We start from the raw sequence: 57671 nt of genomic DNA, 5'->3' as shown, positions 1-57671 counted from the left end.
GAAACAGCATGATTCCGGGAGAATATATTCTGGCCGCAGATGACATCATGGCCAATCAGAACCGCCGTACAATGACCATTGTGGTCATCAATCGTGGTGACCGTCCGATACAAGTGGGTTCCCACTATCATTTTTATGAAACCAATCCGGCACTTGATTTTGATCGGGAACAGACACGCGGCATGCATCTGAATGTTCCTTCCGGTAACGCAGTCCGGTTTGAACCCGGAGAATCGAAAACGGTAGAACTGACGGAATTTGGCGGGCACAAAAAAATATTTGGTTTTCATAATGCCATAAATGGCAGCGTAAACAGTGAATAATTTATCCGTCTGAGCAATAACAGATTGATGTATATATTCTGATTAATAGCAAAAATAACTTACCGAAAAATCGATACAAATTATTTAGACAGAGAAACCAGCTATGAGCCTGAAAATTTCCCGCCGGCAATATGTTGCTACCTACGGACCAACAGTAGGCGATAAAGTACGTTTGGGTGATACCGAATTATTTGCAGAAGTAGAGCGTGATTTGCTTACATATGGTGACGAAGGAAAATTCGGTGGTGGTAAATCCATCCGGGACGGAATGGCACAGTCGGCTACAGCAACGCGCAGTAATGAAAATGTGCTTGATATGGTTATCACTAATGTACTGATACTGGACTATTGGGGCATTGTAAAAGCTGATATTGGTATTCGTGACGGCAAAATTGTTGCTGTAGGTCAGTCAGGGAATCCGGATACAATGGACGGAGTGCACCCCAGAATGATTATTGGTGCTGCTACCGAAGTGCATAATGGTGCCAACCTGATTGCGACCGCAGGCGGGATTGATACCCATATTCACTTTATTTCTCCGCAACAGATTACTCATGCCATCGAATCGGGTATTACTACCATGATTGGCGGTGGTACTGGTCCGGCCGATGGTACCAATGCCACCACAGTCACACCGGGCGCATGGCATATTCAGAAAATGTTACAGGCTGCTGAACAAGCGCCGGTTAACCTTGGTTTTTTCGGCAAAGGTAACTGTGGGACTCTGGAGCCGCTGCGTGAACAGATAAATGCCGGAGCACTTGGGTTAAAAATCCATGAAGACTGGGGTGCTACAGCCGCCGTCATCGATGCATCATTACGGGTGGCCGATGAGATGGACGTACAGGTGGCAATTCATACTGATACGCTGAATGAAGGCGGTTTTCTTGAAGATACCATGCGGGCAATTAATGGCCGTGTAATCCATACCTTTCATACTGAAGGTGCAGGTGGCGGGCATGCTCCGGATATTATTAAGGCTGCGATGTATCCGAATGTATTACCGGCTTCCACCAATCCTACCCGTCCGTTTACAGTTAATACCATAGACGAACATCTGGATATGCTGATGGTGTGCCATCATCTGGATAAAAGTGTAGCAGAAGATGTGGCGTTTGCTGATTCACGAATTCGTCCTGAAACCATTGCTGCCGAAGATATTTTGCATGATATGGGTGTATTTTCGATTATGAGTTCAGATTCGCAGGCTATGGGCAGAGTGGCAGAAGTCATTCTGCGAACATGGCAAACTGCCGATAAAATGAAACAGCAGCGCGGACGTCTGACCGAAGAAACAGGTGCGAATGACAATTTCCGTATTAAGCGATATCTGGCGAAATACACCATTAATCCGGCTATTGCTCAAGGCATCAGTGATTATGTTGGCTCAATTGAAGCAGGTAAAATTGCCGATTTGGTTTTGTGGAAACCGGCATTTTTTGGAGTTAAGCCAGAAATTATTATCAAGGGCGGCAGCATCAGTTATGCACGTATGGGTGATCCGAATGCCTCCATTCCGACACCGCAGCCAGTTATTTACCGGCCGATGTTTGGCGCGCTGGGGCGTGCTGTTCAGGATACTGCCGTGTTATTTGTCTCTCAGGCAGGGGTGGATAATGATATTCGCAAAAAATACGGTTTATCTAAACAGACTCTGCCTGTGCATAATTGTCGTGCAATCGGTAAAAAAGACCTGATTCACAATAATGCTATGCCGGAAATCAGCGTAAATCCGGAAACTTATGAAGTGCGGGTGAATGGCGAACATATTACCTGTAAACCAGTAAATAAAGTGGCTTTGGCGCAGCGATATTTTCTGTTTTAATAATTATTAAACTAATTTGGAGTTAAATTTAGATATGAAACTTTGTGCTTATTCGAAATCTGTTAAAGACATTTTAACATTACAAAGAAAATATGTTATCCCGAGGTATCAACGTGAATATTCTTGGGATATTGAACAAGTCGAAGAGTTTTGGAAAGATATTACAGAGCAATTTGATTATGAGAAAGAAATTTTTAATACACGGGATTATTTTATAGGTTCTTTTGTCTTAGTTGGAGATGATGTAAAAGATACCGAATTCATGATTGTTGATGGTCAACAAAGATTAACAACAATTACAATATTACTGGCTGCATTAACTCATATTGGATACGATATCAATAATGATGATTTTGCTAATAGTTGTTATGTATATGTAGAAGGAAAAGATTCGGATTATCAAGACTTTTTTAAATTAGAAAATGAATCTCCTAAACCCTTTTTACAAAAAGCAATTCAATATAAAAAAAATGATACTGAATTAAAATTTAATACTACAGAAGAATTTAAATTATTTAATGCTTATAAATTTTTTAAAGATAATATTTTATCAAAAAAGGGCAGTATTTCAGAATTTCTACTTTTTTTAAAAGCAATAAGAGATCAAATCATTCGTTGTAGTGCTATTTATATTACTGTTGAGGATAAAGAAGATGCACAAACTATTTTTGAAACGTTAAATGCTAAAGGAAAAGATTTATCAACTTTAGATCTGATAAAAAATAAAATTTTTGAAGTCTTAGATGAGTCACATCCTAGTGATTATGCTAAAGAGTCTTGGATAAAGCTAAAATCAATCTTAAACTCAAGAGCCAATATAGTTTCTTTAGATGTTTTTTTCAGGCATTTTTGGATAGCCAATTATACCTTTGCTACTGAAAGTAAAATATATAATCTTTTTCAAAATAAAATTCCTAAAAATAAAAGTAGTTATGAAATTTTTTTAAAAAATCTATTGGCTTTTGCAGAAAATTACATAAAAATAATTTCTCCAAATGTAACAGATTTTAATGAAGAAATAAACATTTACAGTTCATTGAGAGCAATTATAGACTTTAGAGTGAAGCAACCACATCCCCTATTGACAACATTGCTAGGTTATTACAAAGAAAAGTTAATAAATTTGAATCAGCTTGTAAAAATTGTCAAGCAAATTGAGATTTTTCATTTTATGTTTTCGGCTATTACCTCTTCAAGAGCATCTGGATTGGAGAGTATGTATTCAAAACGATCTCAAGAGTTAAAAAGAACTAAAGATAAAAGAGAAATAAAAATAATTTTAGACAGTATATCGGAGCATCTATATCATAAAGTAAGTGATATTCCTTATGAGAATTTTGAGAAGAAATTTATCGAACTAAAGTATTCAAACACCTTCACGAAAGATAAAAAGTTAATACAATATATATTCAAAACTTATGAAAAAATTTTATTAACAACTGATGAATTATCTGTAAATAAATTTACTATTGAGCATATTCAATCGCAAAAAATTGATACGGAGTGGTCTCATAATATTGGTAATCTTTTACCTTTAGATAAAGAATTAAATAATGAGTGTAAAGATGATCAACTTATAAAAAAGATAAAAATATTTAATAGATCGGAATTGCAGCAAGTAAAAGAATTTTGCCGATTTTATCAATTTAATAAAGATTGGTCTAAAAACGATGTAATAGATAGATCAAAGAAATTATCTGAATCTATTTATAAATATTGTATGAATGTGCTTAAAAATGATGATTAAAGTTGAAGCCGTTTTAGATACGAGAAAAAATCTTGAGCAAAAGAAGCAGATTACTACTCAGAAGCTGGACACTGTTTGTCTGCAATGGTTTGAAGCAGACCGGCGCATTATCCGTACTACAACTGCCGGCGGGCGCGAAATTGCTTTTCGCCTGCTGAAAGAGGGGCAGCGACTGCATCATGATGATGTGGTTTATCTGGATAAACAGCTGGTCATTGCAGTGCAAATCGAGCTAAGTGAAGTCATGGTACTTGCTCCGCAAACTTTGCCGGAAATGGCACGTGCCTGCTATGAAATCGGCAATAAACACACACCATTGTTTCTGGATGGTAATGAATTACTGTTGCCGTTTGATAAACCTTTATTTGAGTGGCTGCAGGCTGCCGGATTCGCACCGACACGTCAGCAACGAAGATTAAGTGAACAGTTGCGAGCTAATTCAGCGCCGGGTATCGGTGCAGGACACAGCCATAGCCATGATATAACCGGTCATCACCATCATTAATGAATTGCACTATATGTCCGGCTCAGACCGAAAAATTGATATTGAAACACTGACACGTGCAGGATTATTGCTGCAACTGGCCGACCCGACGCTACCAATCGGTGGTTTTAACCATTCCGGAGGGCTGGAGACTTTTGTTCAGCAGGGCATTATTTATGATGCTGTTACACTGAAAGCATTTGCTGAAACACAGCTAAAGCAAAACTGGTTACATAATGATGGTGCTTACATGTCTCTGGCTTATACTGCTGCTACTGAACATAATCTGAATGCTCTGATATCTTTGGACAGGCAAATAGGGGCGACAAAAATCGCACGTGAATTACGGGAAAGTAGTTATAAGCTCGGCATACGTCTGCTGAAAATTTTTGCACCACATACCAGCGCAGCAATAGTGGCTTCCTATCAGGCTGCTTTAGCAGCACAGCAGGTACGCGGGTTTTACCCGCTGGTATTTGGATTACTTGCTGCGTCCATGCAACTGGATAAAGCGGCAGCATTGCAGGCATTTTATTACAATGCCGTAGTAGGTTTAATTACCAACGGGGTTAAGCTGATACCGCTCAGCCAGATGGCCGGACAGGAAATGTTAATTGAATTGCATGCAGTAATAGCTCATATCGTTATTGCAAGTATGCAACCGCAACAACAGCAACTTGGCGCTACAACACTGACAACGGACATTCGGGCAATGCAGCACGAGCGTTTGTATAGCCGTTTGTATATGAGTTAATGTCTCAACACTGGAGGAAAACATGAAAAAAATATTTGCTTTGTTATTATTAACCCCGGCATTTGCCTTTGCTCATCCCGGACACCTTACCGAAGGCTGGATGGCAGGCGTTCAGCATCCGCTTAGTGGCTGGGATCATCTGCTGGCTATGGTAGCAGTAGGTTTATGGGCGGCAACTTTTCAGGGTAAAGCACGCTGGCTGATTCCCGTTACCTTTGTCAGTGTGATGACTGCCGGATTTGTGATGGGAGCGCAGGATATCCGAATGCCAATGCTGGAGCAGGGGATTGCCGCTTCCGTACTGGTATTGGGGCTGGCTGCGGCCTGGTTGAAAAAAGTACCGGCAGGTGCCGCTATGCTGCTGGTTGGTCTGTTTGCTTTGTTTCATGGTATCGCACATGGTGCCGAAATGGGCTCACATGGTGCATTCAGTTATGCCTGTGGCTTTATTATTGCAACGGCGGTTTTGCATGCCATCGGATTTGTACTGGGTACAGTAATGAGTAAACATCAGTGGGTGTTGCGGTTTACTGGCAGCGTGATTGGTTTGATTGGTTTTGGTATGCTGTTTGCAGGCTGATAACAATACCCGGATAAAATCAGTTCAGACAGAAATGGCTTCTGAACTGATTGTTTAATAAACAAGCTGTTCTGTCTGAATAAAAGCAGCTGAGTTAGTCGTGAAATACTGTATCAATCCGAATAAACGGAATCGATGCAGAAGGAACACCATGCGTGAATACATTAAAATCGGCGTTGCCGGTCCGGTAGGTTCCGGTAAAACTGCACTGATTGAAAAACTTACCCGTCATATGGCTCAGGAATATAGTATTGCGGTGATTACTAATGATATCTATACGCAGGAAGATGCTGAATTTCTGACCAAAAACAGCCTGTTGCCACCAGAACGAATTATGGGCGTAGAAACCGGTGGTTGTCCGCATACTGCTATTCGTGAAGATGCCAGTATGAACCTGGAAGCAGTAGATGAAATGACAGCACGCTTTCCAGATATTCAGATAGTATTTATCGAAAGTGGCGGTGATAATCTTTCAGCTACTTTCAGCCCTGATCTGGCTGATGTTACGCTGTTTGTTATTGATGTGGCGCAAGGAGAAAAAATTCCGCGCAAAGGCGGGCCGGGTATTACCCGTTCTGATTTGCTGGTTATCAATAAAACTGATTTAGCGCCGTATGTGGGTGCCAGCCTTGAAGTGATGCAGCATGATTCACAGCGTATGCGTAAAGGGCAGCCATTTGTATTTACCAATCTGATGGCAGAGGAAGGTATTAACACTGTAATCAAATGGATTAAAAAATACGCCTTACTTGAGAACACAGACGAACCAGCCGGTCTGATACGTTAATGCACAGCCGTTTACATCTATCTACTCAGCTAAACCGGCACGGACAGACTACCTTTGCCAGTTGCTTTTATACACCACCGCTTAAAATTCTGCCTTTACCGCAAATGATATCACCGGTATGGTCGCAGGCTTTGCCGGCGATACAAATGAGTTCATCACCGGGATTACTGGCAGGGGATAGTATTGGAATTGATATAGAGCTGGCGGAACAAACCCAATTGTATTTGTTTACCCAGGCATTTACCCGGGTGCAATCTATGCCGGCTGCTATGGAAGCACAGCAGCATACCCGTATCTACTTGCATGAACACAGCCGGCTATGCTATCTGCCTCATCCTTTGGTATTGCATCGTGATGCAGCTTTAACACAAACCATGCACATTACTCTGGCAGATAACTGTCAGCTCATGCTGGGCGAAATCATAGCCTGCGGTCGCGTGCTTAATCAGGAAAGCTGGGATTTTCGCTATCTGTCTTCACGCATTAACATTGATTACCGACAGCAGACATTGCTTAATGACAATATATGCTGGCAACCGCATCAGCAGCCATTGAATGTACTGGGACAGATGGAGCAATATACCCATCAGGCTTGTCTTTACTATGTCAATACCGCTGCCAGCAAAAACGAAATCCAGCAACTGGTTAACGAAATCTATTCTGCACTACAGCCAGACTGGCCGTTAGAAAATAATCAATATCTGTGGGGGATTACTCAGGCGGCCGATTGTGCTTTATGCATGCGTGCATTAGGGTTGAGCGCAGAAACGTTACAGCAGATATTAGAACAAACGGCACGTTATTTAAGTTAATACAATCTTATACTGATCCGGAAAATGATTAGAATGAGTTGATACTATTGTTAGTTATTTAATATTTTTATGTCAATATCTTTTGTTTTTAGGTAATATAAATAAACAAAATTTTATCTGATATGCATAATTCTCAACTTCACTAATAACTTTAAAGTAATTATTAGCACTAATTTTGATAATTGCTATGGTAATTCCAGTAAGTGAGATATAAATAAAATAGTTATGATGTTTAAAATTGTAAAAGATATAACTTATGACTTACTACATAAATCTTTTTTCACCGGAAACCTATGAAGCTTTTACTCATTCTGATAGAACTGTTAGTGGTTTTCGTATCAAGCATCACGGTTTAGCAGCAAAGCTTAAAACCGGAGATATCCTAGTTTGTTATATTACTCGATTATCTCGCTGGTGTGGTTTGCTTGAAGTGATTGATAATTGTCCATTTCAGGATAATACTCCTATTTTTGTAGAAAATAATGATCCGTTTATTTTGCGTTTTCATGTGCGAACAAAAGTATGGTTATCCTTGCCTGATTCAATCCCTATTCATGACGATAAAATTTGGCAGCATCTTTCTTTTACTCAGTCATATCCTAAAAACAGTGGTATCTGGACTGGTATTCTGCGAAACAGTTTAAATAAACTTAATGATAAAGACGGAGAGTTATTGGCAGAGATGCTATCGATGCAGGCTAATAATCCTTTTCCATATCCTTTAGATGAAAAAGAGCTGAAAAATTTAAAAAAACATACCGTAAATCGTGTTGAAAAAGTTGTTGAAGTTTCTGTACCTGAAAATGAAGAATCTTTAGAAAATAATGAAATATGCATAAATAATGATGTCCGTGAATCAATTAAAATGCAGGCATTACTGGCTCAGATAGGAGCTTGTATGGGACATCGAATTTGGTTACCTAAAGCAGATCGCAGCAGAGTCTTAAAAGAATGGAAAAAAGATACCGAAGCTTTATTGGACAGATTACCGCTTAATTATGATGAGACGACATTAAGTACGATTGAACAAATAGATGTTATTTGGTTAAAAGGGCGTTCAATTATTCGAGCGTTCGAAATAGAGCAAACGACCTCAGTATATTCTGGTTTATTGAGAATGGCCGATTTACTTGCACTGCAACCGAATATGAATATCAAATTACATATTGTTGCACCCGATTACCGGCAGGAAAAAGTTTTTCAGGAAATACTCAGACCAGTGTTTTCTCTATTGGAGAAAGCCCCTTTATCTGAAATTTGTAGCTATATTTCATATAGTAAACTGAAAGAACTGAGTAAACAAAAGCATTTAGACAGAATGAATGATGGGGTATTGGATGATTATGATGAGCAAGCAGAATTGTAATATTTTATTTTAAATTATCAATCCAAAAGAGTTTCATTTTAAAATTTTAGTACAATCGCAATATGCTTAGATTATTGAAGCATTATCACATATGTGATAAATTTTAATCTTTTTCCAGAAAGCGATCTATGGCCACATTCGGAGAACGTCTGGCTAAGCTTCGTGAAAGTAAAAATCTTTCACAAGCTAAATTAGCAAAAATGGCGGGCGTTCCACAAAGTACAATCGCTCAAATAGAAACAGGCAGAAATAAAAGCACAAAAAGGATAATAGAGCTTGCAGAAGCTCTTGATACTACACCAAATTATTTATTAAATGGTGTAAAAGATTTAAGTGTAGTTCCGGTGTCCTCTGAAATTGGTAGTTATTCTGACAAAAATATTAGTAACGATATAGGGGCGTATGTGAAAATTCCGTATTATGATATCAGTTTATCTGCAGGTATTGGTAACGCAACTTGGATAGTTCGTGATACTCCGGATAAATTACTCTTCAGAGAAAGTTGGCTACAGAGAAGAGGTCTTAATGAGTCATCTCTTAAAGCAATGTATGTTCGTGGTGAATCCATGGAGCCCTTACTCTATGACATGGACACGATTTTGCTAGACATAAATGATTTAGAGATTGTAGATGGCAGTGTATATGCAATAATATTTAAAAATAGGTTATATATTAAAGAATTACGTAATTCTGAAGATGGTATTGATATCATTAGCTATCACCGAGATTATGAAACTATGCATGTAACGCAAGAAACATATGACCAGTTTAAAGTACTAGGTAAAATGGTCTGGCGAGGAGGCTAAAACTTCTAACTTGATACCGCTAACAATTAGCGGTTTTTTTTACAACAAATAATCACAAAAGTAATAATTAATTCATTTTAATAATCAAAATATTATCGATTTTAAGTTTAAATAATCACAAAATTGATTGCATATATTTAATTACAATTGTAATATATACCCATCGAACAAGTTAAAGAAACAAATGACTTCGTTATGAAACAGTATCGGTGAAAAGAAGCAAAAAGAATGATTGACCAGATTGCCAGGCTTCATAAGTTTAGGATAAGCAAATACTTGTTTATTATTCTTGAAATTGTTTATCGGTCTTTTTTAAAAATTGCAGCTATAAACGGAAATGCAATGAGTTTAAAAACCACAGTAGATTTATTAAAAATAAGTGTATTTGAGTTTTTAGAGCTCGGTAACAGTGCAACTCTCACTATTTAATCACTTTTAAAAAGGAGCTAATTATGCTGGAAATTGTTAAACCCTCAAAAGAAAGAATTAACTATCCGGTTGCTCGCAGGGATCCGGAATACGGATTTATTGTTCTGTTTTTTTCTGAAAGCCATGGAGTTGTTATTTCTACAACTGATGAAGACGAGTATAACATCGGAGACACCTCACTTAGTTGGTTATCTTGTAAAAATAGTGAAGACTGGGAACCAATAGATATAACAATTTCAGGATAAGAATAACTGGCTCAATAACAGCAGGAGAATGTGATGAAAATCAGCTTAACCAAAATAAAGCGACCTGATCGCGGTTTTGACTGGATGCATAAAGAAAGCGGTTTTGTAATATCCAAATACGCTATTATTAATAACCAACCTATTTTTGCCGTTTATTATGAAGGTAAAGCAGCATTCTTCTCTTCTTTTACAACAGCCAGGTATTTTATCTGCCAGTGTTTTAACTCTCCCCAAGGTAAAAAAAATTTTAAACAAAAGTTAGAATGTATGCATTAATTTATCTGTATAACATAATACACAATAACAGATATTTGCCATAACAAATACGCCGGTCTACAAAGGAGAAGAAATGTGCAAATTATCGACCACCATTTTGGTGGTCTTTTTTACAACTACTATATTTGATATTAAACCTTCTCGGCTTACAAAAATGCAATGTGAAGGACAATGTCTGATGCAGATAAAACAGGAAGAAGCTGATAAGGAAATCAATTACATGAGAAAAATAATGGACAGTAAAGAATATAATCCGATAAATGCTGTTGTACTGGAACCTTAGTTATGATTATAGGTAAATGGTTTAACGAGGAAGCTAAAAACTTATAATTTAATATGACCAAAAAATAGCAATTTTACTATAAGATCACAAAATTAATCATATATATTCAATTACAATTGTAATATATCCTCATCAAGTAAATTAAATAAATTTATGATAATAGCATTAAAAAGAGTTGAGAAAGAAAACAAAGAATGGCTGGTCAGTTTACCGAACTTTTTAAGTTCAGTAGCAGAAGATTGGATTGCTGTACTGCTTGGCTATTATCAGTATAAGACTGAGGCGGGTAGAGTAGCTTTGCGCTATAAATTACCTGTCCAAATTGCGCTTATGAAGCAGCAGATGAGATGTGACTATTTGAAGCAACAATAGAGGTTATATTGGGTGCTTTTTGAGTCTAATTATAATTGTTTTGTTTTTCTATTTTTTGGATATGATCGTCAAGACCATGCGGATCAGAAGCCAAAGCCTGCAATTTTTTATCAATAGAGTGCTTAAAATATTCACACATACGTACTTTTTTGCTTATTTCAATTTTTTGAGCCGAATTTAGCATAATGGCTCGATCATCTTTTTCATATTGCACATAGAAAGCGGGGATATTACTGTTAGATTCCAGCTTTACAATCAATTCATCCCACCGTTTAAATAAATCCTGGCAGCTTTGCGGTAGGTTACTGGTACTGATTCTTTTTCCGCAAGCTGTTAAAGCCAGACAGCAACACATAATAAAAAAAAATTGTTTCATATTAAAATATTCTTTTTTAATTTCATATACAAAAGCATACCATCAAATGCGTCAATTAGACCAGATGCAAGGCGCACTAGCTCAAGCTGCCATCTAGCCGATTGATACACACTCGCGTAATTATTTTGATTATCATAAATTGAATGTTAATCCTCAAAAAATGCGAACAAGCATTGAACACTATCTTATCCCATCAAGAGTGCAGCCACACAGCATAACTAGACTTGTTGGTGACTACCAATAAGAAAATACATCAAACAAAGGCATACGATGATCGACTTATCGGCCAGCCGGGTAGGTAGCATATTCCAAAACCAACAGTGACTTCACAGTGGAACAATTAGATACTTTGATTTTGTACGTACTATTTGCTGTGCTTATTATGGGAAAGGTTGATTAAAACCGCTTATACTTCGGTTGAACACCAAACGGCTAGTCTAGCGAAAAGATGGTAAAAAGATATGCGCACATGAATGTTGATCACTTAAAACAGTACGCGGCAAACTCGGCGCAATTTGACACCAAATTGACACCAGCCAAGCTTCAATAAAAAAAGCCACAGTGCGAATGTGGCTTAAATCATTGAATCTTTAATGTAAATTGGTGGAGGTAAGCGGGATCGAACCGCTGACCTCTTGCATGCCATGCAAGCGCTCTACCAACTGAGCTATACCCCCACTGTGTGCAGCGAATTACTGCTGAATAGGTTGCGCATTTTACCTGAACTACCGAATTTTGCAAGCACTGATTCAATCTTTGCTGAGAATGAGAGAAAATATGATTTTCAACCGGTATGATTTTTGAATATAACACCTATCCCATAATAAACATGGATTGATAAAGTAGTCGCATCTGATAATTAAATTTATACTTACATGCTAACCCAGATTTTTTGTTCTCAAACAGGAAAGCGTTTATGCAACGCAAAAAAAGACAGACTATACTTTTAATATTAACAGGCTTACTAGTATTTGTGCTGGTGTGGGCAACACTTTTATTCCTGCCTAAAAGCAATACAGGCTATCGGTTAAAAGTACCGGCTGGCTACGGCATCAGTGGAGTAAGTCGTAATTTATCTGCTAATGATGTGATTTACAGCCGCTGGGTTTTTGTCGGTACTGCTTATATGCTGGGTATGGGAGATAAAATCCATCGGGGTAATTATCGCATTCCCCGTTCAGTTTCCAGCTGGCAAATTTTACAAAGGTTGCGCAACGGTAAACCAGACAGCATTACGGTGCAGATTATTGAAGGCAGTACATTTGCGCAAATGCGCAGGTTAATTGATAACACACCGGATATTGAGCATATTACGAAAGACTGGCCGGACAGCAAATTGCTACAGCAGCTAAATGCTGAAAGTAATTATACTCAGGCGGAAGGTCTGTTCTTTCCGGCTACTTATGATATTAGTTCAGACAGTAGTGATTTATCTCTTTATCAGCAGGCATTTAATACGATGCAGCGACATTTACAGGCTGCATGGGAAGAGCGTCGCAGTGATTTACCCTATCAGTCTGCCTATGATTTACTAATTATGGCCAGCCTGATTGAAAAAGAAACCGGTCATGCTGAAGACAGAAACAATGTAGCAGCTGTATTTGTTAACCGGCTTAATCAGCATATGAGATTACAAACAGATCCTACTGTCATTTATGGTATGGGTTCCCGTTATAAAGGCAAGATTGGAAAAGCGGATTTACGCCGTGATACACCATACAATACTTATACTCGTTCCGGTTTGCCGCCTACTCCTATTGCTCTGCCGGGTAAAGCAGCGCTCGAAGCTGCGGCACATCCGGCCAGTAACAATTATCTTTACTTTGTAGCGCGAAATGATGGTACAGGACGCAGCCAGTTCAGCCACAATCTGAATGAACATAATGCTGCTGTTCGCCAATATATCTTGAAAAAGCATTAACCGGGTTTACTATTGATGAAAGCAAAATTTATTACTCTGGATGGAATTGACGGTGCCGGTAAATCAACCAACCTCAATACCATACGTAACTGGTTTGAAAAACACCAGCTGCCGGTACTCTTTACCCGGGAACCCGGCGGTACGCCCATTGGTGAGGCATTACGCGAATTATTATTAAACCCGGCTACTCATGCTAATGCCCGTACTGAAACTCTGATGATATTTGCTGCACGTCAGCAGCATCTGGATGAGGTCATTAAACCGGCACTGGAAAAAGGCATACATGTAGTCAGTGATCGTTTTACCGATGCTACATTTGCCTATCAGGGAGGTGGACGTGGTTTACCACTGACAGATATCACTATTCTGGAAAACTGGGTGCAGCAAAGTTTTCAGCCCGATTTAACTTTATTACTGGATGTACCTCTTACAGTTGCACAGCAACGTCTCAGCCAGAATAGTCATCCTGATCGCTTTGAACAACTGGATACTGCGTTTTTTGAGCATACTCGCGCTGTCTACCTGGAACGTGCTGCGGCCACCCCCCGTCGCTATTCTGTTATTGATAGCAGTTTGAATCTTCAGGATGTGGCACAGCAAATTAACCACGGGTTAGCACAGTTGTTTGGATTAGATTCATGATTTATCCATGGCTTGAACCAGTCTGGCAACAGATAGCCCGGCACTGGCAGCAACAACCGCATGCATGGCTGCTTTATGGTCATCCGGGAATTGGTAAACGGGAATTTGCTGAATATCTGGCACAAGCATTATTGTGCGAGTCTCCGGGTACTAATCATCAGCCGTGTGGTGAGTGTACATCCTGTCATTTATACAGTCAGCACAGCCATCCCGATTTTCTGCTGGTTACCCCCGAAGAAACAGATGGCGAAGGCGGAGAGCGTAAACAGCCACTGATTAAGGTAGAAACTATACGTAACGTTCTGGATTTTGCCCATCTGAGTGCTCATCGTGGCGGCAAGCGTGTAGCTCTGATTTATCCGGCAGAAAATATGAATCTGCAAGCAGCTAACGCACTGCTGAAAATTCTGGAAGAACCGCCGCAAGGTATGGTATTTATTCTGGTAAGCCATCAGAAAGACCGTCTGTTACCAACAATTAAAAGCCGTTGCCGGCAAGTGGTGTTAACCATACCTGCGCCTGCACAGGCACTGGCTTATGCACAGCAGCAACACGGAGATAATGCAGCTGAACTGCTAGCCTTTCACGGCGGAGCCCCTTTGTTTAATGAGAACGACAGCCATACCCGGCTGCGTAACGAATTAATTACCTTGCTGGTTAAGCCGCGTCTGATTGCTTTGCTGGATTATGCTGCTACTTTTGATAAACACAAACTGGCTCTAGCTACTTTTCTCGACTGGCTGGCTAAATGGTTACTTGATCTGTCACTGGCTCAGCAAAATATGCAACCTATGTATTATCCTAGATGGACTAAAACATTAAATGAGATTAGCCGGCAAGCAGATACATTAGCGTTGTTTGCCTTAATTGATAAAGTAAACAAGCTTGCCCCTTACGGTAAACATACACTCAATGTTAAAATGCAGCTGGAAGATTTATTAATTGAATATCTGAATATTTGGCAGCAAAAAAACACAAAATCATAAAGGAAATTTATGGCTGAAGCTCCTGCTAATCTGCCGGGCAAAATGCTCAATTTAACAATACCCGATAAACCGGAACTGTATCGCAGTTATATGTCATTTTTGCAGCATGGTGGTTTGTTCGCTCCCACAACTGATACTTTTGAAATGGGAGAAGAATTATTACTCATTGTTAACTTACCGGAATTCAACGAAGCCAAATATTTGCGTACCAAAGTAGTGTGGATAAATACCGCTACTACTTCAAACGGTCAGCCACAGGGAATTGGGCTGGCATTTGGTAAAGATGAAGACAGCATTGCAGTAAAGCAGTCAATTGAAGATATTTTGCCCGGATTACTGCTAAGCGAACGGACTACTTATACTTTATAATCATGCTTATCGATTCACACTGCCATTTAAATATGCCTGATCTGGCAGTCAGATTACCGCAAATACTGGAAAATATGGCTCTGGCAGACATAGGTCAGGCTATTGCTATTAGTGTAGACCGTACCAGTGCTGCTGAAGTACTGGTGCTGGCGGAACAGCATACAAACCTGTTTGCCAGCGTAGGTGTTCATCCTGAATATCAGAATTCAGCAGAAATGAGCGTGGATGAACTGGTTGCAGCTGCCCGACATCCAAAAGTAGTGGGTATCGGAGAAACCGGGCTCGATTATCATTGGTGTAGCGGAGATCTGGCATGGCAGCATCAGCGCTTCAGTACGCATATTCAGGCATCCAATCAGACCGGATTGCCTCTGATTATCCATACTCGGGAAGCTGCCAGCGATACATTGCGCCTATTGCGTGAAAATCAAGCACAACAAGGTGTGATTCACTGTTTTACAGAAGATACTGCATTTGCCAAAGCTATACTGGATTTGGGTTTTTATATTTCCTTTTCCGGAATTGTAACTTTCAAAAATGCCAGACAGATACAGGAAGCCTGTCGCTATGTTCCGTTAGACCGGATACTGGTGGAAACTGATGCTCCCTATCTGGCGCCTGTGCCTAAACGCGGTAAACAAAATGAACCGGCTTACGTACGCTATACTGCCGAATTTGTAGCACAGCTGCGCGGAGACAGCATCACCAGCATTGAAGAAGCTACCACGGCTAATACCTATCGGCTTTTTAATAAAATTCCGCCAGTCTGCAATTAGCTATGACACAGATTACCGTTACTGTACTTGGCTGCGGCAGCTCATCCGGTACACCGGTTATCGGGTGTAACTGTTCTGCATGTATCAGCACAGATCCCAAAAACCGGCGTACCCGTTGCAGTGCTCATGTACAGATTGGTGAACAATACTGGCAAATTGATACTGGTACTGATTTTTATCATCAGGCCTTACAACATAAGCTGCAGCGTATCGATGGGGTGCTTTATACTCATCCGCATGCAGACCACCTTAACGGCATTGATGATTTGCGTGCATTTTGCTACAGACAACGTGCAGCTATTCCTGTTTACGGACACCATGACACCTTGTCCAATATTCAGAACCGTTTCGATTATGCCTTTCTGGAACAGAATAACCATTGGAACCGGCCGGTATTACGTGCATATGAACTGCCATTGAATCAAGGTAAGAATAGCGTTTTGACTATTGAAGGTGTACCTGTATGGCACTTCGGTGTACCGCATGGTAGTTGGACAACCAGTGCCTTTCGTATTGGCAACATCGCCTGGTTTACTGATCTTAACCATATAGATGAATCTATATTTCCGTACTTAAACGGACTGGATTATCTCTTTCTCGATTGCCTGATGGATACCCCATATCCAAGTCATCTGAGTACCGAGCAAGCTTTTACTTATGCTAAGCGTATCAATGCCAGACAAACTTACTTCATTCATATGACTCATAATCAGGAATATTACGCACTTAAGCATCGCTGCCCCAAAAACTGCACACCGGCTTATGATGGTATGGTGGTAAGCAGTCATTATTAATTTTTTTATTAAGAATAGTCTAACTTTTACAAGTAGAAATTTTTTGATTGCAAATAAATTTTTATTATTTATCTTATCACGGATTACTAATTTATTTGTTTTAACAGGCTCAGTATCAAAATATTTTCATTTATACAATTTTTATTGGATTTGCCTTGCAATTAATACTTTCTTTATCACTTGCTAAATACAGTTACCTGTATTCTTAGAAAATAAAATTGATACGGTATTGCTCTGATAAATAAACGGATTATGGTGTATTGTTCTAAGAGCTGAAAAACAGATTTAATACCTGAATAATCAAAACACAAATGTTAATGATTTATCTGAAAATACACTAAAATTATAAACGATAAATTGAACAAATTCGCTCAATATATCTCTGTGCGCTTGATATCAAATGATTGCTCTGTTACAGAATATAATCATTCTGATTAAAAGCTTTATGCATCGGATGTATCTTAAGACATTACCGTACTTTTTTAACAATCATGCTGATACTCATTTTATAGGCAATATCAGTGTCAGAGTAGAGGAGTTGGTGTGAGATATATATGATGTTTCTTCTGATAATAGACAAAACGCACTTTTTTACCGATATAAGTAATATAAAAAACACATTCACAGTGTAATTTGGTGCAGGTCTTTAATTTAACTTCTAAGGTATTAATACAGGATGTATTATCTGTCTAGAATTAATGAACAGGATTGATGGTATGGATTAACACTTGCAAAATATGTTAAAAACAGAGTATAGTAAGAAAAATATTTTAAAATTTAATCGTGTGATACAGATATTTATAAATACATTGTTTCTGAATAATGTGATTTTAGAAATTTACTTTTAAAGTTGTAAATGAATAAAAGAGAAATAACAAGGAAATGGAGTTTAATTTTAAATTATCGGTATAAAAGACTTAAATAAGTTCCGGATGAATTAATAATCATATTTAATATTTGAGTTATTGACACAAAATTATATTTTTATTGAAATCATTTAAATTATCTTGGTCAGATGAATAAATATTTGATTAAGTTTCAAATATTGCTGATATCACTGATTAAAGATAAAGTCAGTATTTAAAAAAGCTTTATATTTAAAGAAATAGATGTCTGTTTAATTTTAATGTATATTTAATATGAATATAGCATTTATTTATTGGTTATTTTAACTTTGAATTAAATAAATAGTATTAGCTTTTATGGTTTGCTGCAGGTATTAATATCATTGTTGAGTTTGAATTAAAAGTATTTGTATTATTATAATACTTGAAATAAATAATATTTTGCTCACATATATTATCTATTTTGCCTGTATTTACTTCATTAATCTGCATAATTTAAACAACTGACGCGCTTTTATTAAGCTTTGGTTGTTATATTTAAATTTTTTTCTGACAGGATGCAACACTGCTGTCAGCGTAGTTAGTTGTTGCTCTTAAATGACAAGTAATTAACTGAATTGCAATAATAGCATTATATAGCTAATGGAATCCGCTTATACTTTAGAATTTATTTGGAATAATTATTTATAAGCATTTATAAGTAATTATCTATCTGAAAATTACAATAAGCATAACTTACTTAAATAATAGAACATACGGATATAAAAATGGAGATTAAGAGAAATTTAAAGATAAATTAAATCTGAATTTAAATAATAGATTAAAGGGAGAGTAAACAGATAATTGGATGGATATATGAAATTATTGAATACAATATCTGTAAATTCAACAAGATAAATAATGATACGTGAAGGTTAAATAATGAAGGCTAACCTATTAAAATACTTTAAAGGGTTTTGCCATATACTGACTCTGCTGGCATTTTTTTTCTGCAGCATAATGCCCGCCAGACCAGTATTTGCGCAAGATGCAGAATGTGCAGAAGTTAAAATAGTAATTGAGCAAAAGTTATCTTTTGAGCGGCAGGCATTTGATGCACGAATGCTAATTAAAAATGGTTTGGATACCAGACTGAAAAATATACGGGTTGAGTTAGTTTTTACTGACAAAGATAATCAGCCGGTTGAGGTAACCCAAAAAACTGAGGATGATGAAGCTAAATTTTTCTATCGGATTAACTCTTTGTCAGGAATAGACAATATTAACGGAACAGGACAGGTAGCTGAAAAATCCAATGCGGATATTCACTGGCTGATTATACCGACCTACGGAGCAGCTAAAGATAAAGATACGCTTTACAACATTGGTGCTAAGCTGACTTATGAGCTTAATGGTCAGGAGACCACAGTAGATGTTGTTCCAGACTATGTGGTAGTGAAACCCCAGCCATTACTGTCACTGGATTACTTTTTACCTGGTGAAGTTTACGGAGATGATCCATTCACGCCAGAAGAAGAACCTCCGGTTCCGTTTGCTTTGGGTGTACGCATAAAAAATGAAGGTAAAGGTATTTCCTATAAAACCATGATTGATTCTGCTCAGCCCAAAATTGTGGAAAATAAAAAGAATCTGCTAGTAGATTTCAGTATTCTGGGCAGTTATATAGGAAATCAGCAGGCAGGTAAAAGTTTGTTACTAAATTTTGGTGATATAGAGGCGGGTGCTGTAGCTGTCGGTCGCTGGAATATGACAGCCAGTCTGTCAGGTACATTTACGGATTTCAAGGCCACATTTACTCATGCCGATACTTTAGGTGGAGCGGTTACCAGTCTGTTAAAAGCTACGAATACACATACACTGATCCATGATGTAAAAGTAGATTTGGCTAGCAGTGATAATATTACCGATTTTCTGGCACGTGATGGCGATGCCTTGCGCCTGTATGAGTCTAATGGTGTGGACACTAATGTAACTGACCAGAGTAATAAGGCTGATTTAAAAGAAATCAGCAACAGTTACCAGCTAACTTTTCCTGCATCTAAAGGGTTTGTTTATGCAAAAGTACCCGATCCTTTTCATGGCAGCCGACAACTGAAAAATGTTGAGCGATCAGATGGTAAGCACTTATTAAATGATAATGTCTGGTTATCCAAATCCCGTAATGAAGATCTGTCCTGGTCTTATTATGTGAATGTATTTGATCATGATTCAACTGGTAAATATAATTTGTTTATAAAAGGTAGCGTTCAGGATCAGGCAGTGATAACCGGTACAGTATATAATGATCTGGATGCAAACGGATTGTTGAATAATGATGAACCGGGATTGAATCATATCAAAGTTGTTCTGTCCGGACAGGATAATGCCGGTAAGCGCATTGATCGGGTTGCTTATACTAATGAGGCAGGTAAATTTATTTTCGAAAAATTACCTGCAGGTGACTATTCTGTCTGGGTTGTCGATGTAGAAGGAATGATTGATGGTCCTGCTGTTGCTGGTAGCGCCGGCGGTAATGCTGTTGCAGGCAAAATTGAGCACATTGTGCTATCAGATGATATGCATGCAGACAATAATCTGTTTGCGAAGCAAAAAATTAGCCAGCCTCCTGCAACCGATAATGCCGACATTTCTATCAGTGCTCAAGCAGTCGAATGGAACAATTCATTACCTGACGATACTGCGCAAGTATTGATCACGATTAGTAATCACGGACCTGAGATTGCAAACAATATTTATATTCAGCATGATTTACCTGAGAATCTTGAAATTACTGATCAGAAAGTTGTGGCAGGAAACTATAATACTCAGGATAAACGTATTGATAAACTTGCTTCAGGTGAAAGTACCGCACTATTATTGACAATTAAGATAACTGGGGATGGTAAGGCAAGCCAGTTCACTACGCATATACTCAGTCAGACTAATGATCCTGATTTAAGTAATAATCAAATCAGTATTCCGGTTTTACCAGGAAAGGCAGATGTTGAGCTTGAAGTTGAAAAATTGGAACGCGTACCAACATTGCCTGCAGACAGCGTACAATTATTATTAACTATCAGTAATAATGGCCCGGCTGATGCTCGTAATGTTTATTTGCAAACTGATTTGAGTTCTGATATAGAAATAACCAGTCAGAAAGTTTTGATGGGAAATTATCATATTAAAGATAAGCGGATAGACAGGCTGGCAGTAAATGATGCAACTATATTGTTATTAACAGTAAAAGTAACTGGTTCCGATGGAAATGGGAATTTTGTTGCCCGGGTAATAAGTCAGCTTACCGATCCGGATAAAAATAATAATACAGTTACATTTCCTGTATCAGTAATAAATCAGGCAAAGCCTGTACATTAAATGATGTATTTTATATATGGTTTCTGATTAAAATAAAAAAAATCGTACTGTAAAGTACGATTTTTTTTTATTTTCCAAATTTAAACAAAAAATATATACAATAAACCAATTATTTAAAATTTGTATTGAAAATTATTTGCCTGTAAAGAATAAGGTATGATAATATTAACCAACAATTTAAATTAATTCTTCTTTTTTAGAAAAGCAACACTGATACATTAATCTGATACTGAAAAGAATATTGAACGCAAAATTCAAAGTTCTGAAATATTCTTATATTTATTTGGCTATTTAGATTAATAATTACATTAGTTAGTAGATTGCTGATTTCTGGTAAATAAATCTACAATTATTCAAATATTTATTGTCGCATTATTTTGTCTGAAAAATAATGCAAAATGGATAATATATAAAATTATCTCCTATAGTATTTATCAGATAAGTAAATTAAACCTGTTAATGATTCCGAAAGCTTATGGAGTACTGAAAATTTTATTTTGAGTTCAGTAGAATTAATATGAACTGATATTGGATGATATTTAAAAAGCTGATAATTACTGTTTAATGTAATTTTGTACTGATATATAAATTAATACCATTAAACTTAATTTGGGTACGAATTTTTATTATATGAAATATGTCAGCAGAAATAAATATTATTGAAATGCTTACTAAAGTGAAACTGGATGATCTTTATTAAATAATTCATATGCAAAATCTTGGATGGAAATATCAGTATTTTGTATTTATAGCATTTTAAATACTGTTGAAAATATAGAGGTTTAGATTTTTATTTATATTTCAATCTTTTGTCTACAAGAGTGGTAAGAAAAAATAATCGAATTGATGGCTGTATGCATTATGAGAAGAAAGCAATATAAGCTCAGAATCAGCTCATAGATTATTAAGACAACTTTTCAGACTAATAACCAGTTTATATCTATATATATATATATATAGATATAAAATTTAAATATTTTATCCAGATAGTAATCGGTGATTAAATAATAAATAAAAAGAATTAGTTATGCTTAGATTTAGTAAATTTTTTATCCTTATGTGCTTATTAGTTATCTATAAAACACTAATATTCGCACAAGATATTTCAGCATGTCAGAGCAATATATCTGATCCCGTAATATCGCCTGAGGCTATCAAATGGCCAGATAACCGGAATAAACAGCAGCTGGATAAAAATTTCTGGCTGACAATGAATGAAATAAGCAAAAAGCAGCCGGATAATATTATTTGGGTGGATGTCAGGTCAGGAATAAAAGAACAAAATTCCGGATTAAATATGCTGACCATCCCACTTAACCAAATATCTGAAGCACGCTTTTTAATGGATAAAAACGTAATTCTGGTTGGCAGCGGCTTTGATCAGATTCCGATAAATCAGACTATTAATTATTTAAGAAAAAAAGGCTTTAAGCGTATTTTTGCTTTAACTGGCGGTATATATGCCTGGGATAACCAGCAAAAATCAGTGTCACTGCACCAGCAGGAAATTTCACCGGAAGATTTTTTATCCGGAGGAAAAACCATACACTGGCAAATCATTTCTATAGGTTTAAATACCGAACAATTGTCTGTACTACCAGAGCAGCCGGTTAAACAATTTGCACTTACCCAAAATACAATTTCAGAATTAAATCAGTTTATACAAAATAATTTTACCAACAAAAATGCTTTTATTCACTATGTATTAATTGGTACAGATGAACAGACTATTAAATCATTACAACAGCAAATTAAACTTAATAATTCAGCCAATATTGTATGGCTGAGAAGCGGAATAATTGCATATCAGCATTATGTACAACAACAAATAAATTTAATTAACCATACTGGAAAAAGTTTATCCAGACCTTGCCGATTAACCATATAGCTTACTTAAGGAGTTCTCTGAATAATGAGGGGTATAAGATGAATATTTATCAATACTGGAAAAACCGGTTTCCCGGTTTAAGCCGAACGGAAAGTTCAAAACTTAAAAACAAACAGAAAAATGCATTTGTAATGATTTTCTGTGCACTATGCACTATTGCATCTGCATCAGGCTATGCCGGAACAGATACCCATTTAAATGGTGATAATATGGTAAGTGGTGCATTGCCTATTGGTTTTGAGTTTAATTATTATGGCAAAAAATATAATAAATTTTATGTCACTACTAATGGCTTGCTGCAATTTGACAAACCTAAGAAAAATTATATCAATGCTTGTTTACCAAAAATTAATAATACGCTGTATGTATTCTGGGATGATTTAGTTACCAATGTTCCCGGTAAGCCTATGGGTAATATCAAATATGAAACTCAAGGGGTGGCTCCAAACAGGCAGCTGATAGTTCAATGGACGAATCAATATTTTAAAAATACGAAGAATCCTCAGCCTATGGGTACATTTCAGGCTATCCTTTATGAAGGTTCAAATCAGATTAAATACCAATATAAGTCTTTAACTGATGAGCGCAGCAGGGGTAACAGTGCAACTATAGGCATACAAGGTACTCGACCAAATACTGTCCAGATCGGTTGTAATAAGGCTGATACTATTCGATCAGAACAGGCAATCTTATTTACGCCCAATGGTAATTCAACAGCATACACTAAGAATGAAAATGCTGAATATGATTTCATTGATATTTCAGATTTAATCCCTCCGTCACCACAGCCTGTTGCCACTTATAGCAATCAGCCTCCGGCCTGGTCATGGAAAAATACTGATACATTTAATACATGGGAAATCGAGATTCAGGATACTGCCGGAAATTCTGTGCATAAAGAAGTGCTGAACCATGTGAATCGGTTTACTTTCGCTGATGGTTTACAGGATGGCAAGTCTTATCGTGCCCGTATAAGAGGGAGTATTAATAATGGCGCTAGCTGGGAAATGTGGTCTCCATTATCTGCTCCAACCACAATTGATACTGTCAACCCAGTTATTGAACTGAATAAATTCAACCGTATTAATAGCAATACTGTTCAAATTAGTTACAGCAGCAACGATAATTTAAGTGGGGTTGCTTCTGTACATTTGCAGATAGCAAATAATCCTGAATTTAATAATCCTTTGATTGATAAAGATATTAATGCTCAGGCTAATAGTGTGCAAATTGATAATGTGCCCTCTGCAGGTATTTTATATGCACGTCTGAATGCATTGGATAAGGCAGGTAACAGCTCTGGTTATACCAAAGCTACTGCTATTATGATTGCACCACCTGTACTTATTAATCCGGTTACTCAGGCAAAGATTAAAACCTCTTTATTAAAAGTTCAGGGTACGGCTGAAGCAGGTAGTAAAGTACAACTATATTTAAATAATCAATCGATTGGGAAGCCTGTTATAACGGATGAACAGGGTAATTTTAATCAGGATATCCGGTTATCTGAAGAAGGTAGCTATCGCTTGCATGCCATTGTGATAAATGGTTCTGCCAGCAGTGAACCTAGTGCTCCTGTAATATTTGATTTCGCTTTACCTGTACCTACAGGAGCAATCACAACACCCGGAGAAAATCAGACTCTTTCTGCCCCTATAGATATTCAGGTAGATGCAGCAGATGAACTGGGGATTGAAAAGGTAGAGCTGTTTATTGATAACAAACAATTTGCAGCCCTGTCCGAGCGTCCTTATCAGGCACACTGGCCGCTTACTATGCAGGATAATGGCAGTCATGAATTATCAGCAAAGATAACCAATACCAGTGGCAAAACCATAACCAGTACACGTACGGTAAATGTTAAAATTGAACCGCCGGCACCACCGCCTATACCTTACAGCGGTAAAATAACAGCAATTAGTCCTGCCGTCAGTTATGGTCCTCAGCCTGTTACAATTTCCGGTCAGGCACTATATCGTGCTGATAATACTGCTGCAGCAAATGTACCATTGAAACTGGTTTTAAATGTAAAAGGTTTTGAGCGAAAAATTGCTGTTGCCACAGATGAAAATGGTAATTTTTCCTATATTTTTACTCCGCAGGATTCTGATTCCGGTACTTATCAGGTTGGTCTCATTCATCCTGATGAAAAAACAGTTATCAGTCAAAGTAGCTTTGCAATTAACCGGATTGCATTCAATATTCAGGGTTATCAGCTTAAGGCACCGCGTACCATTCCAACTCCGATAACCGTAAATGCTACGGCCAGTACAGGCGCTAAAAAATTACGCTGGGTACTTGCTGCAGAGAATCAGCCGGATGGCGTATTGCCGCAAGGTATTAAGATCGAGTCTGAAGCAGTTGATATCGCGCCCGGACAAACCCGTTCTACAACAATTAAATTTACTGCCGATAATAATGCTGCAGAAAAGGGGAGCTTATATCTCGTTGCATTTGCTGAGGATTCAGGAGATTTAGTACGCGGAAAACTGCAGATTAATTATCAGCTTGGTCAGCCAATGCCTGATTTATATGCTTCTCCGACCTATATCCAGACTGGTTTGAAACAGAATACAACAACCACGGCTAATATTCATATCGGTAATAAAGGTTTAGCAAAAGCTGAAAATGTTCAGGTAGAACTGGTAGATGAACAGGGTAATCCGGCACCGGAGTGGGTATTTATTGCCAGTGACAAAAATATTAATGCAATTGCGGTTGATGAAAAAGTACCTGTACAAATCATGGCTCAACCGGACAACAACATAGCTGATGGCATTTACAATTTTATTATCAGAGTTTCCACGGGTGGAAAACTGTCCGGCAAGATTCCGGTAAGCATTTCTGTTACCCAAAGCGGACAGGGTATTGTTTATTTTGATGTGGCTGATATTTACACGGCTACACTGGATGCAGAAGGTCAGCCCATTAAGGGGGTTAAAGGTGCAACCATTAAATTACAGAATGATAATGTTCTAACCGAACAATATACACTCATTACTGATAAAGATGGTATTGCTTCATTAAGTGAATTGCCGGCAGGTATTTATCGCTACCGTGCCAGTGCACCTAACCATATGGATGCCAGTGGCCGGATTGTAATTAATCCTGATAGTACTACTAATCAGCACATTTTTCTTGAATATCAGTTAGTTAATGTAGAGTTTGGTGTAACTGAAACTTCGATTAAAGATGTCTATGACATTAATGTTAATGCCACCTTTAATACACAGGTACCGGCACCGGTAATTTTGCTGGAACCTCTGTCGATTAATCTGGGTGCTATGCAGATAGGTGAAGAAAAAACCGGAGAGATTACAGTAAGTAATTATGGATTAGTTCAGGCAGAAAATGTTGTTTTAAATTTGCCTAAAACCGACTCCAGATTCAAATATGAATTTTTCGGAGAAGTACCCAGTGTGCTGAAACCAAAAGAAAAAGTAGTTATTTCATATAAAGTTACTGCTCTTGATCCGAAGCAGCCGACACTGTTGCGATCCAGAAGTGCTACGTTGCCTGATTTATTGCGCTCAGCACCTGATAATAATGAAGGGGATTGTACGTTTTATGAAGTTAGCTATACAGAAATCCATCAGAGTGAATGTGCCAATGGGGATATCTCCAAATATATGAGTACTGGCCGATTTTTTCAGTATACCGGTAAAAAATGCTCTGCCAATGGTAATGGCGCGGGTTGGGGCAGTGGTGGTTCATCAGGTAGTAACAGCGGAGGATTTGTCAGCAGTGGCAATATTGGTTCACCGGCAGCCGTGCCCATGACGGGGGGGTGTGCACCTGATACTCCGTGTTCGAACGGAGGAGCAGAGAGCGGTGCTAATTAATAATAGTTAATCAATAAATTTATTTTAATACAAAGGGTTAAATCGTGAAGGTGAAAAATACTAAACGACGCCGGAGCAAATTGAGTAATACATTGCTCAGGTTTATTAGCATTATTATGTTATTTATGATAATGCCATTTATAGCTAATGCTAAAGTCAGGTTGCCAAATACAGAATATACGGAAAATACCGTAGATATGCGGGTTAAAGTATTGGGAGGAGAGGTAAAGCTAAACCGCACATGGGAAAACGGACGCTGGTATCTGAATCCGGCGTGGGCAGAGCTGCATTTTAAACTAGATCCATTGGACAGTAGCGTTAAAACTATTGACCGAGCCGGTACTATTTATCAACGTAGCGGCACAGCTGACCTGTACATTTATCAGCAAGCATCTATCCAAAAAACTGATGATGGATGGCGTTGGACTGATAAACAAGGAAACTGGATTAATTATGACAGTAAAGGCAGACCACTTAACTATGGTGATGCCAATAACGTTAAAGTTAACTTTGAACTGGATAAAGATGGTCGGCGTAAAGCTGTAAAAGACAACAATAATGAGTTGGTTTACAGCCTTTATTATGACAAGAAAGAACACTTGGTCAAAGCTACTGACCGTAGTGGCCGTAGTATTAATTATACATGGTCAGGAGATCAATTAACGAAGGTAACTGATGTTCTAGGTAATGTTTGGAAATATGGATACGATAAAAATGGACAGATAAATAGTCGAACTGAACCTGATGGCGGCGTAACTAAAATTGATTATGTTCGCACTGTACCGGCATACGGAATTTATATGATGTACAGTGGAAGAGAAGGGGGTGGTTTTTCACAATCATTCGTAGTTAACACGGATGGATCAGATAATGAAAAACAACTGGCACGTGTAGGTAAAATCACAGCTCAGACTGGTGCAGTAACTGTATATAATTCCGATTATAACCGTGTTAATAAACAGTATACGACTACAGTTATTGATCCGCTTGGTATTAAAACCGTTAGTGTTTTTGATGCAAAAGGCAGACGACTATCTGAAACTGTCAATGGTGAATTGAAAGAAAGTGTCAAAAAAGATACAAGCACAGGCCAGATACAAATAATAAATGAACGTGGCATAGCAACTACCGTTCAGGAAGACGCTGAAGAAAGACCGATTAAAGTTACAGCAGCTGATGGTAGTAGTGAAAGCTTTCAATATAATACCAAAGGAATGCTAACTAATTATATTGATGCTGCTGGTAATATGACCGAACTTCAATATAACGAACAGAATAAGCTGACTCAAACTATTCTGGCTAAAGGTAAGCCAGAGCAAAAAATTGTATCTATAGAATATGATGAGTATGGTCAGGCTATTAGCGTTAGAACAGGTAAAAAACAGCAGATAAAACAGCAACAAACTTATGATCAGTATGGAAATATTAGTAGTTACACTGATGCTAAGGGTAATACCTATCACTTCACTTACAATGTTCAGGGACAGATAACCAGTGTTAAAGATCCTGATAATAATATCTGGCAAAAAATTTATAATGCTGCTGGTATTCTTGAACAAACTATAGATCCGCAGGGACGGATAACAAAATACACCAGTGATGCCCTAGGACGAATTACTCAAAAAATAGATCCAATGGGTAATACCACCAGTTATAGCTATCATTACGATAGTCATGGCTGGCAGGTGAAAGTTACAGATGCTTTAAATCAGACTTATACCTATAACTATGATCTGACTGGGAAACCCCTTAGTGTTATATCACCTTCTGGTTTGGAAAGTAAACAAAATTACGATAAACAAGGAAGACCGATAAGCCAACAGGATACTGCCGGGAATATTATAAGCGTAGAGTATGGTAGTAAAGGCAGCGGGTTGGAAGGACTGATTGTTAAAACTCAGTATCCAACTTATGCAGAAACTTATAACTATAATGCAATAGGTTTGCGTACCAGCATTAGTCAGAAACTGGACAGCGATAATAGTTTGTTGACCAGTATAAGTTATAACAAACATGGTTTACCCGTTAGTATCACGAACCCTGATAATAATACTGTTCTAAATAGTTATGATGCTTTTGGCAACATTATCAAAACTATAAATGAACTAGGTGGAGAAACTAGCAATAGTTGGGATGAATCAGATAATCTTATCAGCATTACTGATGCAGCTGGTAATAGTAATACCTTCAGCTATGATAGTAATGGTAACCTAATTTCAGAAACCAGATCATCGGGTAATAAAAAAGAATATAACTATAATTCTGTTGATCAATTGATTAAGCAAAAAGACAGCAATGGTAATGAAATACATTATCAATATGATCGAACAGGGAAGCTAATTGAAGAAAGTCATTTTTCCAAAGATCAGACTATTGCTACACAGCGTATAACATATAGTTATAACGACGCCGACCAGCTTACCAGTGTTAATCAGAGTGGTGATACCCAAAGCAGCTTTAACTATGTATTAGATAAACTTGGCCGCAGAATTAAAGAAACCATTACTTATCAGCATAACAATGAAAAAATTATAAAAGAACTGCAATATAGCTATAATGCTGATGGCAATCTTGCTAGCATTACCTATCCAGATAGCAGTGTAGTTCAATATTATTATGAAAAAGGACTGTTAAAAGAGGTAAAGCTTCCTAATGGAGAAAAAATAACTTGGGATAGTTATCGCTGGAATAATCCTCAGAGTATTACATTTCCGAGTAATAAAACTAGTATAAATTATACTGCATTGCAACAGCCTTTAAGCATTTTGGTTACTAGTGCAGATAATAAAATTTTGCTCCAGCGTAACTATAAGTACGACAAGTCTGGCAATATCATTCAGAGTAATACTGAAGATGGCAGTATTGATTATCGCTATGATGCACTGGATCGCTTAATACAAGTCAATCCAGACAAAAGCATGCAACAAAAAGGTTTGTTTGTAGAATCATATAGCTATGATGCAATAGATAACCGAACTGGTAGTGCTCACCAAACAGGAGAATGGCAATACAATAGTTTAGGTCAGTTAGTACAAAGGGGCGAAGATAAGCAACGGACAATACTAAACTACGATTCAGTTGGAAATTTAATTGATGAAGAACTAAATGGAAAAAAACGAAGTTATCATTACGATAGTATTAATCAGTTAGTAGGTATTCAGGACGAAGAGACAGAAAAAGTACATTACCAGTACGATCCATTTGGTCGCCGGATAAGTAAAACTGTTAACAGTAAAACTACCTATTATTTATATAGTGATGAAGGACTGATAGCTGAATTGGATCAGAATGGGAAAATGCAGATAGCATATGGGTGGATGCCGGATACTGTATGGGGAACCAGCCCATTGTGGCTGACAAGTCTGGATAATGCTCAGACCTTAAAAACTGCAGATTATAATTATTTGATTACCGATTATCTGGGTACTCCTCAATTGGCGGTGAACTCAAGAGGTCAGCAGACATGGAAGGGTATTACCGATTCCTATGGTAATATGCAACCAGATTCAGATAATTTGATCAACATAAATCTGCGTTTTCCAGGCCAATATTATGATCAGGAAAGCGGTTTAAATTATAATTTTGCTCGACATTATAATCCACAAACAGGTCGTTATATAGAAATTGATCCTTTGGGTGTAGAAGGTGGACTGAATCCATATAGTTATGCTAGCGGTAATCCTTTAACATATATGGATCCATATGGATTATATTCATGGGCACATTTTATTGATGATTCAAGTAACTGGTCAGCAGGTGTTGGTGATGCGGTGTCTTCAGATGCAACTGATTGGATTAGAAAAAAATATAATATTGGTAGTATAGATCATTGTTCTGGATTATATTTATCAGGTAGAGCAATTGGCAATATAGTAGGTTTATTTGTTCCTGATAAAATTTTTCTACCGTTAAAAGGTAAGAAATATTTAAAATTTATAAAAATGAGGAAAACTAAACCAAAGATTCCTAAAATTGGAGGGACACAAATAGGTTTTAAAGATCCAGGTTATATTGATGTAGTGAAACGAAGGATGAAAGATGGGACTTATGATTTTAAAGAAATGAAAAATATAATTGGAGGTTGGTTAGATGAAAAAGGTAGGTATTGGGTAGGAGAGGGACATCATAGAATGGCAGCAGCTAAAGAAATCTATAAAGAAACAGGAGACCCTTCAAACATTAAAAATTTACTGGATAATGGTAGATGGACAAAGCAAAAATACCCACCAACTCAAGCTAGACGATTCCCAAAGAGGAAAAGATAATGGATAAAAGAGAAATTTATATAGAGATGCTTTATTGGGCATTACCTTATATTAGAAATCTTCAAACTCATGGTATGTTTAAAAAAGCTTTGGATAAATCCTGCTATTTAGAAGCTCAACTGGTACATAATTTGCCATTAAAACTTTTGAATTCAGATTTTGATGAATCTGATGTGCATTTTTTAAATTATCAGGCTAAATATTATTTTGAAAATTGTAATAATAAAATATCACCAAACTATAATATACATATTGAATGTATTAAAAAATTATTTAAATTAGTTCCCGATGAATTAAAAGAAATACTTGAATGGAGTGGTCCTTAATTCTTAAAAAAAATTAAGCATTTAATAAAGCTAATATAAATTCCCTGTTCTTAAACAGGGAATTTTTTTACCATGAGTGATATACAAAAATTTATTTAAATTCCAGTTTTGCTAAAAAAATTATTTTGCTAGACTTTTCCTTTCAAAGCAAAGCAATATTTTTTTAGATATATATATTACTCATAATTTTATAAATCTATCTTCTAAAATTATGATGTCTACACGAAATAAGATAAACATCAGCTAATCACAAAAATGGTTATATAAACCAATATGACTAAACATACGAGATTTTCTCCTTATAGAGACTTGGATATAAATTTTATCACTGTGCCTATTTTAGTATTTTGAATTGCAAATAAGAAGCTATGTAGTAGGAATAAGCTAAAGCATATTACTGGTATATGGAAAAAAATAAAATTTAAATAAAAGAAATATAGCTACTTTTGATGTGCCAAAGCTTATTGATAATAGTTGGAATAGAAAATGTTAAAATAAATAATGCTTATTGCAGAAAAGCAATATCTGAATCACTTGAACCAGTTTAAAATAAAAGTTAGGGAAAATCTAAAAATGCAAAAGATAATTATTTAAATAAAAGGATTATGTACATAAATTCGTAGTTAGAAAGAAATAGTTGAAATAGTAAATAAATATACATAAATTATGAATATTCAGGCATGGTGGAACTGAAAATGGTATTCTAAATGGGTATTAATGATAGGATTATAAAATGTTACAAACTGAAGTGACTATAGAATTTATCATATGCGGCCCCAACTTTAATCCAGATAGTGTAACCAAATTACTAGGAATTTCGCCTACAAAATATACTATCAGGGGAAGTATGAAAAATTGCAAATACAGCCCGGCTATAGAAACCACCTGGTGTTTACAGCATTGTATAAATTCACTAAATGATCTGGATCATCAAGTACGTCAGATAATTGATAGGATTGAAAACAAACTAAATATATTATTAAAATTTAAAGAAGAGAATGATATAGATTTTGTATTCACAATTTATGGTCATGTATATAAGAATGAAAAGCGATCAGACATATATTTGAAAAAAAATACGTTAGATTTCATAGCTGATTTAGGTAGTAAATTAACGATAGATATCGAATTTTGGTAAATAGATATACCAATATATATAAATTATTTAGTAAGCAAGATTTAATGAATTATATTGCAGATCTAATTGCAAAATTAGATAGAATAATTCCGCTTTTATTGGATCATTTTTTTCTATTTTGTTAGATAGTGACGATAAAGAAGTTATTCAGTATATTTCGTCGATTATCAATAGTAATAAGTTAGTAAATAAACTATCTGATAAGGAGTTAACTCTATTGAAAAGACAAGTTTTGTAAACTCTTCGTTTTTAATAAAATATTGTTTTTAAATATTTATAATTTATTTGCTCATTCATATGGTTGTAAATACTGTGTTGGTACGGTTTGAACCAGCCATACTCCATTTTCCGCCAGATAGAATTGATATCCTTCCTGATACATTGTTAAGGCTTGTATTTGCAGCACAATAGGGCTGCCATGACGTGTGCCGACTTTTATCGCAGTATTCACATCTGCTGACAGATGTACATAATGGCGGCTCCCTGCGATTAATCCTTGCTGTTTGATTGAATCCATAAATCTTGTGGCTGTACCGTGATATAAAAACTCTGGCGGTTTTTGCGCATTATGACTGATATGAACCTGATCCGTTGAATGTCCTTGTGCTGCACGAATTTTTAAGCCATCTTCAGATATGGCAAATCGTTTTTTATCACTTGTTTTAACAACCACCTCGATAATATCTCTGGTGAGTTGTTCTCCATGCAGGTTTGCCTGTTTGATTAAGTATTCTATATTTACCCATCCCTACTGATCTAAGGTGATATCTATTGTTTCCGGCTTATGTCTTAGAATATAACTTAGGAATTTACTGGTTTTGATAATTTTCTCTGACATTAATTTTGTATTCATATGTTCTATATTGTATTAATTTGAAACCATAGCTTATTAAGTTAAGTATTAGTTCATTGGTGTTGTGTTGGCTGATTTTAATATAGTGAATGTATATTAAAAACGAGGAATAGTATATGTTAAAAATATAAGATTGGTTGAAATATAGTTAATTATGCTGAAAAATTTATGAAAATTCAGGGGATTAATTTTTTACTAGGAGATTAACTTAAAGTATTGATGGGAGTGATGTGGTAAAAAATATATGAAGTCAGTAAAATTGTTAATGAGAATGAGTTATTGCGAAACAAATTTTCTTTTTTAGCTTGGTCTGCGTTGATACAACAGCTACTGGATGGTTTTTTATTGATGATAGTAATTAATTGTTTATCGCTTCAGAGCACGTGGATTTTATAGAATCAGGCTGTGGTTATAATATTGCTCAGCCTGATTCTATTAGGAAAGATTAAGGTATCAGTACTGCACGGCCATTAATCAGCCCTTTAATCAGTTTATCGTATACTTCCAGAGCCTGTGCAAGGGGGTAGGTGGTGTATTCGATATTTATAATACCTTTTCTTTTCATGTCCAGCACTTCCATCAGTTCAACCCGTGAACCCCAATAGGGTGTACAAAGCGATGCTCCCCATGGCTGATTCATGCAGTGCCAGTCGAGTTTGCCGCCCCCCAGACCAACTACTGTCCAGTCGCCGTTTAATCCGACTGTTTGTGCGCCCAAAGTCAGAGTTGGCTTATTGCCAACAAAATCTAGTACGACGGCACATTTCTTCACACCGGTAATACGGGTAATTTCTTCGACAATGCTACCGGTATCGCGGTCGGTACGTATTACATAATCCGCACCATATTTTTTGGCTAGTTCCAGTTTTTCATCATTGATATCACCGGCAATAATAGTGGCTGAATATAGCTGTTTCAGGATTTGTACAGCCATATGTCCTAAACCACCTATGCCGATTACGAGAACAAAAGCAGACGGTGTTATTTTGCTGGCAGAACGTTTAATTGCATGATAGGGGGTTAAGGCTGCATCGGAAAGAGGGGCTACTTCTTCCGGGTGCAGGTCATGCAAAGGTACGAGTAAACGGCTGGAAGGAACAATCATGTATTCAGCCATGCCGCCATTGGTACCCAGTCCACCGCCGAGGATCGGAGATTCCGACTGATGCTCACAGTAGTTTTCCATAGATTGCTGACAAGGCTGGCAATGTCCGCAACCCCATGGTCCGTATACCATGACTGCATCGCCTACTTTAAAATCGGTTACTCCTTCGCCCAGTTCTTCAACCCATCCGGCATTTTCATGTCCCAGGGTAAATGCAGGAGCACCTGCAGGGATACCACTTTCGATCAGGTGTATATCTGAGTGGCAAACGCCAGCTGCACCGATTTTAATCAGTATTTCACCGGCTTTGGGTTTTGGTTTTTCGATTTCATCTATGCGGATATCGTGTTGTGCATGTAATCTGACAGCTTTCATGTTTTTCTCTTTTTCTGTTGATAAGATAAATATATAAGTTAATAGTTAATCAATTTGTTTAATTTGTGTCAAGTTATTATTTTTCATTATAAATTTTGTTTGTTTTAATGGTTTTGTTTTTTTATGTTATTTTTAAATTAAATTTATATTTTTCTGCTGATTTATCTGATTTTTTTATTCCGGGTTTTGTTTAAATCTATAGTTCGGATTTCTAAAATGTAAATAAAGCTGTATGAATTAGGATATTTTTGATATCTGTCTCTTAATTAGTTTCATATTAAAACTAATCGATAACTGACTGGTGTTATTTATGATGCTTAATATTTGATAGTAGGTTCAGAAAGATATTTTTCAGCATTGGCTTTGCAATTTGAAATAGCTGGTCTGCAATAATATTGATTGGGCCGGAAAACCATATGGTGATAAATGTAACTGATTTGACTCTGGTATCAGTAAGGCTATAAACCGGCTTGTACATTGGTGTTATGAGGTTGAATTTTGCTATTTTATAAAATGAAACAGGACGGCTGATTTTTAGCCGTCCTGTTCTCATGTTATTGATATTTGTCTAAACTCAGTGCTGATAACCTTTATTGTATTTTTTCTCCAGCCATGAGAAGAACCAGCTTAAGGCGATGGTCATTATCAGATAAATTATGGCAATCGTGTATAGCGGTGTCTCGTAATTGAGATAACGTCCGGCTGCGGCATGTGCGGCAAAAGCTAGTTCGACTACGGCGATGGAGGATAAAAGTGAGCTGTCTTTAAGTAGGGTAATAAATTCGTTACCAATCGGAGGCAGCATACGGCGGATAGCCTGTGGCAGAATGACATAGCGCATGGCCTGTGTGTAGCTCAGACCAAGAGAGCGGGAAGCTTCGAATTGCCCGCGGTCTATTGACTGAATGCCTGCACGGAAAATCTCGGTAATGTAAGCTCCTGAATTAACTGAAAGTGCGAGTACGCCGGCTATCAGTGCACCGTAGTTGCGGCGCAGTTCGACAGCCAGATCGCCACTGATAATCAGACCGTCAGCAGGGTTGATGAGTAGTGGAAACCAGACAAAATACCAGATGAAAATCTGTACAAACAGGGGGGTGCCGCGGAAAATGGTTACATAGAGCAGGGAAATCTGGCGCAATGACCATACGAAAGCACGCATGGGCAGCCCGCCTTTTTCAATGCGGATAATGCGTGCAAGGGCAAAAATCAGACCGAGAAGTGTGCCCATAAATGTGGAAATCAGGGTGACGCCGAGTGTTGTAAGCGCACCGTAATAAAACATTTCACGGTATTCGTAGATGATGTCAAAACGAAAGGCCATTGTGTTACCTAATAAATTTTCTGAGGTGTTGCTGGCTATTGATAGCCTTAGCGTCAGGTTGGCGGCTATTTTAGCAAGAAATAGGGGGATAACTGTATTAAAATTTGTTTGTTCTTGAGAATAAAGTGGATTTGATGGTTGAAACGGCTGGAAAATCCTGAGCAATTGCGCTGGCTAAGGCTGGCTGAAATGTTTACAATGATACGTTTTATTATTTGATTTATTCAAGAATTGTATGCGAGTTTGGTTGGGGAGCGGGCAACAGCCGGATTGGCCGGATGGTACTGCGGTGACTATCGGTAATTTTGACGGGGTTCATTGCGGGCACCGGCATATTTTGATGCGTTTGCGTCAGGAAGCCGGACAGCGCGGGCTTAGTTCGGTGGTGGTGATGTTCGAGCCGCAACCACAGGAATTTTTTGCGCAGCAGGCAGGGAAAACTTTGCCGTTTCGTCTGACTCCGCTGCGCGATAAGCTGGATCTACTTGCTGCAAGCGGCTGTGTTGATGCGGTTTATGTTGTGCGGTTTAATCAGCAGTTTGCGGCTATGCAACCGATGGATTTTATCAGTCAGATGCTGGTCAGGCATTTGCACACGCGCTATTTGCTGGTAGGTGATGATTTCCGCTTTGGTACACGGCGCAGCGGTGATTTTACTTTATTGCAGGCTCAGAATGAGTTTGTTACTGAGCACACACCTTCAATTGTGGTTGAAGATGTGCGCGCATCCAGTACTGCGGTGCGGATGGCACTGGCTTCGGGTAATCTGGCTTATGCACAGTTGTTGCTGGGGCATGAGTATACGCTGAGTGGTCGTGTGAAGCATGGGGCCAAACTGGGGCGTGAACTGGGTTGTCCTACTGCTAATGTTCATTTACCGGCTTTGCACTATGCTCTGAACGGGGTATTTGTGGTCGATGTGTCCGGAGCTTTCGGGCGTAAGCGCGGGGTAGCTAGTTTTGGTAAAAACCCAACTGTGTCTTCGGGCAGTTTACAAAAGCTTGAAGTGCATATTTTTGATTGTGAAGATGATTTATACGGGCAGCGTTTACAGGTGCATTTTTTGCATAAGCTGCGCGATGAGCTGAAGTTTGAGTCGCTGGCTGCGTTACAGACGCAGATTTTTGCTGATATGGAAGCCGCCCGAATATGGCAGGCTGCCTGAATAGCAGGATTATGTTCGGGTGGCCGTAAAATTTATTGAACTGAATTTATTCTGAATATTAAAAGTTAAATATATTTTAAAGAGAAAGTCATGACTGACTATAGTAAAACAGTAAATTTATTGGATACGCCGTTTCCGATGCGCGGTAATCTGGCCAAGCGTGAAGGCGGCTGGCTGAAATCTTGGTATGAACAGAAGCGTTATCAGAAACTGCGTAAATTGGCAGCGGGAAGACCTAAGTTCATTCTGCATGATGGTCCTCCATATGCAAATGGTGATATTCATATCGGCCATGCTGTAAATAAGGTATTGAAGGATATTATTATCCGGAGTAAGACGCTGGCTGGTTTTGATGCACCCTATGTTCCGGGCTGGGATTGTCACGGTTTGCCGATTGAGCTGATGGTGGAGAAAAAGCACGGCAAGAATATTCCGGCTGCAAAATTCCGCGAGTTATGCCGGGAATATGCACGGGAACAGATTGACCGGCAGAAAAAAGATTTTATGCGTCTGGGTGTACTGGGTGACTGGGAACATCCATATCTGACTATGGACTATCAAACCGAGGCAGATATTGTGCGTACGCTGGGGCGAATTCAGCAGGGCGGTTATTTGTATCGTGGTGAGAAGCCGGTACAGTTCTGTCTGGATTGCGGCTCTTCGCTGGCAGAAGCAGAGGTAGAGTATAAGGATAAAGTTTCTTATGCGATTGATGTGGCTTATCAGTTTAAAGATAATGCTGCAGTGGCGAAAGCTTTCGGATTGAATGAGCTGCCGGGTGAGGTATATGGTGTTATCTGGACAACAACTCCGTGGACTTTGCCGGCCAGTCAGGCAATTTGTGTCGGGCCTGAAGTGGTTTATCAGTTGATTGATACGCCTAAAGGTAAGTTGGTGCTGGCTAAAGAGCTGGCTGAGGCGGCTTTAGCCCGGTTTGGTTTTGGTGCGGATGATACGGCGGTACTGGCTGAAACAGCTGGCCGGCAACTGGAAAATCTGCATTTAAATCATCCGTTTCTGGATAGAGATATTCTGGTATTACTGGGTGACCATGTTACTACCGAAGCTGGTACTGGTATGGTACATACTGCTCCGGCACATGGTCTGGATGATTATTTTGCCTGTCTGCGCTATGGGATTAAGTTGTATAACCCGGTAAATGCTGAAGGGCGCTATATCAGTGATGTGCCACGGTTAGCCGGTATGACAGTCTGGGAAGGTAACCCGGTGGTAATCGACTGGGTTGCGGATGAAGGTAAGTTACTCTCTAATGGCAAAATTACCCATAGTTATGCACATTGCTGGCGCCATAAAACACCATTGATTTACCGGGCAACCGGTCAGTGGTTTATCGGTATGGATAAGGAAGGTACCGATGGTAAAACATTGCGCAATAAGGCTATGAATGCTGTTGATGTTACTGAATTTTTCCCTGCATGGGGACGTGCGCGTCTGGAGGCAATGATTGAAGGGCGTCCGGACTGGGTGGTTTCCCGCCAGCGTTACTGGGGTACTCCGATGGCGTTTTTTGCGCATAAGGAAACTGGTCAGTTGCATCCGCGTTCGGCTGAGTTACTGGAAGAGGTAGCTAAGCGGATTGAGCAGCACGGAATTGAAGCCTGGTTTGCATTGGATAAGCATGAGCTGTTAGGGGCTGATGCAGATGAATATGAAAAGCTGCCGGATACGCTGGATGTCTGGTTTGATTCGGGCAGTACGCATTATGCAGTATTGCGTCAGCGCCCTGAACTGGCATGGCCGGCTGATTTGTATCTGGAAGGTTCGGATCAGCATCGCGGCTGGTTTCAGTCTTCATTGCTGACAGCTTGTGCAACAGTTGGCAGTGCTCCTTATAAACAGTTGCTGACACATGGTTTTGTGGTGGATGGTAATGGACAGAAGATGTCCAAATCTGTTGGGAATGTGGTTGCACCACAAAAGGTCAATGACAGTCTGGGTGCTGATATTCTGCGCCTGTGGGTGGCTTCTACGGATTACTCCGGTGAACTGGCTATTTCTGATGAAATTCTGAAACGGGTTTCTGAAAGCTACCGTCGTTTGCGCAATACGCTGCGCTTTTTGCTGGCCAATCTGAGTGATTTTAATCCAGAAACGGATGCAGTAGCGATTTCAGATATGCTTGAGCTGGACCGCTATGCTCTGGTATTGGCTCAGCAGTTGCAGGAGCGCGTAGCCAATGATCACTTTACCCGTTATGCATTCCATTTTGCGGTACAGGATATTGTGCATTTCTGTTCGGAAGATATGGGTGCTTTCTATCTGGATATTCTGAAAGACCGTCTGTATACAATGCAGGCAGGCAGCCATGGCCGTCGGAGTGCACAGACTGCGCTTTATCATATTACGCGTAATCTGGTGTTGCTGCTGAGTCCGATTCTGTGCTTTACGGCTGAAGAAGCCTGGGCTGTTTTAACAGGTAATGATGAGGATAGTGTGCTGTATCATACTGCACATGTGTTCCCGTCTATGGCTGAGGCGGAATTAGCCGGTCTGGCACAGAAATGGCAGGCAATCCGTACTGTAAGAGATACAGTTAATGCGGCGATTGAGCCTTTGCGTGCTGATAAGAATGTCGGTTCGTCATTGCAGGCAGATGTGGCTATTCGAGTACCGGCGGATATTCTGCCTTTTGTTACGGCAATTGGTGATGAGTTACGCTTCGTGCTGATGGTTGCCAAGGTTACTGTTGAGCAGGGTGATGAGCTGTCGGCTACGGTCACTGTTGATCAGGGTACTAAGTGTGAACGTTGCTGGCATTATACAAATGATGTGGGTTCTGACCCGAAACACCCGACAATCTGCGGTCGTTGTGCACTTAATATCGATGGTGCCGGTGAACAGCGGTTATATGCTTGATGCGGGTTAATGATTTTAATATTGCCGGTTATTTTGGCATGATTTGAATGATTCAGGCGTAATTGGTTTGGCCGGTTACGCCTGTTTGGTTTTTAGGGAAGGTTATGCTGAGTAAAAAATTGTTTTTATATGGTGCAATTATTATTGCGGGGCTGATAGCTGATCAGTTAACAAAATATCTGGTTTTATGCCATATTCAATATCTGGAAAGAATTACGGTAATACCGGGTTTTTTTGATCTTACACTGACATATAACCCCGGCGCGGCGTTCAGTTTTCTTGCAGATGCCGGAGGCTGGCAAAAATTCTTTTTTATGGGACTGGCTCTGGTGATTTGTGTTTATCTGTTGCGTGCAATTATCCGTGACGAATTCGCAAAGCTGGGTAAAGTTGCTGCAGCCATGATTATAGGAGGGGCCGCAGGTAATGTAACAGACCGGCTGGTGCACGGGCATGTGGTTGATTTTCTATTGTTCTACTACCATAATTGGTTTTATCCGGCATTTAATGTTGCTGATAGCCTGATTTGTGTCGGTGCGGTGTTGCTGGTGCTGGAAAGTATTTTCCATCAGAAGAAAAAGGCGGTCTGATTGATTTGTCTGTGATGAATTCAGCCAGGTAACGGGATGTTTAATGAGTGACAAAAAGATTTTACTGGCCAATCCGCGTGGATTCTGTGCTGGTGTAGACCGTGCTATCAGTATTGTAGAACGGGCACTGGAAGAGTATGGTGCTCCGATTTATGTACGGCATGAAGTAGTACACAATAAGTTTGTGGTTGATAATCTGCGCAATAAGGGTGCGGTATTTATCGAAAATCTGGATGATGTGCCTCCTGATGCGACGCTGATTTATTCTGCTCATGGTGTCTCTCAGGCTGTACAGCAGGAAGCAGTTGCACGCGGCTTTCGTATTTTTGATGCTACGTGTCCTCTGGTAACTAAGGTTCACCGACAGGTATCACGGCTGGATGAACAGGGTTATCAGATTATTATGATTGGTCATAAAGGCCATCCTGAAGTTGAAGGAACGATGGGGCAATTGCCGCCGGGTGTGATGTTGCTGGTGGAAACAGTTGCTGATGTGGCAAGTTTACAGGTCCGCAATGAAGAAAAGCTGGCGCATGTGAGCCAGACAACGCTTTCGGTTGATGAAACCAGCGGTATTATTGCCGCTTTAAAACAGCGTTTTCCTCACATTAAAAGTCCGCATAAAGAGGATATTTGTTATGCAACCACCAATCGTCAGGATGCAGTGAAAAAACTGGCTGCTACCTGTGATGTGGTGATTGTGGTGGGATCTCCTAATAGTTCGAACAGTAATCGTTTGCGTGAAGTGGCAGCATTACTGGGTGTTGATGCCTATATGGTTGACAATGCCGGCTGTCTGCAAACACAGTGGTTCAGTGGTAAGCATCAGGTTGGTATTACAGCCGGTGCTTCAGCACCTGAGGTACTGGTGAATGATGTTGTACAAACTATTGTTTCCTGGGGATACCCGACAGTTACCGAAGGTGCTGGTGTGGAGGAAAATATTATGTTTGTTCTACCGAAAGAACTGCGTGGCTCATCATGAATACGCCGATTTTATCCGGTGAGGGTGTGTGTCAGCGTGCCCATGATGATGGCAGGATGTTATTACAGGATATCGATTTTCAGCTCTGGGCTGGAGCACGTGTGGCAATCAGCGGTGCATCCGGGGCAGGAAAATCGGTTTTTTTACGTACGATTTCTCTGCTGGATTTACCAGCTTCGGGCACGCTGTATTGTCATAATCAGCCGGTTCGTCTGAATGCACATTGTATTGCACAGCATCGCAGCCAGATCGCTTATGTACGGCAGCAGGCGGTGCTGATTCCGGGTACGGTGCGTGATAATCTGTTTTTACCTTTTACTTTGCATCATTATCAGCATAAAAAATTTCAGCCGGATAATGTACAGCGGGTGTTAGAGAGTCTGGGTAAAGATGGTAATTTTCTGGAACGGGATGCAACGGATTTATCCGGAGGAGAGGCACAGCTGGTGTGTCTGTTGCGTATATTGCAATTAAATCCGCCGGTTTTGCTGCTGGATGAGCCAACGGCTTCTCTGGATGAAGATTCGGCACAGGCCGTACAAAAGCTGGTCGGTCAATGGCAAGAAGATAATCCTCAGGCTGCCTATATTTGGATTTCACATAGTGAGCAGCAGATTAATCAGGTAGGTGATGAAATCTGGTATCTGGATGCCGGACGGATTACTCACACCAGAAAATCACCACTGGCGGGAGGCAATAATGCAGGGAACTAATTATATTAGTGTTGCAGAACTGGCTCTGGCTTCATTGCTGATTCTGGTGAGTGCCGGTGTTTCATTATGGCTGAAGCTTGGATTGACAAAGCGTATTCTGATTTCAGCAGTTCGGGCTAGTGTACAGCTGTCCGTTGTAGGTTTGTTATTAAAATGGATATTTGCCTCTAATCAATGGTACTGGGTACTACTGATTATTGTTGTTATGACTGTAATTGCCGGTTTTTCTGCGCGTTCGCGGGGCAGTTATGTATATCGTGGTCTGACCCGTGATGCTTTATCATCTGTATGGCTGGCTTCGTGGTTAAGTGCTGCTGTGGGATTATATGCGGTACTGCATATCCGCCCATGGTATTCACCGCAGTATGTGATTCCCCTTCTGGGGATGGTATTGGGTAATTGTCTGACAGCTGTAGCATTGTGTCTGGACCGTTTAACACAGGATTTACGTCAGCAGCAGGCTCGTGTAGAAGTGATGCTGTCTATGGGTGCTACAGGCTGGGAGGCTTATCGGGATACTGCGCGTGCAGCGGTAGTAGCAGGGATGTTGCCAACAATTAATCAGTTAAGTGTAGTGGGGTTGGTAAGCTTGCCGGGTATGATTACCGGGCAGATTCTGGCCGGTGCCTCTCCTGATCAGGCAATCAGGTTTCAGCTATTCACTATGTTTCTGATTTGTGCCGGTTCTGCCGGTGGTTGCTTATTATGTGCGGTTTTTGTTTACCGGCATGTATTTAATCGCTGCTGGCAATTTTGCAGCTGGCGCTTGCGACGCAGAAAAACTGATAAGATTTAGTGATTTAATTTATATATTAAACAAACCGGTTGCCTATAGAAGTTGGCAACCGGTTTGTTTCAGTTATAAGCCGGACATCATCTGTAACATCATTATTTGTACGGATATTCTGATAAGTTTAGATGACTAAATTCAGGCAATTTCATCAATCCATGCCTGCTGAACAGCTTCGAGTATGCGCTCGCCGCAGTGCTCCGGATTGTCATCAAATTCTGGCAAAGCCAGTATCAGATCACGCAGCTGGGTAAAGCGAATGTTAGCAGGGTTGATGTCTTCGTAGCGGTCGGCCAGCTCTTCGGCGATTCGGTGTATATCAGTCCATTTCATGGTTTAAGCCTGCACTTAATTAGATAATTAAAAAATATTATTAAATCAATCGGTTTAGAGAGTATTCTTATCAAGTAAGGTTAATGCTCTTCACGTGCATGATTGATGGTATATTTGGGAATTTCGATGGTAACATCACTATCAGCCAGACGTGCCTGACAGCTTAGGCGTGAATCGGCTTCCAGCCCCCATGCCTGATCAAGTAAATCTTCTTCCTGTTCAGTCGGTTCAGGCAGGCTATCATATCCTTTGCGGATAAGAACGTGACAGGTTGTGCAGGCGCAGGATTTTTCGCAGGCGTGTTCAATTTCAATATCATGCTCAAGTAATGCATCACAAATACTGGTTCCTGTGGGAATGTCACTTAAAACTTTACCTTCAGGACAGAGTTGAGGATGGGGCAGTACAGTAATTTTGGGCATGGTAATTCCGTGTTTCTAAATAAAGCAGGCGTGTCCGGTTTTAAAATAAAACCATTCACGCCGAAAATGTTATTAAATTATACCTTGTACTTTCAGTACGGTGGATACACCGGTATCAGCACTTACGCGCTGATAGAATTTACTCAGATTATGATATGCGCTCAGATCAATGTTACATCTTTTTGTCCAATGTGCTTCTATGAAAATGTAAACATCTGCAATAGTGATATTATCGCCAGTCAGGTAATTCTGCTGAGCAAGAATATTATCAACAAAGGAAAATAAATTTTTCAGAGCAGCGCTAGCATAGGCCTTCAGATTTTCCTGTGCTTTTTCATCATCTACCATGCGTGCTGCATAGAAATAAGGTTTAAAGCTCATGTGTAAATCAGAATTGGCAAAGGCCAGCCATTGGCGGGCAAGAGCGCGTGCTTTGGGATCATGTTGTGCTGTAACGCCATAAATACCTTTATCCGGTGCAAGATCATTGATGTAATCAATGATTGCCACATTCTGACGCAGTGCCCAGTTGCCGTCAGTCAGTAATGGTACTTGCCCCTGAGGGTTCAGTGCCAGATATTCCGGCGATTTGATTGTGTCGCGACCTACCTCTTCAGCGGTATATTCAAGTCCGCTCCATTCTAGTGCCACATGCGGTACAAATGCACAGGTATTTGGTATGTAATATAGCTTTAACATGAGGTTATCTCCATTGTATTGACAGACAATTCAATTTGTCTGCATTTGAAATATCAGATTTCTCTGACGTTTTTACCTTGCAAAGCTCGTTGGATATTGCGGTTCATGCGTTTGGCGGCAAATTCATCAGTTGCGTGATTCAATGCATGAATAGCATCACGAATATCCTGAGCATCTCCTTGCTGGATTTGTTGTTGGGTGTGTTCCAGTGCAGTTTGAATAGCCTGTTGTTCATCATGGCTAAGTAAGTCAGCATCCATAGACAGTGCATTGGTGACCGCCGCAATAATGCTTTCTGCTTCTACTGTGGCTTCTGTACGGGCACGTTGTCTGGCATCGGTTTGTGCATGAGTAAAACTGTCTTTCAGCATTTGGGTAATAACGCTATCGTCAAGTCCGTACGAAGGTTTTACTTCAATATGAGCCTGTACTCCTGTAGTTTGTTCGCGGGCAGAAACAGAAAGCAGACCATCGGCATCAACTTGAAATGTCACCCGTATGCGTGCTGCTCCGGCGGCCATCGGTGGGATACCGCGGAGTGTGAATTGTGCCAGACTGCGGCAGTCTGTGACTAATTCACGCTCACCCTGTACAACATGAATCATCATGGCTGTTTGCCCGTCTTTAAAGGTTGTAAAATCCTGAGCGCGTGCTGTAGGTAGGGTACTGTTGCGCGGAATAACCTTTTCAACCAGTCCGCCATAAGTTTCCAGCCCGAGTGATAACGGAGTTACATCCAGTAACAGCCATTCATCATCATTTTTATTACCTGCCAGTACATTGGCCTGCATCGCAGCTCCCAATGCTACAACCTCATCCGGATTAAGGTTGTTCAGTGGAGTCTGACCAAAGAAAGTGGCTACAGCCTGCTGTACATGCAGCATGCGCGTAGCTCCGCCTACCATAATTACCCCTTTTATCTCACTTTTGCTGATGCCGGCATCGCGCATTGCCTGTTTAACCGGCTCTAGTGTTTTGGCTACCAGAGGCTGAGTTAGCTGATGAAAGGTGTCACGGCTGATATCAGTAAGGATTTTTTGTCCGTTAGAAAGAGTGGCGGCAATGGTGGTTGAAGTTTCACTTGTCAGAGCTTCTTTGGCTGCACGTGAAAGTGATTGTAATAATGCGCTATCCTGTGCATTTAACTGTGATAATTTATTCTGTTCCAGCAACCAGCAAAACAAACGCTGGTCGAAATCGTCACCACCCAGAGCACTGTTACCGTTTGTTGCTTTTACTTCAAACAGACCACGGCTTAAGGTTAAAACTGAAACATCAAATGTTCCACCGCCAAGATCATAAACGATAAATGTTCCTTCAGCGGCATTATCCAGACCATAAGCAATTGCAGCTGCGGTGGGTTCATTCAGTAAGCGTAAAACATGCAGACCGGCCAGACGGGCAGCATCTTTGGTTGCCTGGCGCTGTGCATCGTCAAAATAGGCCGGTACGGTAATCACTGCGCCGGCAAGTTCACCACCGAGTGTGTTTTCTGCACGGGTTTTCAAAACACTGAGAATATCTGCAGAGACATCTATCGGGGTTTTATTTCCTGCACGGGTGTGAATGCTGATAATGCGTTCATCATTAGTAAAATGATAGGGCAGATAACGGGTTTCAGACTGATTTTTGATATCTTCAAGAGTACGGCCAATCAGACGTTTAGCTGAACTGATGGTGTTGGCCGGATCAATACGCTGTGCTTTTAATGCATCTGTGCCTACTTCCGGTACGCTATCCTGCTGGTAGCGGACAACAGAGGGCAGGGTAATCCTTCCCTGTTCGTCTGCGAGACATTCGGCATAACCACTGCGTACGGTTGCAACTAAGCTATTAGTTGTGCCTAAATCAATGCCTACAGCACGACGATGTTCATGCGGTACAGCGGAAAGGCCGGGTTCGGCAATTTGCAATAAAGCCATAATCTGAATTTAGTCCTGATTTCTTAAATATTACTTAATACTTCGATTTTTTATCAAAGCATATCTCTGATACATTGATTCTGATGATATCAGGGAAGCGCAGCTTGAATTTCACTTTGTAATCTGTGTAAAAAACGCCCCTGGCGTACCAGCTCTGCTGCCTTTTCCGGCTGATTCTGTATAAAGGCCGCATCCAGTTGCTGGTATAAGCCGGTTTGTTCGAGCTCAATAGTGGCTGCAAGTTCTTTCAGTGTTGTCCAATCAGCTTCTGCACGGGCGTCTTCGAGTGTTTCACGCCATTGCATCTGCTGCATTAAAAACTCAGCCGGAAAGTGCGTATGCTCAGGTGCATCCGCATCTATTCCCCGTTGTTTCAATAAATATGCAGCCCGGTCAAGCGGATTGCTCAGAATACGATAAGCTTCGTTAACGGTAGCAGCCATCATCATGGCCTGCTTTTGTTCAAAAGCACTTCTGGCAGCAAATTTATCCGGATGGCACTGTGCTGCCAGCAAGCGATAATTCTGCTCCAGTTGCTTATCATCAATATTGAACTGTTCAGGTAATTGGAAAAGCGCAAAGTATTGGTTCATGTGGCTCACCTTTATGGTGAAAATTGGGTCAAAGCTAAAGATACCGGACATGAAAAACAGGCTTTTCGCAAAATTTGGCTGTAATGCTGTATTTTGCTTATCAGCCAGCAGAATTACGACATTCCGGCAATAGGGTTATTTATTTAAACATGAAAGCTTTCACCACAACCGCATTCATCTTTGGCATTGGGGTTGGCAAATTTAAAACCTTCCTGTAATCCTTCTTTAACAAAATCCAGTTCAGTACCATCCAGATAAACATGGCTTTTAGGATCAACAAATACTTTGACACCATGTTGTTCAAACAATAGATCTTCCGGCTGGATATTATCAACAAATTCAAGAGTATATGCCATACCCGAACAGCCACTGTTTTTAACCCCGAGACGAATACCTTCGCCTTTACCACGTTTGGTCAGATAATTGCTAATATGCTTAGCGGCTTTTTCAGTCAGAGAAATCATATTCTCACCTGTTGGAAATTTGTCCTGAATTTACTATGCAGTACCTTCAGGGTTTTTACAATTATGATTAAAACGACGTTTGTAAGATGAAAGAAATGAGCGCTTAATGGCAATATTTTCTTCACAGTTAATACAAAAACGTGTACCAGGAAACTGAAGCTGATGTTCAGATGATATTGATTCACCGCATTCCAGACAAAATTGACTGGTACACATTCTGATATCGTTTAGGCGTACTGCATTAACCGATTGATTGTCATTATTTTCAGTAGTGGGTTCGTTGTTATTTGCGGTACTGCCAAAAATCATCATATTACTCGTTATGTTTTTTTCGATAATCAGCTACAGCAGCCTTAATAGCATCTTCTGCCAGGATAGAACAATGTATTTTTACTGGCGGTAATGCTAGTTCTTCAGCAATGGCACTGTTTTTAATAGCCAAAGCCTCATCCAGACTCTTACCTTTAACCCATTCTGTAATCAGACTTGAAGAAGCAATAGCAGAACCGCAGCCATAAGTTTTGAATTTGGCATCTTCAATAATACCGTTATCACTTACTTTGATTTGTAATTTCATTACATCGCCGCAGGCTGGTGCGCCTACCATACCGGTACCCACGCTCTGGTCACCCTTTTCAAAAGAGCCGACATTGCGCGGATTTTCATAATGATCAATGACTTTGTCACTGTAGGCCATAATAAGTTCCTTTTACAATTCTTCTGATGCCAGAATAACTACAATTGCTTTTATATTCGCAGCAGATAACCTGTTTTTAGTGTGCAGCCCTGCGATATAGCAGGGCAGAATATATCGTTTCAGTCTGAGCTGATTAATGTGCTGCCCATTCGACACTACTCAAATCAATGCCTTCCTGATGCATTTCCCACAATGGAGACAATTCGCGTAATTTACCGATTTTGGATTTAATCAGTTCAGCAGCATAATCAATCTCGGCTTCGGTAGTAAAACGTCCGAATGTAATACGCAGAGAGCTGTGCGCCAGCTCATCATTGCGACCCAGTGCGCGCAGTACATAGCTTGGCTCCAGACTTGCGGAAGTACAGGCAGATCCGCTGGAAACAGCAATATCTTTAACAGCCATAATCAGACTCTCACCTTCAACAAAATTAAAGCTGATATTCAGATTCTGATAAACGCGATGTTGTAAATCACCATTGATATATACTTCTTCAACACCTTTAATTGCATTTAGGAAACGGTCGCGCAGTGCTTTAGCATGAGCATTGTCTTTATCCATTTCCAGACGCGCCAGACGAAATGCCTCACCCATGCCGACAATCTGATGAGTAGCCAGTGTGCCGGAACGGAAACCGCGCTCATGCCCGCCGCCATGCATCTGTGCATTCAGGCGGACACGGGGTTTGCGGCGTACATACAAAGCACCAATTCCTTTAGGACCGTAGGTTTTGTGTGCAGACATACTCAGCAAACCAATCTGATTGGCTTTTACGTCAATATGAACTTTACCGGTAGCCTGAGCGGCATCGACGTGAAAAATAACTCCTTTTTCAGCACAAAGTGCACCGATAGCTGCAATATCCTGAATTACACCGATTTCATTATTTACCCACATCACGCTGACTAAGGTTGTATCAGGACGGATAGCAGCTTCCAGCTCTGCCATATCAATCAAACCATTTTCCTGTACACCCAGATAGGTAACTTCGAAGCCTTCTCTTTCCAGCTCTCGCATGGTATCCAGAATAGCTTTATGTTCAGTTTTGACCGTAATCAGATGCTTACCTTTACTAGCATAAAACTGTGCCGCACCTTTCAATGCCAAATTGTCAGATTCAGTGGCTCCTGAAGTGAAGATAATTTCTTTAGAATCCGCACCAATCAAAGCAGCAATTTCATTGCGTGCATTTTCTACGGCTTCTTCTGCCTGCCAGCCAAAGCTATGGCTATTGGATGCCGGATTACCAAAAAATTCCGTCAGGTAAGGAATCATTTTTTCAGCCACACGCGGATCAACCGGTGTTGTAGCTGAATAATCAAGGTAGATAGGAAGTTTTATGGTCATTGTCGTGTTCTCTTTAAATATCTATGGCTGCGCCGGAGTATTAATGCAGATTAATTAAGGTAACTGGCTGCTCCGGGTTGCTTTTTTTTTCATTACTGTTGTTATGGTAAGTTCGCTGATTCAGAATGCATTGCAAAGTAATGCCGCGCAGATAGCTGTCTATGGTTTTATTCAGATTTGCCCATAAGTCATGTGTCAGACAGGGTGAACCATCCTGACAATCAGCATGACCGCCGCAAACGGTAGCATCCAGAGTGTCTTCCGCTGCAGAGATAATATCTGCAATATTAATCTGAGCAGCATCATGACTCAGTACATAGCCGCCCCCCGGCCCGCGAATACTTTCTACCAGCCCGGCACGGCGTAATTTTCCGAACAGCTGCTCAAGATAAGACAGGGAAATGCGCTGGCGTTCACTTATTGCAGTCAGGTTTACTGCACCAGATTGCGCATGCATAGCTAAATCCAGCATGGCAATGACGGCAAAACGCCCTTTGGTGGTTAAACGCATGACAAAACCCGAAACAGATTGACAATGTATGAATTATCTAATACCCGACAATTTTAGTCAACTTTATTTATGGATAAATCAAGTAATTATGTCAGAATTAATTCCATCACAAATACATAAGATTCTAAAACTAATACTGGTTAAAACACTGGAAATACAGACTGTTTACAGCTGCCTGGCAGCGGAAACGAACGAATTGTTTTAATTTTTGCGGATGATATTTCCAGATTATTAATAACATTCATCCAATCAGAGCGTTTGTATACGATAAGCACAGAATGATTAAGAAATTCGGGATTATCGGTTTTTCTGAGAACAGGCCAGAATCAAGCTCACGGATAGTAAAATGAAAAATAATGCAAGCCGTAAAAGTACTGAAGTTGTTAATGAAGCTGAGCTAATAGCTTAACTTTAAAAGATATTGATACTTTGTATGGGAAGAAATTAATATTCGAAATATTTATGCTGATTAAAAAATAATATTTCTGATAATAAAACAGGTCTGAATATATTCAGACCTGCAAGAAATGTCCGAAGTAAATGTTATAAACTGGCAAAAGCATCGGTAGCAGCCACCAGAGCAGCCTGATTTGCCGGTTCAAAGCCAGAATGACCAGCCATAGTGACTACCAGTCTGGCATGCGGTAAAGCCTGCTGCAATTCCCATGCGCTTTCAATCGGTGTGCACATATCATAGCGCCCCTGAACAATGACAATCGGAGTATCAGCCAGTATCTGAATATTTTCCAGTAAGGCAAATTCGCTTGCCAGCCAGCAGCGATGGACAAAATAATGATTTTCAATCCTTGCAATTGCCAAGGCACGTTGCGGATCATTATATTCGTCTATACCAGCCTGATTATGCTCTAAATGTACAATACTACTTTCCCATTGGGCCCATGCTTTAGCTGCATTGAGCTGAGTTGTTTCATCCGTATAAGGATGGCATAACAACTCATGATAGGCATCTACTAAATTATGCCGTTTATCTTCAGCAATCGGTGCGAGATAATTCTCCCATGCTTCCGGAAAAATATGATTTGCGCCTTGCTGATAAACCCAGGCAATTTCATGTGGTCGGCACAGAAAAATACCGCGCAGTATCAGCTCACTGACTCTTTGCGGATAAGTTTTAGCATAAGCAAGTGCCAGTGAGCTCCCCCATGAACCACCAAATACCTGCCAGCGTTCAATGTGCAGCATCCTGCGAACTTTTTCTAAATCTTCAACCAGATCCCATGTAGTATTGTCGTCAATACAGGCATAGGGCAGGGAACGACCGCATCCACGCTGGTCAATAATAATAATGCGGTATTTTTCCGGATTGAAGAAACCGCGGCATGCAGGCGAGGCACCGGCTCCCGGCCCGCCATGTAAAAAAATAACTGGTTTACCGGCCGGATTGCCGCTTTCTTCCCAGTAAATCTGATGAATTGCAGAAACCTGCAATAATCCGGACTGATATGGTTCAGTTATTGGATACATAAATGTGTTCCTGAAAGCATCTGCAAACTAATTAAATGATTATTATTAAATTATAATTTAATTGCATTTGGTTTTATCACTGTTCTGCAGGTTGTCTGCGGTTATCAATCAGCGAAACCACTTACGTACGGCGTCCAGACCGCCAAAGCGTACATTAATAGACGTTGCAGCCTGTGTTTTCGGTTTAGCGTGGTAGGCAACTCCAAAACCGGCTGCCTGTAGCATCGGAATATCATTAGCACCGTCACCCATTGCCAGTACCTGCATTGGGTTTAGTCCAAGTTTTTCTCTGAATTGAATCAGTAAATCAGCTTTAGCCTGAGCATCAATAATTCTGCCTGCCAGCTCTCCGTTCAGAACATTATCTTGTATCACCAGCTGATTAGCAAAAGTATAATCAAGTCCGTATTGTTGCTGCAGCCGTTGAGTAAAATAAGTAAATCCACCGGAAACCAGCATGAATTTAACTGCATGTTTCTGACACTGCTGCAACAGCCATTCTGCACCCGGAGAAAGTTTCAGTACATGTTCATAAACCTGTTTTAATTCTTCTACCGGTAAACCCTTCAATAAAGCTACACGCGCCCGTAACGATTGCTCAAAATCAATTTCACCGCGCATTGAGCGGTCGGTGATGGCCGCAACCTGTGCCTGTAATCCCACTCCGGCAGCAATTTCATCCACACATTCAATGGTAATCAAAGTGGAATCCATATCACTAACAATTAATCCTAAGTCTGCAAAACTCTGATCAGGCAAAATAGCAAAATCAATTTTTTGCTCAATCAGCTGAGTCTGTGCTGATTCAGATAATTCGAAATCAACACTAACCGGCAGCCGCAGCACAGAATTATCAAATGTATATTCCGGATTTGACGGCATAATTGCGTTTAAATGGGATAAATCGCATAGACGTAAATCCGTATGTTGTAAAACCAGAACAGAAAGCATGACAAATATACAGCCAGAAAAAAAATTTAGTATAGACATCCACAATAGGCTTGACAACCAACAGTTAAAAAGAAAATAAGTGCTGAAATCAGAATCCGGAAATTGAGTAAAATTAATCTTATTTAAACTAAGAATAAAAATAAAAAACTTAATTTACATTAAATTCTTTAAACATAAAGAAAAATTACAAATGAGTTTGTACAATGCAACTTTTTGTCCAAAATTGCGGTCGTGAAAGGATAAATAAATATCCAGAAATTTTAGTATTATTGTTATTATTCCAAGTCGCATTTTTATGGAGTTATTACATGCAACACCCCTCAACCACCTCATCGGCGGTCGATCAGTATCGCGAACTTACTGTTCGCGGCATGATCTTAGGTGCATTAATCACAGTAATATTTACTGCATCTAATGTATATCTGGGGCTGAAAGTTGGCCTGACATTCGCTTCATCCATACCTGCTGCCGTAATCTCTATGGCTGTACTCAAATGCTTTCATGGTTCAAATATTCTTGAAAACAACATGGTACAAACACAGGCATCGGCGGCCGGTACCTTGTCTTCAATTATCTTTGTTCTACCCGGTTTGTTAATGATTGGTTACTGGCAGGGTTTTCCATTCTGGCAGACAACCTTGATATGCGTTGCCGGCGGTATTCTTGGTGTTATTTTCACCATTCCTTTACGCCATGTACTGGTTGTTAATAGTGATTTACCTTATCCGGAAGGTTTAGCCGCTGCTGAAATACTCAAGGCTGGTGACCACAATCAACCACAGGAAAATGATGAAGATTCACCGCAAAGCGGAGTTAAACAGATTGTTACCGGTGGTATTTTATCCGGTATTTTCAGTTTTCTGGCTGGCGGCTTACGCGTAATCAGTGAAAGTGCCAGTTACTGGTTTAAAGTAGGCGGAGCCATATTTCAGGTGCCCATGGGCTTTTCACTGGCTTTGTTGGGTGCCGGTTGGCTGGTAGGTATTACCGGTGGTATTGCTGTACTGCTAGGCATGTTTTTTTCATGGGGAATAGCCGTACCATATTTCACCAGCACCACTGCAATGCCTGAAAATGTTTCAATGATGGATTTTGCAATTAAACTTTGGGTAACCAAAGTCCGCTATATTGGCGCCGGAGCCATCGCTGTTGCTGCAATCTGGACATTAATTACCCTTTTCAAACCTATGCTTGAAGGCATGAAACTTTCTTTTCAGGCCTTTGGATCGGATTCACAAACCAGCAAAACACAGGAGCGAGTAAATCAGGATTTATCACCTAAAACCATGATGCTGATTGTAGTGGCTACTCTGATCATTCTGGTTGCTACCTTTTACAGCTTTATTGCCACTGCGCCGATATCTTTCGGACTGGCCTGTGCTTTAGTTGCGTGTGCCACCATCATGGCCTTCATTATAGGTTTTCTTGTGGCTGCAGCCAGTGGCTATATGGCTGGTCTGATTGGTTCTTCTTCCAGCCCGATATCCAGTATCGGTATAGTTTCAATCATCATTATATCGCTGGTATTCATGGTGATTGGTCAGTCTAGCGGTATTTTCGCACAAGCTGGTGGTAATCAGTTTATGACAGCTTTAGCATTATTTACTGCTTCTGTGGTTATGGCCATTTCCACTATTTCTAATGATAATCTGCAGGATTTAAAAACCGGCCATCTGGTTCAGGCTACACCGTGGCGCCAGCAAGTAGCACTAATTATTGGCAGCATTGTTGGTGCGATAGTAATCTCACCAGTACTTGAACTGTTGTATAACGCTTATGGTTTTACCGGAGCCTTACCACGTGCCGGAATGGATGCTGCTCAGGCACTGTCAGCACCGCAGGCAACTCTGATGACCACTATTGCCAAAGGGATTTTTTCTCACAATCTGGAATGGGCATACATCAGAGCAGGCGTATTTTTGGGTGTATTCCTGATTGTGCTTGATGTAGTGGTCAAATATCTTCGTCCGGGCTGGAGTGTACCTCCGCTGGCAGTGGGTATGGGTATTTATCTGCCGGCTTCCGTCAATATGCCAATCTTTATCGGAACAGTATTATCCTATTTATGTTTGCGTTATATCAAAAAGCGCCATACTGATCCAGCTATTCAGGAGAAAGAGGTTAAAGCCACAGATCGTCGTGGTACATTACTGGCTGCTGGATTAATAGTCGGTGAAAGTATCGTAGGTGTAGTAATGGCTATGGTAATTGTTGCATCTATTGCTCTGGGTGGCGGCGAATCTCCGCTGGCTTTGAATTTGCAGGGCTGGGATAAAATTGGAGAACTATTAGGTTTACTTCTCTTTATTTCATTTATGGCAATTCTGGTACGGCAAATAATAAAAAAATAACAGTTAATTAATTAAAACAGCGCATAAAAAGCGCTGTTTTTTGTATATCTCTGAGATATACAGACTTAAATAAAATAATTCTACAGTATATTTATATGCCATCATACTTAAGAAAAATAAAAAAAATAGCTTCAATACTAGCTGTCTCGAAAATATCTAATGTTAATAGAAATCATATAAGTTATTATTGTGTATATATTTTATTAGTATTTTTTTATATATTCTTATAGAGAATAATTTTTTATGTAACAAATATTATTATAAAAATGAATACAGTAATAATTGAAACACATTGTCAAATAAACTGTTATTGCAAATTAATATTTCAACTAACTCTGATTTCTAAATTCATTATATTTGTTGTAATAATATCTCTTTTATTATAGTAAATTTTGATATTCACATTATCAGTCCGGAGACTGGAAAATTTATATTTTCTATTGTTAATGCACATCCGATGCATTCCGCACCTGGTGCCACGTTGACAGGGGGCGAGCAGGTGAGCGAAGAAGCTACAAGTACCGTGAGTTAGTAGGTTTTATATACTAAAGAAAAAATCAGCTAGGTATTGTGAAGATTAAACTGATTTATGCCGGTAATTTACATATAACAACATTGCAGCGTTTGCCTTACCAGATGCTGATCTTTGAAGCTGATACCGACCAGCGTACTTGATCAGAAATGCGGGGACAACTTAACTAGCCGATTGCCTCAAGGATTATTAAAATAAACGCTGCACATCTAGGACAAAACTCAAAATCATAATATTTCCCTCCCGCTGCATAATTTTTACATACATAGTTTCTTCTTATTAAGTAACTATAATTTATTTAAGTATATTACAAATTTAAGTTATTTTTGTTAATCTTATTTTTTTATTGAAATATAGTTAAATTATTTTAAATAGAAACGTCTAACCTTTATGTTTAAAAAATTTTGAACGAAAAGAGCAAATTTAATTCGTTGAGAATGAGCTAAATAATGTAAAGCTTAACGTGATGCGGTAATAAATGCAATTGAAAGCAGCTTAGATGAAGTAAGTCCAATTATGAAATGAATATCAAATTAAGATGAAAGAGAAATAGCTCTTTTATTTAAACAGGAAAAATATCTGCTGAAACTGTCTTTGTGGAGCCCTCTTGTATTTAAATTAATTCAGCTGTTAAAGCTCTGCGGGATAGCATAACAAATATAAAGAATGTTCGAAAAAATAATTTTATTACAATCGCTTATAGAAAATATTGAAATATTTGACGGGTAATAGTTATAAACTATTTACCCGAACGGATTGTGAATGCAAAAGCGGATCATAGTAAGAACGAATGGCACGCCTACAGGGATTCGAACCCCGGTTGCTACCGTGAAAGGGTAGTGTCCTCGGCCTCTAGACGATAGGCGCATTAGATGAGCATACTTAATATATATCAATTTATGTGATCAAATATATATTTACTGAAATGATCTCTTATTTGAAAGATAATTCTAACAGGTTTAATCAATATTATAAACAACTGGCTATTACATTCTAATGTTCCATTATTCTGGTTACATTTATTTTTATCCTATGATAGGATGGCTAAATGAACAGATAGAATTTAATAAATTTTATGTCAAAGAGATTGAAAATATGGGTTTGGCAACCATATTAATTAACGATTACTGGCTAATCAATAGTAGTATGATGATAAAATCTGATTGAGTAAAGAGGGAGCCATATATAAAATATGCGATTTTAGATAACTTGTCTGCTATTTGGAAATGTATGCAGGTCAAATTTTTGCTTTAAATGAGGAAGAAATAAAAATGAAAACTGGTTTAAATTTTATTGTATTAACAATGGTATTATCTTTTTCAGTTAGTAATGTATTTGCATATAAACCATCTCAGTTTGATAAATTGAGTCTGAAGCAGAATTGCCAAAGAGAGCTGGAGTCTCCGTTCAAAGATATGGCTGGTACTCCTAGTTGTGATAAGCTGAGAAAAATTGAAATTGATGAAAATCAGCCTACTCGACGAGTAATTCTTGAAAATGAATAATAATATTTAAAAATTTTATCACTAAAATTTTTAATGTTAATCTAGCAGAATTAAATCTGTTAAATTACTTAATTGACATAATATCTGCCTTAAAAGCTGCATCATAATGTTTATTATGATGCAGCTTAATTATTAACTATATAGTTCATTTAGTATATGATTATTTCTGTCAAAACTGTATTATCCCGCTGTGAGTAATGTTATGCTGTTAGTATTATATCTATAGTATTTATAATAATTATTATACTTACGATATTTAGACTAATGGTAAGTAAATTATGGTGTTTTTATAGTTTTATCAATTACAATTTTATTCATTTTCAGTGATAATTAGCTATATTCAATTGCTCAATTTATATTATTTCATTATATTATAAAGAATAAATATACTTAATTTAAAAATTAACTAATAAATAATAAGAAAATTTTATAATAATCTTAAATCTATTTAGTAAAACATAATTTAATAT

General features: G+C 39.1%; 52 protein-coding genes and 2 tRNA genes. 36 read left to right on the top strand and 18 right to left on the bottom strand.

What is annotated here, in order from left to right; translation table 11 throughout:
• Window positions 1-8 precede the first annotated feature (8 nt).
• From H3T84_RS06270 to H3T84_RS06200, 15 genes are all read left to right on the top strand, one after another.
• Complete coding sequence (locus tag H3T84_RS06270) at window positions 9-323, top strand: urease subunit beta (RefSeq protein WP_198218563.1); 315 nt, start codon at window positions 9-11, stop codon at window positions 321-323.
• Window positions 324-426: 103 nt separating this feature from the next.
• Window positions 427-2148: an urease subunit alpha gene (gene ureC, locus H3T84_RS06265; RefSeq protein ID WP_198218562.1), complete on the top strand. Its 1722-nt coding sequence runs from the start codon at window positions 427-429 to the stop codon at window positions 2146-2148.
• A gap of 34 nt (window positions 2149-2182) precedes the next feature.
• Window positions 2183-3895, top strand: coding sequence for a DUF262 domain-containing protein (locus tag H3T84_RS06260; protein WP_198218561.1), 1713 nt, complete (start codon window positions 2183-2185; stop codon window positions 3893-3895).
• A complete protein-coding gene (gene ureE / locus H3T84_RS06255; protein ID WP_198218560.1) occupies window positions 3885-4400 on the top strand; it encodes an urease accessory protein UreE in 516 nt (171 codons plus the stop codon). Before H3T84_RS06260 ends, ureE begins: the two co-directional genes overlap by 11 nt.
• A gap of 13 nt (window positions 4401-4413) precedes the next feature.
• The gene (locus H3T84_RS06250; RefSeq protein ID WP_198218559.1) at window positions 4414-5133 is read left to right on the top strand and encodes an urease accessory protein UreF; all 720 of its coding nucleotides are present in this window, start codon (window positions 4414-4416) and stop codon (window positions 5131-5133) included.
• 22 nt (window positions 5134-5155) lie between these two features.
• On the top strand, window positions 5156-5713 hold the full coding sequence (locus H3T84_RS06245) for a HupE/UreJ family protein (RefSeq protein WP_198218558.1): 558 nt from the start codon (window positions 5156-5158) through the stop codon (window positions 5711-5713).
• Between the two features lie 151 nt (window positions 5714-5864).
• Complete coding sequence (gene ureG / locus H3T84_RS06240) at window positions 5865-6500, top strand: urease accessory protein UreG (RefSeq protein ID WP_198211531.1); 636 nt, start codon at window positions 5865-5867, stop codon at window positions 6498-6500.
• Window positions 6500-7312, top strand: a complete 813-nt coding sequence (locus H3T84_RS06235) for an urease accessory protein UreD (protein ID WP_198218557.1) — start codon at window positions 6500-6502, stop codon at window positions 7310-7312. The genes ureG and H3T84_RS06235 overlap by 1 nt, the downstream gene beginning before the upstream one ends.
• A gap of 256 nt (window positions 7313-7568) precedes the next feature.
• Window positions 7569-8678: a hypothetical protein gene (locus H3T84_RS06230; RefSeq protein ID WP_198218556.1), complete on the top strand. Its 1110-nt coding sequence runs from the start codon at window positions 7569-7571 to the stop codon at window positions 8676-8678.
• Between the two features lie 128 nt (window positions 8679-8806).
• Window positions 8807-9484, top strand: coding sequence for an XRE family transcriptional regulator (locus H3T84_RS06225; RefSeq protein WP_174832950.1), 678 nt, complete (start codon window positions 8807-8809; stop codon window positions 9482-9484).
• A 228-nt stretch (window positions 9485-9712) separates the two neighbouring features.
• A complete protein-coding gene (locus tag H3T84_RS06220) occupies window positions 9713-9913 on the top strand; it encodes a hypothetical protein (RefSeq protein ID WP_198218555.1) in 201 nt (66 codons plus the stop codon).
• A gap of 23 nt (window positions 9914-9936) precedes the next feature.
• Entirely contained in the window at window positions 9937-10158 is a 222-nt protein-coding gene (locus tag H3T84_RS06215) for a hypothetical protein (protein ID WP_037475708.1), read from the top strand.
• A 33-nt stretch (window positions 10159-10191) separates the two neighbouring features.
• Window positions 10192-10434 carry a hypothetical protein gene (locus H3T84_RS06210; RefSeq protein WP_198218554.1) on the top strand — a complete coding sequence of 81 codons (243 nt, stop codon included), beginning with the start codon at window positions 10192-10194 and terminating at the stop codon, window positions 10432-10434.
• A gap of 73 nt (window positions 10435-10507) precedes the next feature.
• On the top strand, window positions 10508-10717 hold the full coding sequence (locus H3T84_RS06205; RefSeq protein ID WP_198218553.1) for a hypothetical protein: 210 nt from the start codon (window positions 10508-10510) through the stop codon (window positions 10715-10717).
• 153 nt (window positions 10718-10870) lie between these two features.
• The gene (locus H3T84_RS06200) at window positions 10871-11089 is read left to right on the top strand and encodes a hypothetical protein (RefSeq protein WP_198218552.1); all 219 of its coding nucleotides are present in this window, start codon (window positions 10871-10873) and stop codon (window positions 11087-11089) included.
• 25 nt (window positions 11090-11114) lie between these two features.
• Here the strand turns inward: H3T84_RS06200 and H3T84_RS06195 are convergent, their stop codons facing one another.
• Window positions 11115-11465, bottom strand: coding sequence for a hypothetical protein (locus H3T84_RS06195; RefSeq protein WP_198218551.1), 351 nt, complete (start codon window positions 11463-11465; stop codon window positions 11115-11117).
• Window positions 11466-11565: 100 nt separating this feature from the next.
• Here H3T84_RS06195 and H3T84_RS12430 point away from each other — a divergent pair, with 100 nt between their 5' ends.
• Entirely contained in the window at window positions 11566-11709 is a 144-nt protein-coding gene (locus H3T84_RS12430; RefSeq protein ID WP_367439119.1) for an RAQPRD family integrative conjugative element protein, read from the top strand.
• 357 nt (window positions 11710-12066) lie between these two features.
• On the opposite strand, the gene H3T84_RS06185 is transcribed toward H3T84_RS12430, so the two are convergent.
• Window positions 12067-12142 (bottom strand) — tRNA-Ala (locus H3T84_RS06185).
• A 239-nt stretch (window positions 12143-12381) separates the two neighbouring features.
• Here H3T84_RS06185 and mltG point away from each other — a divergent pair.
• The 12 genes from mltG to H3T84_RS06125 all read left to right on the top strand — a co-directional run bounded on the left by mltG (window position 12382) and on the right by H3T84_RS06125 (window position 32611).
• Window positions 12382-13386 carry an endolytic transglycosylase MltG gene (mltG, locus tag H3T84_RS06180; RefSeq protein ID WP_198218549.1) on the top strand — a complete coding sequence of 335 codons (1005 nt, stop codon included), beginning with the start codon at window positions 12382-12384 and terminating at the stop codon, window positions 13384-13386.
• A 15-nt stretch (window positions 13387-13401) separates the two neighbouring features.
• Entirely contained in the window at window positions 13402-14028 is a 627-nt protein-coding gene (gene tmk, locus H3T84_RS06175) for a dTMP kinase (RefSeq protein ID WP_174832955.1), read from the top strand.
• Window positions 14025-15014: a DNA polymerase III subunit delta' gene (holB, locus tag H3T84_RS06170; protein ID WP_037475692.1), complete on the top strand. Its 990-nt coding sequence runs from the start codon at window positions 14025-14027 to the stop codon at window positions 15012-15014. The genes tmk and holB overlap by 4 nt, the downstream gene beginning before the upstream one ends.
• Before the next feature lie 9 nt (window positions 15015-15023).
• Window positions 15024-15383, top strand: a complete 360-nt coding sequence (locus H3T84_RS06165; RefSeq protein ID WP_037475690.1) for a PilZ domain-containing protein — start codon at window positions 15024-15026, stop codon at window positions 15381-15383.
• Window positions 15383-16159, top strand: a complete 777-nt coding sequence (locus H3T84_RS06160) for a TatD family hydrolase (protein WP_037475687.1) — start codon at window positions 15383-15385, stop codon at window positions 16157-16159. The genes H3T84_RS06165 and H3T84_RS06160 overlap by 1 nt, the downstream gene beginning before the upstream one ends.
• Before the next feature lie 2 nt (window positions 16160-16161).
• Window positions 16162-16953 carry an MBL fold metallo-hydrolase gene (locus H3T84_RS06155; RefSeq protein ID WP_174832957.1) on the top strand — a complete coding sequence of 264 codons (792 nt, stop codon included), beginning with the start codon at window positions 16162-16164 and terminating at the stop codon, window positions 16951-16953.
• Window positions 16954-18797: 1844 nt separating this feature from the next.
• Window positions 18798-21152: an SdrD B-like domain-containing protein gene (locus tag H3T84_RS06150; RefSeq protein ID WP_198218548.1), complete on the top strand. Its 2355-nt coding sequence runs from the start codon at window positions 18798-18800 to the stop codon at window positions 21150-21152.
• A gap of 1297 nt (window positions 21153-22449) precedes the next feature.
• Window positions 22450-23040 (top strand): rhodanese-like domain-containing protein, encoded by a 591-nt coding sequence (locus H3T84_RS06145; protein ID WP_174832959.1) that lies wholly within the window; start codon window positions 22450-22452, stop codon window positions 23038-23040.
• Window positions 23041-23078: 38 nt separating this feature from the next.
• Window positions 23079-26882 (top strand): Ig-like domain-containing protein, encoded by a 3804-nt coding sequence (locus H3T84_RS06140; RefSeq protein WP_198218547.1) that lies wholly within the window; start codon window positions 23079-23081, stop codon window positions 26880-26882.
• 80 nt (window positions 26883-26962) lie between these two features.
• Complete coding sequence (locus H3T84_RS06135) at window positions 26963-31147, top strand: RHS repeat-associated core domain-containing protein (protein WP_198218546.1); 4185 nt, start codon at window positions 26963-26965, stop codon at window positions 31145-31147.
• Window positions 31147-31473: a hypothetical protein gene (locus H3T84_RS06130; RefSeq protein WP_198218545.1), complete on the top strand. Its 327-nt coding sequence runs from the start codon at window positions 31147-31149 to the stop codon at window positions 31471-31473. The genes H3T84_RS06135 and H3T84_RS06130 overlap by 1 nt, the downstream gene beginning before the upstream one ends.
• Window positions 31474-32206: 733 nt before the next feature.
• Complete coding sequence (locus H3T84_RS06125; protein ID WP_198218544.1) at window positions 32207-32611, top strand: DUF4279 domain-containing protein; 405 nt, start codon at window positions 32207-32209, stop codon at window positions 32609-32611.
• A 289-nt stretch (window positions 32612-32900) separates the two neighbouring features.
• Here the strand turns inward: H3T84_RS06125 and H3T84_RS06120 are convergent, their stop codons facing one another.
• From H3T84_RS06120 to H3T84_RS06110, 3 genes are all read right to left on the bottom strand, one after another.
• On the bottom strand, window positions 32901-33347 hold the full coding sequence (locus H3T84_RS06120) for an RNA 2'-phosphotransferase (protein ID WP_370524051.1): 447 nt from the start codon (window positions 33345-33347) through the stop codon (window positions 32901-32903).
• A gap of 562 nt (window positions 33348-33909) precedes the next feature.
• Window positions 33910-34944: an NAD(P)-dependent alcohol dehydrogenase gene (locus H3T84_RS06115; protein WP_198218543.1), complete on the bottom strand. Its 1035-nt coding sequence runs from the start codon at window positions 34942-34944 to the stop codon at window positions 33910-33912.
• Window positions 34945-35518: 574 nt separating this feature from the next.
• Complete coding sequence (locus tag H3T84_RS06110) at window positions 35519-36268, bottom strand: amino acid ABC transporter permease (RefSeq protein WP_037475657.1); 750 nt, start codon at window positions 36266-36268, stop codon at window positions 35519-35521.
• A 235-nt stretch (window positions 36269-36503) separates the two neighbouring features.
• Between H3T84_RS06110 and ribF the strand changes: the two genes are divergently transcribed.
• The 6 genes from ribF (at window position 36504) to fetB (ending at window position 43394) form a co-directional block, all read left to right on the top strand.
• Entirely contained in the window at window positions 36504-37433 is a 930-nt protein-coding gene (gene ribF, locus H3T84_RS06105) for a bifunctional riboflavin kinase/FAD synthetase (protein ID WP_198218542.1), read from the top strand.
• Between the two features lie 90 nt (window positions 37434-37523).
• Window positions 37524-40310 carry an isoleucine--tRNA ligase gene (gene ileS, locus H3T84_RS06100; protein WP_198218541.1) on the top strand — a complete coding sequence of 929 codons (2787 nt, stop codon included), beginning with the start codon at window positions 37524-37526 and terminating at the stop codon, window positions 40308-40310.
• 104 nt (window positions 40311-40414) lie between these two features.
• A complete protein-coding gene (gene lspA / locus H3T84_RS06095; RefSeq protein ID WP_037475735.1) occupies window positions 40415-40900 on the top strand; it encodes a signal peptidase II in 486 nt (161 codons plus the stop codon).
• A gap of 43 nt (window positions 40901-40943) precedes the next feature.
• Window positions 40944-41885: a 4-hydroxy-3-methylbut-2-enyl diphosphate reductase gene (gene ispH, locus H3T84_RS06090; RefSeq protein ID WP_037475651.1), complete on the top strand. Its 942-nt coding sequence runs from the start codon at window positions 40944-40946 to the stop codon at window positions 41883-41885.
• Window positions 41882-42598: an ATP-binding cassette domain-containing protein gene (locus tag H3T84_RS06085; protein ID WP_084553189.1), complete on the top strand. Its 717-nt coding sequence runs from the start codon at window positions 41882-41884 to the stop codon at window positions 42596-42598. The genes ispH and H3T84_RS06085 overlap by 4 nt, the downstream gene beginning before the upstream one ends.
• On the top strand, window positions 42516-43394 hold the full coding sequence (gene fetB / locus H3T84_RS06080) for an iron export ABC transporter permease subunit FetB (RefSeq protein ID WP_198218540.1): 879 nt from the start codon (window positions 42516-42518) through the stop codon (window positions 43392-43394). Before H3T84_RS06085 ends, fetB begins: the two co-directional genes overlap by 83 nt.
• Before the next feature lie 132 nt (window positions 43395-43526).
• Here the strand turns inward: fetB and iscX are convergent, their stop codons facing one another.
• The 12 genes from iscX to serB form a co-directional block, all read right to left on the bottom strand.
• Window positions 43527-43721 (bottom strand): Fe-S cluster assembly protein IscX, encoded by a 195-nt coding sequence (gene iscX / locus H3T84_RS06075; protein WP_041880649.1) that lies wholly within the window; start codon window positions 43719-43721, stop codon window positions 43527-43529.
• Window positions 43722-43801: 80 nt separating this feature from the next.
• Entirely contained in the window at window positions 43802-44143 is a 342-nt protein-coding gene (gene fdx / locus H3T84_RS06070) for an ISC system 2Fe-2S type ferredoxin (RefSeq protein WP_025330169.1), read from the bottom strand.
• A 72-nt stretch (window positions 44144-44215) separates the two neighbouring features.
• Entirely contained in the window at window positions 44216-44842 is a 627-nt protein-coding gene (locus H3T84_RS06065) for a glutathione S-transferase family protein (protein ID WP_174832975.1), read from the bottom strand.
• Window positions 44843-44895: 53 nt separating this feature from the next.
• Window positions 44896-46764 carry a Fe-S protein assembly chaperone HscA gene (gene hscA / locus H3T84_RS06060; protein WP_198218539.1) on the bottom strand — a complete coding sequence of 623 codons (1869 nt, stop codon included), beginning with the start codon at window positions 46762-46764 and terminating at the stop codon, window positions 44896-44898.
• A gap of 89 nt (window positions 46765-46853) precedes the next feature.
• The gene (gene hscB / locus H3T84_RS06055; RefSeq protein ID WP_198218538.1) at window positions 46854-47357 is read right to left on the bottom strand and encodes a Fe-S protein assembly co-chaperone HscB; all 504 of its coding nucleotides are present in this window, start codon (window positions 47355-47357) and stop codon (window positions 46854-46856) included.
• A 143-nt stretch (window positions 47358-47500) separates the two neighbouring features.
• Window positions 47501-47821: an iron-sulfur cluster assembly protein IscA gene (gene iscA / locus H3T84_RS06050; RefSeq protein WP_025330173.1), complete on the bottom strand. Its 321-nt coding sequence runs from the start codon at window positions 47819-47821 to the stop codon at window positions 47501-47503.
• Window positions 47822-47854: 33 nt separating this feature from the next.
• A complete protein-coding gene (locus tag H3T84_RS06045; protein WP_037475645.1) occupies window positions 47855-48133 on the bottom strand; it encodes a hypothetical protein in 279 nt (92 codons plus the stop codon).
• A gap of 1 nt (window position 48134) precedes the next feature.
• Window positions 48135-48518: a Fe-S cluster assembly scaffold IscU gene (gene iscU, locus H3T84_RS06040; protein ID WP_025330175.1), complete on the bottom strand. Its 384-nt coding sequence runs from the start codon at window positions 48516-48518 to the stop codon at window positions 48135-48137.
• Window positions 48519-48651: 133 nt separating this feature from the next.
• Entirely contained in the window at window positions 48652-49866 is a 1215-nt protein-coding gene (locus H3T84_RS06035; RefSeq protein ID WP_084547433.1) for an IscS subfamily cysteine desulfurase, read from the bottom strand.
• A 40-nt stretch (window positions 49867-49906) separates the two neighbouring features.
• Window positions 49907-50377 (bottom strand): Fe-S cluster assembly transcription factor, encoded by a 471-nt coding sequence (locus H3T84_RS06030; protein ID WP_025330177.1) that lies wholly within the window; start codon window positions 50375-50377, stop codon window positions 49907-49909.
• A 543-nt stretch (window positions 50378-50920) separates the two neighbouring features.
• Window positions 50921-51862, bottom strand: coding sequence for a prolyl aminopeptidase (gene pip / locus H3T84_RS06025; protein WP_198218537.1), 942 nt, complete (start codon window positions 51860-51862; stop codon window positions 50921-50923).
• Window positions 51863-51970: 108 nt separating this feature from the next.
• Entirely contained in the window at window positions 51971-52813 is an 843-nt protein-coding gene (gene serB, locus H3T84_RS06020; RefSeq protein ID WP_198218536.1) for a phosphoserine phosphatase SerB, read from the bottom strand.
• 308 nt (window positions 52814-53121) lie between these two features.
• On the opposite strand from serB, the gene H3T84_RS06015 reads away from it, so the two are divergent.
• Window positions 53122-55164 (top strand): OPT family oligopeptide transporter, encoded by a 2043-nt coding sequence (locus H3T84_RS06015; protein ID WP_198218535.1) that lies wholly within the window; start codon window positions 53122-53124, stop codon window positions 55162-55164.
• Between the two features lie 1323 nt (window positions 55165-56487).
• Here the strand turns inward: H3T84_RS06015 and H3T84_RS06010 are convergent.
• Window positions 56488-56563, bottom strand: a tRNA-Glu gene (locus tag H3T84_RS06010).
• 359 nt (window positions 56564-56922) lie between these two features.
• Between H3T84_RS06010 and H3T84_RS06005 the strand changes: the two genes are divergently transcribed.
• Window positions 56923-57201, top strand: a complete 279-nt coding sequence (locus H3T84_RS06005; protein ID WP_037475634.1) for a hypothetical protein — start codon at window positions 56923-56925, stop codon at window positions 57199-57201.
• Window positions 57202-57671 lie beyond the last annotated feature (470 nt).

Origin of the sequence: Snodgrassella sp. M0110 (assembly GCF_016101465.1) — a bacterium.
GTDB lineage: Bacteria > Pseudomonadota > Gammaproteobacteria > Burkholderiales > Neisseriaceae > Snodgrassella > Snodgrassella alvi.
Note: the sequence above shows the minus strand (reverse complement) of the source record. Positions and strands in the feature narration are given on the sequence as shown.

Excerpts from the sequence above, each read along its gene's own strand:
- H3T84_RS06270 (WP_198218563.1), top strand. The coding sequence starts at position 9 with ATGATTCCGGGAGAATATATTCTGGCCGCAGATGACATCATGGCCAAT.
- ureC (WP_198218562.1), top strand. The coding sequence starts at position 427 with ATGAGCCTGAAAATTTCCCGCCGGCAATATGTTGCTACCTACGGACCA.
- H3T84_RS06260 (WP_198218561.1), top strand. The coding sequence starts at position 2,183 with ATGAAACTTTGTGCTTATTCGAAATCTGTTAAAGACATTTTAACATTA.
- ureE (WP_198218560.1), top strand. The coding sequence starts at position 3,885 with ATGATGATTAAAGTTGAAGCCGTTTTAGATACGAGAAAAAATCTTGAG.
- H3T84_RS06250 (WP_198218559.1), top strand. The coding sequence starts at position 4,414 with ATGTCCGGCTCAGACCGAAAAATTGATATTGAAACACTGACACGTGCA.
- H3T84_RS06245 (WP_198218558.1), top strand. The coding sequence starts at position 5,156 with ATGAAAAAAATATTTGCTTTGTTATTATTAACCCCGGCATTTGCCTTT.
- ureG (WP_198211531.1), top strand. The coding sequence starts at position 5,865 with ATGCGTGAATACATTAAAATCGGCGTTGCCGGTCCGGTAGGTTCCGGT.
- H3T84_RS06235 (WP_198218557.1), top strand. The coding sequence starts at position 6,500 with ATGCACAGCCGTTTACATCTATCTACTCAGCTAAACCGGCACGGACAG.
- H3T84_RS06230 (WP_198218556.1), top strand. The coding sequence starts at position 7,569 with ATGACTTACTACATAAATCTTTTTTCACCGGAAACCTATGAAGCTTTT.
- H3T84_RS06225 (WP_174832950.1), top strand. The coding sequence starts at position 8,807 with ATGGCCACATTCGGAGAACGTCTGGCTAAGCTTCGTGAAAGTAAAAAT.
- H3T84_RS06220 (WP_198218555.1), top strand. The coding sequence starts at position 9,713 with ATGATTGACCAGATTGCCAGGCTTCATAAGTTTAGGATAAGCAAATAC.
- H3T84_RS06215 (WP_037475708.1), top strand. The coding sequence starts at position 9,937 with ATGCTGGAAATTGTTAAACCCTCAAAAGAAAGAATTAACTATCCGGTT.
- H3T84_RS06210 (WP_198218554.1), top strand. The coding sequence starts at position 10,192 with ATGAAAATCAGCTTAACCAAAATAAAGCGACCTGATCGCGGTTTTGAC.
- H3T84_RS06205 (WP_198218553.1), top strand. The coding sequence starts at position 10,508 with ATGTGCAAATTATCGACCACCATTTTGGTGGTCTTTTTTACAACTACT.
- H3T84_RS06200 (WP_198218552.1), top strand. The coding sequence starts at position 10,871 with ATGATAATAGCATTAAAAAGAGTTGAGAAAGAAAACAAAGAATGGCTG.
- H3T84_RS06195 (WP_198218551.1), bottom strand. The coding sequence starts at position 11,465 with ATGAAACAATTTTTTTTTATTATGTGTTGCTGTCTGGCTTTAACAGCT.
- mltG (WP_198218549.1), top strand. The coding sequence starts at position 12,382 with ATGCAACGCAAAAAAAGACAGACTATACTTTTAATATTAACAGGCTTA.
- tmk (WP_174832955.1), top strand. The coding sequence starts at position 13,402 with ATGAAAGCAAAATTTATTACTCTGGATGGAATTGACGGTGCCGGTAAA.
- holB (WP_037475692.1), top strand. The coding sequence starts at position 14,025 with ATGATTTATCCATGGCTTGAACCAGTCTGGCAACAGATAGCCCGGCAC.
- H3T84_RS06165 (WP_037475690.1), top strand. The coding sequence starts at position 15,024 with ATGGCTGAAGCTCCTGCTAATCTGCCGGGCAAAATGCTCAATTTAACA.
- H3T84_RS06155 (WP_174832957.1), top strand. The coding sequence starts at position 16,162 with ATGACACAGATTACCGTTACTGTACTTGGCTGCGGCAGCTCATCCGGT.
- H3T84_RS06150 (WP_198218548.1), top strand. The coding sequence starts at position 18,798 with ATGCCCGCCAGACCAGTATTTGCGCAAGATGCAGAATGTGCAGAAGTT.
- H3T84_RS06145 (WP_174832959.1), top strand. The coding sequence starts at position 22,450 with ATGCTGACCATCCCACTTAACCAAATATCTGAAGCACGCTTTTTAATG.
- H3T84_RS06140 (WP_198218547.1), top strand. The coding sequence starts at position 23,079 with ATGAATATTTATCAATACTGGAAAAACCGGTTTCCCGGTTTAAGCCGA.
- H3T84_RS06130 (WP_198218545.1), top strand. The coding sequence starts at position 31,147 with ATGGATAAAAGAGAAATTTATATAGAGATGCTTTATTGGGCATTACCT.
- H3T84_RS06125 (WP_198218544.1), top strand. The coding sequence starts at position 32,207 with ATGTTACAAACTGAAGTGACTATAGAATTTATCATATGCGGCCCCAAC.
- H3T84_RS06115 (WP_198218543.1), bottom strand. The coding sequence starts at position 34,944 with ATGAAAGCTGTCAGATTACATGCACAACACGATATCCGCATAGATGAA.
- H3T84_RS06110 (WP_037475657.1), bottom strand. The coding sequence starts at position 36,268 with ATGGCCTTTCGTTTTGACATCATCTACGAATACCGTGAAATGTTTTAT.
- ribF (WP_198218542.1), top strand. The coding sequence starts at position 36,504 with ATGCGAGTTTGGTTGGGGAGCGGGCAACAGCCGGATTGGCCGGATGGT.
- ileS (WP_198218541.1), top strand. The coding sequence starts at position 37,524 with ATGACTGACTATAGTAAAACAGTAAATTTATTGGATACGCCGTTTCCG.
- lspA (WP_037475735.1), top strand. The coding sequence starts at position 40,415 with ATGCTGAGTAAAAAATTGTTTTTATATGGTGCAATTATTATTGCGGGG.
- ispH (WP_037475651.1), top strand. The coding sequence starts at position 40,944 with ATGAGTGACAAAAAGATTTTACTGGCCAATCCGCGTGGATTCTGTGCT.
- H3T84_RS06085 (WP_084553189.1), top strand. The coding sequence starts at position 41,882 with ATGAATACGCCGATTTTATCCGGTGAGGGTGTGTGTCAGCGTGCCCAT.
- fetB (WP_198218540.1), top strand. The coding sequence starts at position 42,516 with ATGAAATCTGGTATCTGGATGCCGGACGGATTACTCACACCAGAAAAT.
- iscX (WP_041880649.1), bottom strand. The coding sequence starts at position 43,721 with ATGAAATGGACTGATATACACCGAATCGCCGAAGAGCTGGCCGACCGC.
- fdx (WP_025330169.1), bottom strand. The coding sequence starts at position 44,143 with ATGCCCAAAATTACTGTACTGCCCCATCCTCAACTCTGTCCTGAAGGT.
- H3T84_RS06065 (WP_174832975.1), bottom strand. The coding sequence starts at position 44,842 with ATGTTAAAGCTATATTACATACCAAATACCTGTGCATTTGTACCGCAT.
- hscA (WP_198218539.1), bottom strand. The coding sequence starts at position 46,764 with ATGGCTTTATTGCAAATTGCCGAACCCGGCCTTTCCGCTGTACCGCAT.
- hscB (WP_198218538.1), bottom strand. The coding sequence starts at position 47,357 with ATGAACCAATACTTTGCGCTTTTCCAATTACCTGAACAGTTCAATATT.
- iscA (WP_025330173.1), bottom strand. The coding sequence starts at position 47,821 with ATGATTTCTCTGACTGAAAAAGCCGCTAAGCATATTAGCAATTATCTG.
- H3T84_RS06045 (WP_037475645.1), bottom strand. The coding sequence starts at position 48,133 with ATGATGATTTTTGGCAGTACCGCAAATAACAACGAACCCACTACTGAA.
- iscU (WP_025330175.1), bottom strand. The coding sequence starts at position 48,518 with ATGGCCTACAGTGACAAAGTCATTGATCATTATGAAAATCCGCGCAAT.
- H3T84_RS06035 (WP_084547433.1), bottom strand. The coding sequence starts at position 49,866 with ATGACCATAAAACTTCCTATCTACCTTGATTATTCAGCTACAACACCG.
- H3T84_RS06030 (WP_025330177.1), bottom strand. The coding sequence starts at position 50,377 with ATGCGTTTAACCACCAAAGGGCGTTTTGCCGTCATTGCCATGCTGGAT.
- pip (WP_198218537.1), bottom strand. The coding sequence starts at position 51,862 with ATGTATCCAATAACTGAACCATATCAGTCCGGATTATTGCAGGTTTCT.
- serB (WP_198218536.1), bottom strand. The coding sequence starts at position 52,813 with ATGCTTTCTGTTCTGGTTTTACAACATACGGATTTACGTCTATGCGAT.
- H3T84_RS06015 (WP_198218535.1), top strand. The coding sequence starts at position 53,122 with ATGCAACACCCCTCAACCACCTCATCGGCGGTCGATCAGTATCGCGAA.
- H3T84_RS06005 (WP_037475634.1), top strand. The coding sequence starts at position 56,923 with ATGTATGCAGGTCAAATTTTTGCTTTAAATGAGGAAGAAATAAAAATG.